This window comes from uncultured Maribacter sp., assembly GCF_963974015.1.
In the GTDB taxonomy this organism is placed as follows: domain Bacteria; phylum Bacteroidota; class Bacteroidia; order Flavobacteriales; family Flavobacteriaceae; genus Maribacter.
The window spans coordinates 1-57,671 of sequence record NZ_CAXBBZ010000010.1 but is presented as its reverse complement, the minus strand read 5'-3'; the positions used below and the strand labels follow the sequence as shown (position 1 = coordinate 57,671).

Below are 57,671 nucleotides of genomic sequence, written 5' to 3'. Positions count from 1 at the left end.
TTCATCAAAGCGATCAAAATGCTCTTTACGCTTACAATAAATAGCCTTCAAACTGTACTGAAAAAGTTTACGATCTAAAACCCAGCCCCGTTCTGCAACTTCAAAAGCATCCCCAGTTTCTTGTGGACCCAAAACGAACTGACGCTCCCGACAATACATAGTAAAGTCAACGAGGCGTTCCTTAAAAGTTTTCTCTACAGCTTCCACGGTTTATAGAAATTTTGATATTTAAAATTGTAATTGAACTTACTTTTTTTTTTACAACTTTGTAGTCCAAGGATTTCGCTTAGAATGGCATTCTAATCAATAGGGTATAAAAATTCCTGCACAGACTTGTTCCTCACAAACTCTACATCATCCTTATGTTTCAAAACACTACCAATTGTTGTTTTCACAATCTCATCAGTAATATTCTTTTGATTCATCAACAACAAGGTTTTTGCCCAATCTAAAGATTCTGCAATACCCGGTGGTTTTTGTAAACTTGATTTTCTTAAATTATGAATAAAAGTAACCACCTGTGTTGCCAATGCTTCATCGATATTCGGAAGTTTTTTTGCAATGATATTAATCTCACCCATCTTTGATGGAAAATCAACCCAATGATATAAACAACGTCGTCGCAAAGCATCACTGAGCTCTCGAGTTCGATTTGAAGTCAAAATCACCAAAGGCTTTGATTTTGCTTCTATCGTTCCCAATTCAGGAATACTAATTTGAAAATCTGAAAGTAATTCTAACAGATATGCTTCAAATTCTTCATCGGCCCTATCAATTTCATCAATCAAGAGTACCACAGGTTTATCTGCACTTATTGATTGTAACAATGGACGTTGAAGTACATAATCCATTCCGAAAATTTGATTTTGAAGCGCCAACTTATCTTCATCCTGCTCAAAAAGCTTAATATGCAAAAGCTGCTTTTGGTAATTCCATTCGTAAATGGTAGTACTTACATCCAAACCTTCATAACATTGCAAACGAATTAAATTTGTGCCCAAATGTTCGGCCAAAGTTTTGGCCAACATGGTCTTTCCAACACCTGGGTTACCTTCTAATAATAAAGGTTTCTCCAAATTTTTCAAAAGAAAAATAGACGTTGCCAGTTCTTCGTTTAGAATATAGTCGTGCTCATAAAAATCTCTTATAAGTTTTTCGATGTCTTTGTTCAATAGCTTTAATTTAGAAAAGCTACGCTGTCTCCAACATAGCTTTATTATTATATGTAATTGTCTAGCTATGCTGCTGCCTCGGCTTCGGCAAGTTTCTTTGAGAAATTTGAAACAAACTGCTTAAAAAGCTGATTGGATACCGTTGTAATTAAGCGAGAACCAAATTGAGCTATTTTCCCGTTTACGGTAACGTCCATAATGGCATCTAACTTGACCCCACCTTCAGCACGTTCACTAAGGTCAATAGTCATCATCATTTCGGCATTTCCGTTACCCTTAGAATCAACACCTTCACCTGTAATAATTATTTTTCGGTTCTCCTTATCAATTTCATTATAATGGATGTCGGCATCGTATTTGACTCCCATAGGACCGAATTTCATACCAACTTTTCCCTTGTAGTGATTTTCACCTACCTTTTCATCTATGGTGACTCCAGGTACACAGTCCATTATTTTTTCTGGATCGATTAGGTGTTCCCAGACTAATTCGGTGCTTTGTGGCACTTCGAATGATTTATCTAATTGTGTTTTCATATTAGTGCAATTTTATCTCATTCTCACAAAAGTGAGAAACTGTTTGTTTTTACTACATAGTTAATTCAAGTAAAGGGCTTTTTAAGCTGGCCCAATGACATGGGCTTTAAAAACCTTAGTTAAACTAAAGTTGGACACCTCCTATTATTTAAATGGAGGAGCCACTTTATTACAACTTTATGCTTTGCGCTTGAAACTTTTAACCAAACACTATATTATGCTTTCGCTTTTGCTAATTGAATAGCATCCCAAACCTTATCAGGAGTAATAGGAATATCCAAATGCTTAATTCCTAAAGGATATAATGCATCGATAATCGCGTTGGCTATTGCTGGTGGTGCACCTACCGTTGGTGATTCTGCAACACCTTTAGCACCTAATGGATGGTGAGGTGATGGCGTAATCGTATGACCTGTTTCCCAATGCGGTGATTCCACTGCTGTAGGCACTAAATAATCCATAAGTGTTCCATTAAGCACATTTCCTTCATCGTCATAAACGATGCCTTCATACATAGCAGGGGCAATTCCTTGCGTTAATCCGCCGTGAATCTGACCTTCTACGATCATTGGATTAATAATATTTCCACAGTCATCGATAGCCACAAAGCGTTTCACATCAATTGCACCAGTTTCTTCCTCTACCTCAACCACACATATGTAAGCGCCATTGGGGAACGTTAAATTCGGTGGGTCATAGTAATGTGTATCTTCAAATCCGGGTTCCATTCCTTCAGGGAAATTCGTGTACGCGGCAAAGGCCACATCTTGAATCGTTTTAGACTTTTCAGGAGCACCTTTTACAAAATATTTGCCAACTTCCCATTCAATATCCTCTTCGCTTACTTCCAACAAGTGAGCGGCAATCTTCTTGCCTTTATCACGTAATTTACGCGCTGCGATTGCTGCTGCCGCACCAGCCGTTGGTGTACTTCTACTAGCATAAGTACCTAACCCATAAGGAGCGGTATCGGTATCTCCTTCGTCAATTTCAATATCAGTGTAAGGTATTCCCAATTCTTCCGCTAGAATCTGAGCATAAGTAGTTTCATGACCTTGACCTTGTGACTTGGTACCAAAACGTGCCAATACCTTTCCTGTAGGATGCACACGTATTTCAGCACTATCGAACATCTTGATACCTAAAATATCAAAATCTTTAGAAGGCCCTGCCCCTACTACTTCGGTAAAAGTGCAAATTCCAATGCCCATCAATTTTCCTTGAGCCCGTTTTTCAGCTTGCTCCTTTTTATAATCTGCATAGCCGATCATATCCATGGCTTTTTCTAACGTTTGTTTGTAATCACCACTATCATAGCTCCATCCTAAGGGAGAAGCATATGGAAAATCCTCTTTCTTTATAAAGTTTTCGAAACGCAATTGAGCAGGATCTTTGCCTATTTCAGCAGCCAGTTTATCAACCATACGCTCAATAGCATGTACAGCTTCCGTTACACGAAAAGAGCAGCGATAGGCTACACCACCTGGTGCTTTGTTTGTATATACCGCGTCTAATTCTGCAAAAGCATGTTCATAATCATACGAACCTGTACAGATAGAGAACATTCCCGTAGGATATTTAGAAGGATTCGCAGAAGAATCGGTATACCCATGATCCGCTAAGGTCGAAACTTTAAAGGCCTGAATTTTTCCATCTTTGGTAGCGGCTAATTCACAATCCATATGATAATCACGTGCAAAGCCATTGACCAAGTTCTCAGAACGATCTTCAATCCATTTCACTGGTTTTCCTATTAAGAAAGAAGCTGCAATGGCTATTACATAGCCAGGATATACAGGCACCTTTCCTCCAAAACCACCTCCAATGTCTGGAGCGATAATTCGAATTTTTTCTTCAGAAAGTCCAACATGCCCTGCAACCAAGGCTAAAATAGTACGAATAGCATGTGGTGCCTGAGATGTCAAATAAATCAACATTTTTTCAGTATCCTTATCATAAGAGGCAACTACGCCACAAGTTTCTATAGAAGCAACATGAATTCTTGGTAGATGAATACGTTCCTTTACAACCACGTCAGCAGCGGCAATAGCTGCGTCAGTTTTTTCCCTTTCACCGCGTTCCCAATGGTAAATGTGATTATCTTTTTGCCCTTCCTTATCAGGGCGTAACAAAGGTGCATCTTCATCCAGTGCTTTAAAGGGATTAACGATGGCCTTCATCGGCTCGTATTGAACATCTACAGCTTCTGCTCCATCAACAGCAATATATCTATCTGTGGCAATAACAGCACACACTTCTTGCGATTGGTGCATTACCGTATCAGTTGGCAATACCATTTGCGAATCTGATAATAATGTAGGCATCCAATGCAAATTGTATTGCGCTAGGTCTTCTCCGGTAATGACAGCTAAAACACCATCAATGGCCAAAGCTTTTTCCTTATTGATACTTAAGATTTTGGCATAGGCGTAAGGACTGCGCACCATTACCATATGTAACATGCCAGGTAATTTCACATCATCGGTATACTTACCTTTGCCGTGCAAAAATCTCGCATCTTCTTTTCGTTTTACAGAGTGGCCCATTCCGCCAACCTCTGGTGATGTTTTACATTTAAACATAGTTAATTAATTTAGAGGTTAGACTGAAGCTTCTTTTTCTTTGGCCATTTCTGCCGCAGCTTGCTGCACAGATTTTACGATATTGTTGTAACCGGTACAACGACAAAGATTTCCTGAAATACCCCAACGTATTTCTTTTTCAGTAGGGTTCGGGTTTGTTTTCAACAGATCTATTGACCTCATTATCATTCCAGGAGTACAGAAGCCACAATGCAGACCATGTTGATCATGAAATGCTTTTTGCAGCGGATGGTTTGTACCATCTGCAGCAATACCCTCTATCGTTGTAATTTCAGCACCATCAGCTCGAACAGTTAAGTAGGTGCACGACTTGACCGATTTACCATCAATTAAAATAGTACACGCACCACAACTTGATGTATCACATCCAATATGCGTACCTGTCATATCTAAATTTTCTCGAATAAAATGAACCAAGAGCAAGCGTGAATCTACCTCGGCGGTAACACTCTCTCCATTAATTGTCATAGTTACTTTATGTTTTGCCATAATTCTTTATTTTCTTGCCCTTTCCAAAGCCTTGTTCAACATTCGTTTTGTTATAGTATTTACTATCGAGCGCTTATAGGCTTCTGAACCTCTCAAATCAGATTCTGGTTCACAATCTTCACTTGCAATTACACCTACCTGATCAATTAACTCGTCTGTTATTTTTTTACCGCGAAGTATTTCCTCGCCTCTTTCCAATCGCATCGGCACTGCGCTGACATTAGTAAGTCCGATACCTATTTCTTGGCATACCCCATCGTCGTCTAGTTCAATATTAACAGCAACACCTGCTGTTGCATAATCGCCAACTTTGCGTTCAACCTTATGATATGCACCACCGCTATTCTTTTTTGTTTTTGGAATTTGAATTTCAGTCAATATATCACCAGGCTCCAAAGCTGTCATATAAAATCCATGAAAAAAATCATCGATTGAAATTGATTTATTTCCATCAACACCTTCAGCAATTATAGTCGCTCGCAATGCTAACATTAATGCAGGTTGATCATTTGCTGCATCGCCATGAGCGATATTACCACCTATAGTTCCACAGTTTCTAACTGAAGGATCGGCAGTTAACCATACCGCATCACCAAATATTGGATATGATTTTTTCAGTAAATCATTATGCTCCAACTCGCTTTGAGTAGTCAAGGCCCCAATTTTCAAAAGGTCACCTTCCTCTTTAATATAAGAGAGCCCGTTAATTTTACTGATATCGATAATGTGTTCTGGAGTGGCAAAACGAAGTTTCATCATCGGCAATAGACTGTGTCCGCCAGACATGTATTTCGCTTCTTCGCCAAGCTCTTGTGACAAGGCAATAGCTTCTTTCAAAGTATTAGCCTTGTGATAATTGAAATTAGCTGGAATCATAATATTTTAGGAATTAAATTACGTAATAAACATTAAATATAGCCTAAATACATTAAAATAACAATGACATAGATCATGTGTTATTAATTTAATAAAAAATTAACTTCAACGAATACTCATCCCAATATTCTGAATCTTGTAAGCATAAAAAATTATTTAATCCTTACCTTTAAAGTAGAAATCTACGAATCTGAAAAAATGTACTCCCCACTCTATTTTGACTACAACGCCACCACTCCTTGCTCTAAAGAAGTGGTAGATGGCATGTTACCTTATTTTTATCAGGATTTTGGAAACCCCTCAAGTAGTCATCACCCCTATGGTTGGTTAGCAAAAAGTGCTGTTGAAGACGCAACATTGAGTATTGCCAAGAATTTAGGCGTTTCTCCAAGTAGTTTAGTATATACTTCTGGCTCTACAGAGAGCATTAATATGATTTTAAAAGGGATTGCTCGAAAAATGCAATCGAAAGGAAATCATATTATTACAACAAAAGCAGAACATAAGGCTGTTTTAGATACGTGTGCTTTTTTGGATGAAGATGGTTTTGAAGTCACTTATTTGGATGTTGATTCCGAAGGATTGATTTCCTCAGAAATGTTAAACAAAGTGTTACGCCCTGATACCATTCTGGTGTCTATTTTATACGCCAACAATGAAACTGGTACAATTCAACCCTTAGATGAAATATCAAGACTAACCCATGAAAATGGAAGTTTGCTATTTTCCGATACTACTCAAGCTTTAGGGAAAGTAGATTTAAGCAACGTATTTAAGTTAGTTGATTACGCGTGTTTTTCAGCTCATAAAGTATATGGTCCTAAAGGAATTGGATTGGTATTTATAAAGGATAATGAGGACGGAAATGGTTTACCTAGTTTGATCCAAGGAGGAGGTCAACAAAAAAATCAAAGAGGTGGCACCCTTAACACGCCTTTAATAGTTGGTTTTTCAAAAGCTATTGCATTGGCCAATGATAATTTAAAGGTAGAAATAGAACGCTTGGAAACTTTGCGAAACAAACTGGAAAAAGGGTTGCTCAAAATTGAATTAGCAATATCGAATAGTACTACTCCCCAGCGATTACCAAATACAGTTCATATTTCTTTTCCTTATGTGGATGGGGCCAATCTACTAATGGCTCTTAGTAGACAAATTGCGGTCTCAAACGGATCAGCATGTAATTCTGCCTCGGTAGAACCTTCCCATGTTTTAACCGCTATGGGTGTTGAACGTAGTTTAGCCTATGCTTCTTTACGCTTGAGTATTGGACGATATACGACGGCAACTGATATTGAGAAAGCAATAGAAATTATAACTAATGAGGTTGCTAAGCAACGGGAAAGTAATATTCTTTGGGAGCGGAGAGCTCTTTAACCACGCTGATGAATTGGCCCAACCTTGTTCCGTAGCATTCCCCCAGTATTTCCAGAAAAAACACTTAAAATTTCGCTAAACAAACTCATAGCTATTTCTTCGGGTGTATTTGCGCCGATTTCTAACCCACAAGGAGCATAAATACGTTCCAATTCTTGCTTCGAAAACTCGATTCCGTTTGTTTTAAATTCAGTTACCATTTTGTCAAAACGCTTCCTCGGACCCAGAGAAGCGATATATGGTGACGCACTTTTTATTAATTTTTGCAAATTTTCATAATCCGTCTTATAGTCATGGGCCATTAAAATGATAGCTGTTCGATTATCGATTACTGGTCGTTCTTCAATATCTTTTGGGTATATGTTTTTTACAGAATGTAGCTTTTCCTTTTTGAGTTTTTGAACATTGCCGACCAAACTCACATCCCAATCCATCAACTTGGCCATTTCCAGTAACGGGTAAACATCATAATTATCTCCATAAATTGCCAAGTGAAATTGTGGCGGAATCATTTCGATAAAAACACTAGCCTTAACCCCTTCCTCCTCAAAATAAAAGGTCATCGATTTTTGGTTTTCTAGAACGTCTTGAATTTTATTTTGAAGAAAATTTCGCAATCCATCATGCTCGCAATCTTCTAAAGATGCAGAATCCTTATTATAATAAAAGCTTCTACCTAAGGGAATAGTCTCAATTTCAGTATTTAGTTCGGTTACAGTAGCTATTATATGAAAACCCCGGTCCGATACACATTTCTGCAGCATTTTTAAAGTAGAGGAGTCTTCCGAAATTGGTGAAATCAAGACATCAATAACTCCATTACAGCCAAGTCCCACCCCTATTTCGTTTTCCTTAGATGTATCATAGGTAACTATTGATGGTTCCTGTTTCAAAATAGCGATTTGAGAGCGTTTCAGGGCATCACCCTCTAAACATCCACCACTAATGCCACCTTCGAATACACCCGATTCAAAAACTAGCATTCTAGCACCTTCTCTTCGATATGATGATTCTTCTACGCGAACTACTTGTGCAATTGCACATTTTTCACCTGAATTCTTAAATGAATTATAAAGCTGCAGAATCGATTTTATTTCTTTCATGTTCGTATCAGTTCTTATTTCTTTCTTAAATAGCCCTCCTAATATATCGAAAAATAGCTATATTGACTATTCTTATTCCCGAGTAATGCTATGAAGGATTCCTTTGACAGAACTATAGACTATGTTCGTATCGCAGTAACAGACAGATGTAATTTGCGATGCTTTTATTGTATGCCAGCAGAAGGGATCCCCTATGAACCTAAGGCACACTTACTTAGTTATGAGGAGATTACTCGATTATTAAAAATATTGGGTGGACTGGGTTTTCAAAAAGTACGGTTTACCGGTGGAGAGCCATTTCTTCGGAAAGATTTCATGAAATTATTAGAGAATACTGCAGCTTTAGATGATTACAAATCTATTCACATTACTTCAAATGGCACTCTTTTACAAAAAAATATTCCGAAATTAAAGGAATTAGGAATCACAAAAATTAACTTAAGTATTGATTCATTGGATAAGGATCGTTTTCATAAAATCACACGTCGTGATGATTTTGAAAAAGTGATGCAGACCTTTCATATGTTGGTTGACAACGGCTTTAAAATCAAACTTAATGCCGTTATCATGAAAGGTATCAATACACAAGATATTGTTCCCTTGGCAGAATTGGCCAAGGACCATCCAGTAGATGTTCGTTTTATTGAAGAAATGCCTTTTAACGGAGGTTACAAAAAAAATATAGAAATGTATTCTGCCCGTGATATTTATGCGGATTTAAAAGCCCATTATTACGAATTGGAAAAACTTCCAGGGAAACATGGTGATACGGCAAGTTTACTTTCCGTTCCTGGATATAAAGGAAATATTGGCGTAATCGCCGCTTTTTCAAGAACCTTTTGCAATACATGTAATCGCCTACGGATTTCATCAAAAGGAGAAATTAAAAGTTGCTTATATGATGATGGCGTTTTTAACATCCGTGATTATATGCGTTCAGGTGTTTCCGATGAAGAACTGGCAAATAAATTCCGAGAAATCGTTCGCTTGAAACCAAAAGACGGATTTGAAGCTGAAAAAATGCGTACTTCTCCTACAGCAGCAAAGCAAAGTATGAGCAGTATCGGAGGATAAACAAAAACTCTTTGGAATTTAGAATTTCAAAGAGAAATAGAGAAACCAACTTTAAAAAAAATTGAATACTCCCAATGCAGGAAATAGAAAACGTTTTTATCCCTTACGAAAAAGCTCTTGCAATTTTAGAAGAACACAAAGGTGATTTCTCTACGGAAAACAGAAATTTAGAAGACTGTATTGGAGCATATCTTGCTGAAGATTTAATCGCCGACCGTGACTTCCCACCTTTTGATCGGGTTACGATGGATGGAATCGCCATCGCCTACGAAACCTTTGCAAAGGGACAACGAACGTTCACCGTTGAAGCAACAGCAGCTGCGGGAACACCAAAACAATCGTTACTAAATAGATTAAATTGTATAGAGGTGATGACTGGTGCCATTATGCCGAATAATGTTGATACCGTAATTCGCTATGAGGATCTTACAATTGAAGACGATCAAGCCACAATTAATCTTGACATCTTAAATCACAAACAGAACGTACATTTCAAGGGAATAGATATTGCACAAGGAACCATAATTGTCAAAAAAGGAAAGAAGCTTTCAAGTGCCGAAATAAATATTGCCGCTGCAGTAGGAAAAGGTTCCTTGTTCGTCAGGAAAATGCCAAAAGTGGTTATTTTCTCGACGGGGGATGAATTGGTACCTGTAAATCATATTCCCAAATTACATCAGATACGTAGGTCAAATATTTACGGTATTCAAGCAACATTAAAAGAATGGGGAATTTCATCTGAACTTCAACATCTTGCCGACGACAAAAAAGAAATGTTGACAACCATTTCACGATTATTGAAGGAATATGACCTTTTTATTTTCACAGGTGGTGTTTCTAAAGGAAAGTTCGACTACCTACCCGATGTTTTGGAAGAGCTACAAGTAAAAAAACATTTTCATAAAATTCAACAACGCCCTGGGAAGCCTTTCTGGTTTGGAAGCAACACTAATGGTAAAAAAATTTTCGCCCTTCCTGGGAATCCAGTTTCTTCTTTTGTTTGTGTGTATATGTATTTACAGTTTTGGCTGTATAAATCTCTAGGAATAGTATCGGAAACACTTTACGTACAACTCAAAAACGATGTGGAGTTTAAACCTGATCTTGTCTATTTCTTAGAAGCTACTTTAGAAAGTAAACCAGATGGGAAATTAGTAGCTGAAGCAATTAAGGGGAATGGTTCAGGAGATTTTGCGAATCTTGTAAAAACGGACGGTTTTTTAATATTACCGCAAAATAAAAGCCATTTTTTTGCGAATGAAGTCTATCCTTTTGTACCTTACCGTAAAAAATGGTAAACTATTGGCATGGAAACCATAAAGACAACTTGCTGTAAAACTAAATTTGTTTCAGCTAAAAAAGCAGAAGCTGCAAGCGGCTCTATGTCTTTTCTTTCCGCCATTTTAATGATTCTCATTCCCAAATGCCCGCTATGCTTGACTGCTTATATGAGCGCTATGGTCTTATTCTTTGATGTTGAATATTCAACCTTGGTTCCCGTATTACTGCACACCAAACCAATAATGGGGCTTTTAATTATCACCATGATTTTGCTAAATAAAAAAGATAAGAGAACCTATATTTCTTTAGGTATTTCAGGACTTGCATTAACCTTTTTGGTTTTAAAAACCTATTTCGCTACCGCTTTATTATTACCCGATTGGATACTGTATGTTGCATTTATATTTGCGATTTGGTATAATGGTAACTTTCAATATTTTTATCGATTCTTGAAATCTAAGAAAAATAGCCAGGTGGTCACTAAACCATAATCAATAACTTTTCATTAATTCGGCCAACTCTAACAAAACCGAACAATTTTTAATAGAAACAAAAAATGACCTCCATTACTAAAAGAGAATTTCTTACCAACACATTTCCTGAACTTTTGAACAACTTAAATCTAAACACAAAAGCAAATTTCGGGCTCATGACACCTCAACATATGGTTGAACATTTAATTATGGCATTAGGGAGCGCTACGACTAAATTTGAAGGGGAAAGAATAAAACCAGCTACCGAGCAGCAATTAGGTATGCAGAAATTCATTCAAAGCGGTTCTGTTTTAGTTCACAGGCCAAGTGAAAAAACAAAAGCAGATTTACCGCCATTGAAATACGCATCACTGGAAGAAGCTATTACAAACATTCCTAAGTCAGTTGAAAAATATTATGCTTTTCAAGATAACAATCCAGATTATATACCTTATGCATCTTTCATGGGTGAAGTTTCATATGAAGATGTAGAGTTGTTCCACTACATGCATGTTAAATACCATCTATGGCAGTTTGGTTTACTTGAACAATATCCTTGAAAAATTTTGGTGATTTCAAAACTGCAACTGCAAACCATTAATTAACAAAACCCGAATCCCAACAATCAACACCAAAATTGCGGTAACAACTTTAATACCGTTTCCTGTTAGTTTGCTTAAGCTTAAACGAATACCAATTTGTCCTCCTATAAACACGGCAACAATTAGTCCACTAGCTTCTATCCAAGGAAGTTCGAACATTCCTTTTGTCAATAAACCACCAATACCTGAAATAGAATTCACCAGAATAAAAAAGCTAGCCAACGCCGCAATTTTGATTGATTTATCCCACTTCATATGATTAAGAATAGGCGCTAAAAATATTCCTCCGCCTATTCCTACCAATCCAGACAGTAGACCAATTCCTGCTCCTAACAAATACGTTACATATGGCGAATAATTCGGATTTACCTCTTCCGATTTCTTCAGTTTCAAAGTCTGGAATATCAACGCCAAGGCAGAAATAATTAACGCACCTCCTAAAATAACAAAGAAGACTTGCTCAGATAATCGAAATCGCGCTCCTAAAAAGGCAAAAGGGATACTTGCTACTATGAAAGGTAAAAACTTTTTAAAATCTAAGTGTCCGTTTTTCCAATAGAGATAAGTACTACCAGAAACAACAATAAGATTGCAAATCAAAGCCGTACTTCTAATAGCAAAAAAACTTGTCAAAACCAATGCCAATAAGGCCAAATAACTAGAACCACCGCCAAAACCTACTGAAGAATACAGCGTTGCAATGACCAAAAAGCCAAGCATTAAAAATACAAATTCGGTAACGGTTAGGAGCATATAGCCAAATACTGGTTTAGACCTCCTAAAATACTAAAAAGCGAACTTTCCGGGTGCTGTTCGCGCAATTGTTTTAAAGCGGTCTCACTTCGTTTTCCAGATTGGCATAATAAATACACTGGGAGTGAAAAGTTAATTTTCCCGGTATTAGCTTTTAATTCATTTAAAGGGATATGTACGGAATCTGGTAGATGATAATTTTCAAATTCCTCAATCGTACGTATATCAATAATTTGTGCCTTATCAACTAGCAGTTGTTGAATTTCTTTTGCTTCAACCGTTGGAACAATTTCGCAAGGGTCATTCCACTCATAAAAATCTTGCAACTTTTCGATTTTGAGATTTTCAGGCTGTAATTTGAATTTTATTTTTTGATAAGATTGTTGCAGTCCATCAAAAATCAACAGTTTTCCCGAAAGCACCTCCCCAATTCCAGTGAGGACTTTAATAGCTTCTAAGGCTTGCAGGTTTCCTATGATACCTGGTATGATTCCCAGTACGCCATGTTCATTACAATTCGGAACCTCATTTTCATTAGGCATATTGGGATAAAGACAACGGTAGGTTGGTCCATCTTTAAAATTAAAAACACTTACTTGTCCTTCGTAACCATGTAATGCACCGTAAACAAAAGGCTTTTTAAGGATTACGCAAGCATCGTTCACTAAATAACGGGTCGGGAAATTGTCTGATGCATCGACCACAATATCATATTCCGCTATAATTCCAAGGGCATTTTTTGTGGTTAAAATTGCATTAAAAACTACAATCTCGGTATTCGGGTTTTGTGCATTTAATTTCTCCTTCGCCGCAGTTACCTTCGATTTACCTATGTCACTTTCCGAATATAATACTTGACGATGTAAGTTGGTAAGCGAAACCACATCATTGTCCACTATTCCAATAAAACCTACACCCATTGCGTTCAAGTACGTAAGTACTGGAACACCCAACCCTCCGGCCCCAACAACCAAAACTTTTGCTTTGGCTAGTTCGTTTTGACCTTCGATGCCGAAGCCCTTAAGGATGGTTTGTCTGGAATAGCGCTCGTTGTTCATGCCTATGATAATTTTTCCAATGCCTCTTTATAATCCTCCTCAGAGTTGGCATTCAACAAAACATTCTCATATTTCGGAAACACCAATTTTGTATCATGATTGATTAGATATTTTCTTGGGCAAGTACCGTTCCCACTTTCTAAATACTCAATAGATTGTTGTAACGCTTGTGGTTCCCATATTGCACATAAAGGTTCTGGTAGAGGATTCTCCTTTAAAGCGAACGCTGTCGCTTGTTTTGTGCTATCCCGTTGTGAAATCAATTCTTTTAAAGCGTCTAAATCCATAAGAGGAAGATCACAGGCTAAAACCAACCAAGCCACTTCTGGATATTTTTTATGCGCTGACAAAAGTCCGTTATAAGGACCTTTAAATTCATTTAAATCAATAATCGTTTTCATAGTTACCGGTAGTTCAGCTTGCTGTTCTTCACGCAGACTAATAAAAGTATCTTCACAAACTTGACTTAGCAAATTGTACAAGTATTCACGTTGAGGAACGCCGTGATATTCAATCAACCCTTTGTCTGTACCCATTCGAGTACTCTTACCTCCAGATAAAACGAGACCGTATAGTTTAGCGATTGAAGTCATTCTTACCACCTGTTTTTTTTTCTAATTGTATTTCAGAAATTTTGATATCATGCGACAAGGCCTTACACATATCGTAAATAGTTAATGCACTGACAGAAACTCCTGTTAGGGCTTCCATTTCAACCCCTGTTTGCTCATTACATTTTACTTTGCAGGTAATTTGCAAAGCATTTTTTACTGGGGCAATATCTATTTGTATTTTGGATAGATTGAGTTGATGACAAAGCGGAATTAACTCAGCAGTTTTTTTAACCGCTTGAATTCCTGCAATAACGGCCGTTTGAATTATACTGCCTTTATGGCCTAAAAAGTCCTGAGAAGCCAAGGTGTCAAAAACATCTGATGGAAAAATAACTCTTCCTGAAGCAACTGCAGTTCGTACCGTTGCTTGCTTATTTGACACATCCACCATTGCTGCATTACCTGCCTCATCTATATGCGAAAGTTGTTTGGTCATATGTAATATTCATTTCTTAAAAGTTGGAGATTATCCAAATCTTAGGTTTATTGAGTTTGTTTAACATTTTACGGAAGCTTTTTCGACTCCAGAATTCAAAAAAGAATTTAAATCTAAGGATGTGCCGATACCCAAACTGATTTGTTCTCAAAACGTTCTTTTTTCCAAATTGGCACAGTTTTTTTAAGGGTGTCTATTAAATACCTACAAGCTTCAAAACAAGCATCTCTATGTGCAGAAGAAGCACCAACCACCACCACAGGCACCTCAACCTCTTTTAAACCAACTGCATGACGAATAATCACTTTGTTTAAATCCCATTTAAGAACAGCATCGGCAGCAATTTTGTCCATTTCCTTTAAAGCCATTTTCTTATATGTCTCAAATTCCAAAGAAACTACTTCTTCACCCTTGGTAAATTCCCTAACAGTGCCAACAAATACACAAATGCCACCACTTTTGGGGTGAGAGAGCTCGTCAAATATTATTGACGTATCTATTTTGTCTACTATTTCTATTATCTTTTCACTCATTATCCTCCACTTACTGGTGGTATGATAGCTATTTCATCACCCACAGTTAAAGATACATCATCTTCTGCATATTCACTATTTACAGCCACTGCGAAAGAAGTTAATTTTGAAAGTTCTGGATAAGAATTTATTAATTCGGCCTTTAAGTCGGCTACAGAATTAAGCTCTTTCAATTCATCGGAAAATGCAATTTGAGAACTGCCCACTATATCTTTGGCAATTCCAAAAAAAAGTACATTCATTTTTCTTTTATATTAGATAAATTCAAGTTACTTATAAATATTAAGTTGCCATAGAAAAGGATATATTTTAAGAAACTATTTAACGTGAATTGTGTAGAACAAATTAATTATACTATTTTTTTTGTCACAACTATTAATCCCAGAATATTTTTAGGGCAATCGAAAAATTAAGTTCCAATTAACAGATTAGATTACTTTTGTAAATCATGTATTCAACAAAACACATAAGCAGCTTACAAAACCCTTTAATAAAAAGGGTTCTATTATTAAAAGAAAAGTCTAGGGAACGAAAAAAAACAGGTCTATTTGTTTTAGAAGGATTGATAGAACTACAAATTGCCAGCCGATCAGATTATGAAATAGATACTGTTTTCTATTGTGCCGACATTATTAATGAAAGCCAAAGCGATAGCTTTTTAAAGTCTTTTAGCCCAGAAAAATTAATTTCGGTCAGCAACGACGTTTACAAAAAAATGGCTTACAGAGATACAACTGAAGGTGTATTGGCAATAGTGAAAAGTAAAGACCACTTACTGTCTTCATTAAAATTCAACCATAAAAACCCGTTGCTTCTTATAGCAGAAGCTCCTGAAAAACCAGGCAATATTGGTGCATTACTACGAACTGCTGATGCTGCCAATCTTGATGCGGTACTAATTGCCAACCCTAAAACAGACTTATATAACCCGAATATTATTCGTTCTAGTGTTGGCTGTGTTTTTTCAAGAAATATTAAAATAGGGAGCACTACAGAAATAATCACCTATTTAAAAAAAGAAGGATTTCAAGTTTACTGTGCAGCTTTATCTTCCTCTAAAGAATATACAACGGTAGATTTTAAAGGACCAACTGCTATTGTAGTTGGAACTGAAAATTCTGGCCTGAGTGATGAATGGCTGCAAAATTCTACTCAGAATATTATTATACCGATGGAGGGTGAAATTGATTCTATGAACGTTTCAGTATCTGCAGCAATACTTATCTTTGAAGCAAAACGCCAGCGAAAATTAAATCTCCAAGAAGCTTAAAGTGACTATTTAAGATTCAGTTTTATAATATATTTTATGGATAAAACATTTGTATTTCACTGTATTCTTTTAATTCTAGTAGGTGAATTTATTCTTGCCACAGTAATGAATTATCTGAATGCCAAACGATTCAAAGACCCTATACCAAATGACCTTAACGACATATATAACGCAGAAGAATATAAAAAGTCCCAAGCTTATAAATTAAGTAATTACAAGTTCGGTATAATAACATCTACATTTTCTTTAGCCCTTATTCTAGGTTTTTTATTTTTTGGAGGTTTTGCCTGGGTAGATCAAGTTGCTTTTAATTACAGCAGCAATACCATTTTACAAGCTTTAATTTTCTTCGGAATAATAATGCTCGGTAGCGATATTTTAAATATTCCCTTTTCTTACTATCAAACATTTATAATCGAAGAAAAATTCGGATTCAACAAAACCACTCACAAAACATTCTTAATCGATAAATTGAAGCAATGGGCCATGACCATTATTATTGGAGGTGGTATCTTATCGTTGGTTATTTGGTTCTTTCAATGGTCAGGTACAAATTTTTGGTTATATACTTGGGGTCTAATTGCAATCTTCACCTTAATCATGAATTTGTTCTATAGTAAACTGATTGTACCCTTATTCAACAAACAAGTGCCATTAGAAGCAGGTAGCTTAAAAGAAAAAATCGAACATTATGCCGCAAATGTTGGTTTTGACTTGCAACATATCTTTGTCATTAATGGTTCTAAGCGTTCAACTAAAGCCAATGCCTATTTTTCTGGTTTTGGAAAAGAAAAAAGGGTAACGCTTTATGATACGCTGATCAATGATTTGGAAGAAGAAGAAATCGTTGCTGTTTTAGCGCATGAGATTGGGCACTATAAACGAAAGCACATTATTTTCAATTTAGCATCATCAATATTACTTACCGGGTTTATGCTGTTTCTATTATCCCTTTTCATTAACAATCCTGAAGTTTCATTAGCGATTGGTGTTGAAAGGCCTAGCTTTCATGCGGCCCTAATTGGTTTTGGCATTTTGTATAGTCCGGTTTCCGAGGTTACCGGATTATTAATGAACTACTTTTCTAGAAAATTCGAGTATCAGGCCGATGATTATGCAAAAGACACTTATGCAGCAGAGCCATTGATAACTTCTTTAAAAAAACTCTCCAAAAATAGTCTAAGTAATTTAACGCCGCATCCAGCATATGTATTCATGCACTATTCACATCCGCCACTAATTGATCGAATACGTAATTTAAAGGCATAATTTTTGTTGCCCATCATATAAGTTTATCTTATTTTTAATATAGTATGACACAGGCAGCGATAGAAGAGGAAAATAAGCTTATAGCTCAAGAGTACAAAGAATTATTACGAATAAGTTACCAAACCCTAACCGATGAGGATAAAAAACTAATACGTAGTGCCTTTGAAGTAGCTGTTGATGCGCATAAAAATCAACGCAGAAAATCTGGCGAAGCTTACATATTTCACCCTATAGCCGTAGCAAAAATCGTAGCATCAGAAATAGGTCTCGATGCAGTTTCGATAGCCTCTGCTTTACTTCATGATGTTGTTGAAGATACCGAGTATACTTTAGATGATATTGATCGTATGTTTGGTGAAACAGTTGCCCGTATAGTAGACGGTCTTACTAAAATATCGCATTTAAAGAAGGACATGAACATTTCTCAGCAAGCTGAGAATTTTAGAAAAATGTTATTGACTTTAAATGATGATGTACGAGTTATCATTATTAAGATCGCAGACCGCTATCACAATATGCTCACCATGGACTCTATGCCAGAGCATAAACAGGTTAAAATAGCATCTGAAACCTTGTACATTTATGCTCCTTTAGCCCATAGAATTGGACTGTACAATATTAAAACAGAGCTAGAGGATTTAAGTTTAAAGTATACCGAACCAGAAGTATATAAATCTATTAAAGATAAAATAGAAGATAGCAAAGAAGAGCAACAAGCGTATATCAATGCATTTTCAGATACCATAGACAATTCTCTTAAAAAAGAAGGTCTTAAATACGTCATAAAAGGGAGAATGAAGTCCATTTTTTCTATGCGTAGAAAAATGCTTAATCAGAACGTAACCTTCGAAGAAATCTACGATAAGTTTGCTATTAGGATAATTTATAAGTCTAATACAGAGAATGAAAAATTTCTCGCGTGGAAGATATATTCAATAGTCACAGACCACTTCACCCCAAACCCAGTTCGTTTAAGAGACTGGATTTCTTCTCCTAAATCAACTGGGTATGAAGCATTACACATCACCGTAATGGGACCCAAAGGCAAATGGGTAGAAGTACAAATTAGAAGTGAGCGCATGCATGAAATAGCCGAAAAAGGGTATGCAGCACATTTTAAATACAAACATGGGGATCAAAAAGAACAAGGTATAGAAGTATGGTTGAACAAACTTCAAGAAGCTTTGGAGAATGCAAATACCAATGCCGTAGATTTTGTCGAAGAGTTTAAACTCAATCTCTATTCAAAAGAGATTTTCGTTTTTACACCAAAGGGAGAATTAAAATCTTTACCAAAAGGAGCGACACCTTTAGATTTTGCTTTTAATATTCATACTGAAGTAGGTATGCGTACAAGAGGATCAAAAGTTAACGGAAAATTAGTGCCTCTAAATACCACATTACAGAGTGGTGATCAAGTAGAAATCATTACCTCAGAGCAAGCCACACCTAATCAAAACTGGCTAGATTATGCTACCACCGCAAGGGCAAGGGCAAAAATAAAATCTGTTTTAAGAGAAGAAAAAAAGTCTGTTGCTGAAGATGGAAAAGAAATTCTACGTAGAAAACTGAAATCACAAAAGGTAAGTTTAAATGAAGATTCCATTAATAAAATGGTCACCTTTTTCAAACTTAAAACTAGTTTAGACCTTTTTTATCGTGTAGGTATCGGCTCAATAGATAACGCCATGTTGAAGGATTTTGCTTCTTCCTATAATAATGCCTTTATTAGTTTCTTTAAAAATCGTATGCGCCGAACTCCGGTACCTGAAGATATCAATAGAGATGAAATTACCTCTAAATATGATATGCTGGTTTTTGGTAAAGAGGAAGAAAAATTAGAGTATAAACTTTCACAATGTTGCAACCCTATACCTGGCGACGAAGTATTCGGGTTCGTAAGTGTATCTGAAGGTATTAAAGTACATAAAAAGAATTGTCCGAATGCGATATCCTTGCAATCTAATTATGCATATCGAATTATTAGTGCTAAATGGATTGATTCTTCACAACAGGAATATCAGGCAGATATAGAGCTAACCGGTATCGACAACCTTGGTTTGGTCAGTGACATAACAGAAGTTATATCAGATATTATGCACGTGAATATGCGTAATCTAAACTTTAGCACAGATGGCGGCACCTTTAAAGGAAAAATTACCGTAGTTGTAAAAAACAAGGCTATTCTTAAAAAATTGACCGATACATTAAGAGATATTAATGGTATTGACAAAGTAACCCGAATTTAGAAAAAGGAAATTAAAATTTAACTGTACATTTGTATATTAATGTAGTAAATATGTCTTCGGATAAAAATCAAGAAATTGTAAAAAACGTCTTCACTACCTTTTTAGAGGACAAAGGACATAGAAAAACCCCTGAACGATACGCTATACTTCAAGAAATTTATGAAAGTGACGAACATTTCGATATAGAGTCACTTTACATTAACATGAAAAACAAGAAATATAGAGTTAGTAGGGCTACCTTATATAACACCATAGAACTTCTTTTAGATTGTAAACTAGTGCGCAAGCATCAGTTTGGCAATAATCAGGCTCAATACGAAAAGTCATATTTTGACCACCAACACGACCATGTCATTCTTACCGATACCGGTGAGGTAATGGAGTTCTGCGATCCTAGAATTCAATCTATCAAAAAAACAATTGAAGAGGTTTTTGATATTAAAATAAATGCACATTCCCTTTATTTTTATGGGATCAGAAATACACCTACAATAGAAATAGGTACGAAAGAAAATAAAAAGAACTAACCAAGTATATAATATTTAGATGGCAGTAGATTTATTGTTAGGCCTACAATGGGGTGACGAAGGAAAAGGAAAAATTGTTGATGTATTAACCGAAAATTATGACATTATTGCTCGTTTTCAAGGAGGGCCAAATGCTGGTCATACATTGGAGTTTGATGGAATAAAGCATGTGCTACATACTATTCCTTCAGGGATTTTTCATAAAAATGCAGTTAACGTTGTTGGTAACGGTGTTGTTATCGACCCAGTTATTTTTCAAAAAGAATTAGATGCCTTGAAGAAATTTAATCTGGATATTAAGTCCAAATTATTTATTTCTAGAAAGGCCCACTTAATTTTACCAACCCACCGTTTGTTAGATGCTGCTTCTGAAGCTTCTAAAGGCAAAGCAAAAATTGGTTCTACCTTAAAGGGAATTGGTCCTACTTACATGGATAAGACTGGTAGAAACGGAATGCGAATTGGTGATTTAGAACTAAGTGACTGGAAAGAAAAATATCGTAGTCTAGCTAATAAACATGAAGCTATGATAAGTTTCTACGATGTAGATATTCAATATGATCTTGCTGAGCTAGAAGCCGATTTCTTTAAAGCTGTAACCGAGTTAAAAGCATTAACTTTTATAGATAGTGAAGAATACTTATACCAAGCCCAAAAAGAAGGTAAAAAAATATTGGCCGAAGGTGCACAGGGGTCACTTCTGGATATTGATTTTGGAACATACCCTTTCGTAACTTCATCTAATACTACCGCAGCTGGTGCATGTACCGGCTTAGGTGTTGCTCCAAATCAAATTGGTGAAGTAAAAGGAATATTCAAGGCATATACCACAAGAGTAGGTAGCGGTCCGTTCCCCACTGAATTATTTGATGAAGATGGCGAAACAATGGGTCGCGTAGGTAATGAATTTGGCGCAACAACAGGCAGGCCAAGACGTTGTGGATGGTTAGATTTAGTAGCTTTAAAATATGCAGTTCGTATAAATGGCGTTACCGAGTTAATGATGATGAAAGGTGATGTATTGAGTGGATTCGATAAACTAAAAGTGTGTACTGCTTACAACTATAAAGGAGAAAAAATCGAGCATTTTCCATACAATATAGAAGCAGAAAATGTAACTCCGATATACACTGAAATGAATGGTTGGAAAGAAAATTTAACAAAAATGACTTCTGCCGACCAATTGCCAAAGTCATTGAACGACTATATCGATTTTCTAGAAAAAGAATTAGAAGTGCCGATTAAAATTGTTTCTGTTGGCCCAGACCGAACCCAAACAATTCACAGATAAACATTTAACAGTTTATTTATGTTGTTCGGCTAACGAGAATGGCGATATAGGGAAATACCTTTATCGCCATTCTTTTTTTTTGTAATTTCAGTACTGCATGGGATTTTTCCTTACGCCATTAAAACACGACTGAAAAAATGAAACGATTCGCCTACCCTATGATGTTATTCTTGTTACTTTCCATATTGTCCTGTAAAACGGATAAAAGCGAAAAAAAAGAATCACAAGTCACTACTGAAGTAGAAACCAATAATGAATGGATTACTTTGTTCGATGGTAAAACGACAAAAGGATGGCGCGCTTACAATGGAAAAGAATTACCCCCAGGTTGGATAGCTAAAGATGGAGAACTACAATTCGACACCGAGTTAGGAAAAGAACAAGATTACACCGGTGGAACCGATATCATTTATGGTGATGAAGAGTTCGATAATTTTGAACTTTATGTTGAATGGAAATTACCCAAAGGAGGAAACAGTGGCATCTTCTATCATCTAAAAGAAGGGTATGACAGCCCACCTGAAGTTTCCCCAGAATATCAACTAATAGATGATGAGAATTATGCCAGCATTCACGATTTAACCGATTACAATTTAAGTTTAGGATATACCGACAAACCAGAAGAACTAAAACCGCTTCAACAAACCGCTTCTGATTATGCCATGCATGCCGCAGACCCAAATGGCAAAATTTTAAATCCTGCAGGAGAATGGAATACCACTAAAATCATCTTTACACCAGAACAAGTAGAACACTGGTTGAACGGGAAAAAAGTAGTATCTTTTGTACCATGGGACGAAGCTTGGTACGAGAAAAAAAATTCCGATAAATGGAAAAACAGTAAGGATTATGGAAAGTTCAAAATAGGTTATATAGGCTTTCAAGATCATTCTAGCCCTATTTGGTTCCGTAATATAAAAATTAAAAAACTTTAACCACCACATCAATGAACAAAAGAGATTTTATAAAAAACGCAGCGGCACTGTCCACATTTGTATTATTACCATCAGGATTATGGTCATGTAAAAAGGAAGTGAAAAAATTAACTAGATTACGAACTGCACATATTGGCGTTGGTAATATGGGAGCAGAAGACCTTAAGGCAATTTCATCACATAGCAAAGTAGATGTTACCGTCTTGTGTGATGTAGATGCTAATAACTTGGCAGCAGCAAAAGAACTACATCCAAACGCAAAAACATACACAGATTATAGAGTGATGCTAAAGGAGATGGGTGATGAAATAGACGCAGTGATAGTATCAACCCCAGACCACACACACGCACCCGCATCAATGATGGCGATGGAAATGGATAAACCAGTCTATTGTCAAAAACCACTTACCCATTATGTTTCCGAAGCTAGGGCAATGAACAAGCTAGCTGCAGAAAAAGGATTGGTAACACAAATGGGAATTCAGGTTCACTCATTCTATGATTATAAACTAGCTACCCTTTTAATTCAATCAGGAATTATTGGCAAAGTACATACCGTACGTGCATGGTCTCCAAAAGATTGGGGCTACGACGGACCTGAGCCAACAGGTTCAGATCCAATTCCTAAATCATTAGATTGGAATCTTTGGTTGGGCACTTCAGCCGAAAGACCGTACAAAGAAGGTTTTTATCACCCGGGAAATTGGAGGAAATTAGTTGATTATGGTTGCGGTACTTTGGGTGATATGGGAGTTCACATTTTTGACACGCCTTATAACGCACTAGATTTACAGGTGCCAATGACTATAAAGAATGAATGTAGAGAACCTAATGGATTCGGGTTTCCACAAAATAATATCGTAACCTACGAATTTCCACAAACCGACTATACTACAGAAACTTTGAAATGGGTTTGGTATGATGGGCCAGGTGCTCCACAAGACCATGAAGATTTAAAACTACCAGGTGCAGACCTAATGGAAACCTCAACGGACGATACTGAAGATTCCATAGAAGATAAAATGTCTTTAGAAACCAAAACTGCAAGTGAAGGAACCTTGCCAGACCAAGGCGCCATGTTTATAGGTGAAAAAGGCAGATTGTTATTACCTCATTTTATGCAGTTACCTAAGAAAATTGTCGATGGAGAATATGTTGATATTTCAGCTGAGATTGAAGCAGTCGAAAAAGCGAATAATATGGGTAAACCTATTCGTGATTATGATTCTGAAGGCCCAAAACATTATCATCAGTTTGTAGATGCATGCTTAGGCGATGATGATACTACAGCTCCTTTTTCATACGCATCAAGACTTACAGAAACCATACTTCTCGGCGTAATAGCAGGAAGATTTCCTAATCAAGTTTTACACTGGGATAGTGAAAATGCCAAATTCGCCGAAGATGAAGCAAATGCTTATTTAGAAGGCGATTATCGAAATTTTTAATTCTCATTTTTAATATCACAAAAACCACTTTCGAGTGGTTTTTTTATATCTATATTTAAAGAAGAAATTAATTAAACCACCAACCTCGACCATGAAAGAAATCTTCAAAACATATTTTAGATTCGCTTTACTTTTATTATCGATACTAGTTATTCATAGTTGCACCAAAAACAAAGAACCTTTAGTAGCGGTAAAGCCACATTCTACCATAGTTTTAATTGGAAATAACTTAGGGTCTAGAATGTTGAATTTTGGCACATTTGAAACTGAAATGCAACTTCGTTATCCTACAGATTCATTGGTAATAAGAAACATGTGTGATGGTGGTGATACTCCCGGGTTTCGACCACATTCAGGCAGAGTATCTCCATGGGCTTTTCCAGGTGCAGAGAAATTTCAAACAGAGTTAGCTCAGAATTCTGGTAGTGAAGGTGTTTTTGAAACACCCGATGAATGGTTATCACGATTAAAAGCTGATATCATATTAGGTTTTTTCGGCTATAACGAATCTTTTGAAGGAACTGAAAGATTAGATACATATAAGGCTGAATTAGATGCATTTGTTAAGCACTCCTTAAAACAAAAATATAATGGCACAACACCACCTCAATTAATAATCGTTTCTCCCATTGCTTTTGAAAATATTTCTGACCAAATAGATGTACCAAATGGCAAAACTACAAATCAGAATCTCAAGTTGTATTCAGAGGCCATGAAAGAAGTTTGTTTGGCGAATAACATTCCCTTTATTAATGCATTTCAAGCATCAAAGAGTTGGTACGATACGGATAATAACGACCTTACCATAGATGGTTCACAATTGAACAAAGATGGATATGAAAAATTTGCTCAATTCTTAGCAGATGCGCTTAGCGGTAATAAATCAATAAAGTCGAAAGATAAAAGACTTGCCGTAAATGAAGCTATCAAAGAAAAAAACTTCTACTGGCATAATGATTATAAAATTCCGAACGGAGTACATGTTTTCGGTAGGCGTCATGCACCATACGGACCAGACAATTATCCTTATGAAATAAAGAAAACGAGAGAACTCACTGCCATTCGCGATTCAATGATTTGGGCAACCGTACAAAACAAATCGTATGATGTAGCATCTGCTGATGCATTGACCAGTAAGTTGCCCCCTGTAGAAACCAACTATAGTCTTGGTAATAAGGAATCTATTTTACAATATAAATATGGAGATGAAGCCCTAAAAACGTTGACAGTACCTAAAGGTTATGAAGTTTCCCTTTTTGCTTCAGAGAAAGAATTTCCAGATTTGGCAAATCCTGCTCAAATTTCTTTTGATAATAAAGGTCGTTTATGGGTAGCCACACTCCCCTCCTATCCTCATTATAAACCCGGAGACCCAAAACCAAATGATAAGATTATCATTTTAGAAGATACCGATAATGACGGAAAGGCCGATAAGGAAATAGTGTTTGCCGATAAATTACATTTACCTATAGGATTTGAATTTGCACCAGAAGGGGTCTATGTTAGTCAAGGCACAAATCTAAAATTATATACAGATACCGATGGTGATGACAAAGCCGACAAGGTTGAAATAGTACTGAGTGGTTTTGATGACCATGATACACACCATGCGATTTCTGCATTTTGTGCAGATCCTTCTGGGGCGTTTTATATGTCTGAAGGTATTTTTCTTCACACTAATGTAGAAACTTCCTATGGTCCTGTTAGGGCCACCAATGGAGGGTTTTACAGGTACAATCCGCAGCGAAAACAATTGGAGCGCACATTACAGGTTGCGATACCAAATCCGTGGGGAATCGCTTTTGACGAATGGGGGCAAGACTTCTTTTTACATACTTCAGGCCCAAAGGTGAATTGGATGATGCCAAGTTCGCTAAAATCTATTTATGGGATTTCTTCTCCTTTAACTGAAGAGCTTATTGAAGAAGCCCATCGAGTTCGACCAACTTCTGGTATGGAATTTATTTCTAGTAGACACTTCCCCGATGAAGTTCAAGGCGATATGCTTTTAGCTAATTCTATAGGATTCCTTGGTCTTAAACAGCATCAAATGATGGAAGCCGGAACAGGATACACCTCTAAACATCGCCAAGATTTAATTACTAGTATCGACCCGAATTTTAGACCTGTAGAAATGGAATTCGCTCCCGATGGCTCTCTATACATAGTTGATTGGCATAATGTGTTAATTGGACATATGCAACATAATGCCCGTGATCCATTACGAGATCATGTGCATGGCAGAATATACAGAATTACGTATCCTTCTAGGCCATTAGTACAACCTGCAAAAATAGATGGTGCTTCTATTGAGCAATTATTTGAAAATCTAAAATTACCGGAATATAGAACTCGTTATAGAACCCGTCGTGAACTACGTGGAAGAAATGTTGCCGAAGTTTTAACTGCGATGAAAACTTGGGTTTCAAATCTTGATACATCAAATCTTAATTACGACCACAACCGTCTTGAAGCTTTATGGGTGTCATGGGGCATGAATAAAGTTGATGCAAATCTATTGGAAGCCTTGTTAAAATCAGATGACCATAAAGTACGTGCCGCTGCAGTGCGTGTAGTTCGCTATATGGGCCATCAATTAAATAATGCTGTGGACTTATTAAAAGTAGCTGCTTCAGATATACATGGTAGGGTTAGACTTGAAGCGATTACCGCTGCATCGTGGCTACCCAGATCGCAAGGAATGGAAATATTGGAAGTTGCAAGAAAACATCCTTTAGATGAATGGATGCAAGATTCTTTCAACTTTGCCGAAACAAGGTTAACAGGTAATTTCTTAGAAAAGGCAGATGAAAAAATATTAGCCTCACATTTAAAAGGAGCCGAACTTGAGATTTTCGCAAAAGGAAAGAAAATATATGAGACAGAGGGTTATTGTATTACCTGTCATCAAGAAGGTGGTACTGGTTTGCAAAAAGCAGGATACCCAACATTGGTGGGCCAAGAATGGGTTTTAGGTGATGAAGAAAGATTGATAAAAGTAGCTCTTCACGGTCTTTACGGACCTATGAATATTATGGGCAACCATTATGAAGGTCAGGTGCCTATGATGGCTTTTAAGGGGCTATTGAAAGATGAAGAAATTGCTGCTGTACTTACTTATGCCAGAAATGCTTTTGGCAACAAGGCATCCGTAATTAATTCGGAGCAAGTGAAACAAGTGCGAGAAGCAACAAAAGACCGAAATAGTTTCTACACTCCAGAAGAATTATTGAAAGAACATCCAATGAAATAATCAACTACTTATGAAAATCCAAAGAATGAATTTTAAATACGTTTTTATATTTTTCACTTCCATCCTTATTTCTTGTGGTGAAAAGACAAAAAAGAAAGTAGCAACTGAAGAAGATACCGACAACCCGCCCCATATAGTTTTCGTAACTGGTGAAGAGGAATACAGGTCTGAAGAATCTTTTCCGATGTTAGCAAAACTGGCAAAACGAGAACTGGGTGCCAAGGTAACTGTGCTTTATTCTTTAGATAGTTTAGGGTTTATAGATCCAAACAGAACTGACCATATTTCAGGATTAGAAGCATTAGAAACAGCTGATTTAATGGTGATTTTCACAAGGTTTAGAAACCTTCCAAAAAATGAACGGGATTATATTACCAGTTATATAGAATCTGGGAAACCTATCGTTGGTTTTAGAACAACAACACATGCTTTTAAATATGATAACGATTCAACTTTAGTAGAATTTAATGAAGAATGGCCTGCCAAAGTATTCGGCCAACAATGGATTACTCACCATGGTCATTTTGATGATGGTAAATTTCCGGTAACCGATATAACAATTGTAGAAAGTGAAGCTGAGAATCCAATATTGAACGGATTTGAAGAATTTGAAGCATACTCTTGGTTGTACCATGTAGATGGTGGAGATTGGAAACTTCAAGGAGATAGTAAACCTTTATTGATGGGACATTCGACAAAGTCACAACATGAAATCGACGGAGACCTTGACAAATTTTCTTTAGACAACCCTGTAGCATGGACCAAAAGTTATACTGGTACCTCAGAAAATAAAGCCCGAGTTTTCTTCACAACTTTAGGACACCCATATGATTTTAAAATGCCCGTGGTACGCAAGATAGCCATGAACGGAATATATTGGGCCCTAGGAAAAGAAAGTGAGATTCCTGAAGATGGTGTAAACGTAACTTTAGACGAACCATTCTTGCCAAACAATTCTGGTTTCGGACAAAAGTTCAAAAAAAACCAAAAACCCACACCTATACAATAGCTCTTTATTAAATGTATGCCAATAGTGTTATTCGCTCTTTTAAAATGTTCTATTTTTGAAAAAAAAGTAGATTGAAAACCTTTTGCGCATCCATTCTTTTAATTTTCGGTTTCTCACTTTTGGGCAAAGCCCAAGAAAAAGGTGATGAAGAAGAATCAAAACAAATTAATATAGTTTATGGAGCCAATTTCACTAAAAATGAAGTTGAATATCCAGGTGCATCCATTTTCAGTAAAGATGACCGTCAGGTTCAATTCGAACATCAAGGTGCCGACCTTTGGTGCGATGTAGCTATTTACTACCAAAAAGACAATAGGTTAGAAGCAATAGGTAATGTCATTTTGAAACAGGGAGATTCCGTTGAAATGACCAGTAAAAAAATTAATTATTTAGGAGATGTAAAACTTGCAAAGGCCTGGGGCAATGTGGTTTTGACCAATTCTGACATGACCTTACGAACAGACACCTTGCGTTTAGATCGTGAAAAACAAGAAGCTTATTATAAGGATAATGGTACTGTTATAGATTCCTCAAATACCTTGACAAGTAAAATTGGTAAATATTTCATGGAGTTAAAAAAATACCAATTCTTAGATAGTGTTCATATCCAAAATCCAAAATATACCGTAGATTCCGAACAGTTAGATTATTATCAGACATCTAAAAATGCATATATGTACGGGCCTTCAACAATTATTGGTGAGACCTATAAAATCTATTGTGAAAGAGGATTTTATGACACCAAAGTAGAAAGTGGTTATGGTATAAAAAATACACGTATAGATTACAATAATAGAATCATAGAAGGTGATAGCGTATATTTTAATAAGGTGAATGAGTTTGCTTCAGCAACTAATAACATAACCGTCACCGATACTATAAACAATGGAATCATTAGAGCACATTATGCTGAAGTATATAAAGCCAAAGATTCTGTTTTCGCAACTAGAAGAGCAGTTTCAATTTCTGTACAAGAAAGAGATTCTCTATACGTTCACGGTGACATCTTAATGGTTACAGGAAAACCAGAAGAACGCCTACTTCGTGCTTTTAGAAATGCAAAATTTTATAAAACGGACTTAAGTGGCAAATGCGACAGTATTCACTCAGAACAAAAAACCGGTATTACCCAACTAATAAAAAATCCGATTATTTGGAACGGTGCTAACCAAATGACTGGTGATAGCATACATTTAAAATCTAATTTAGAAACTGAAAAGTTAGATTCCTTAAAAGTACTTGAAAATGCCTTTATTATTTCTTTAGATAGTGTTAGTATGACTGGGTATAACCAAGCTAAGGGAATAAATCTATTCGGACAGTTTATAGAAAATGAGCTAAAAATTATTGATCTTATTCAAAATACCGAGGTTGTCTATTATATGTATAACGATGACGATGAACTAATCGGCATTGATAAAACTGTTTGTAGTAAGATTCGAATTACAATGGCAGAAAATGATATTGAAGACCTAACTTTTTATACGGATCCCGACGGGGATATATTCCCGGAAAAAGACTTGCCAGAAAACAGCAGAATCTTAAAGGGATTCGTCTGGCGTGGCGATGAACGTATTTTAACCAAAGATGATATTTTCGATGAGGATGATAATAATTTGGAACTTGTAGTTATAAAAGGGATTGACAATCCTATTGATATCGATGCAGAAGAACAGCAACGTAGCCAAAATGAAACAGATCCAATAAACAATATTTCTTCGAAAAATAAAGCCGAAAATCCAAAAAAGTCTACTATCCCTAAAAAAGTGAAATAGAAATTTCACATGAAAAAAGATTTTTTAAAATATCAAGCTCAAACTTCACCGTACCCGTTGGGAATGGAAATTTCGCATGCCCGTGGCAGTTATATCTATGATACTAAAGGCAATGCTCATTTAGATTTTGTGGCCGGTGTTTCAGCCTGTACACTTGGTCATTGTCACCCAGAAGTAGTTCATGCTATTAAAGAACAAGCAGAAAAATATATGCACGTTATGGTATATGGTGAATATGCACAATCACCAGCTACCAATTACACTAAATTATTGGCAGAGAATCTACCTGAACCTCTAAAAGTCACCTATTTGGTAAACTCGGGAACAGAAGCTATCGAAGGCGCTTTAAAATTAGCCAGAAGATTTACAGGTCGCTCTCAAATTATTTCAGCTAAATCAGCTTACCATGGTAATACTATGGGCAGTTTAAGCTTGATGGATTTTGAAGAGCGCAAAAGTGTTTTTAGACCCTTGTTACCAGATATTTATCACATAAGATTTAATAATAAGGAAGATTTACGTAAAATCACCAATAAAACTGCCTGTGTAATTTTAGAGACCATACAAGGTGGTGCAGGTTTTATTGTTCCAAAAAATGATTACTTACGCAAAGTTAAGGAGCGTTGCACAGAAATGGGAGCACTTCTTATTCTTGATGAAATACAACCAGGCTTTGGAAGAACGGGCAAATTATTTTCGTTTCAACATTTTAATTGCGTTCCAGATATATTGGTAATTGGTAAAGGAATGGCTTCAGGCCTACCTGTTGGTGCTTTTACCTCTAGTAATGAAATTATGAAAACCTTGAGTGAAAATCCTAAAATGGGTCATATCACAACCTTTGGTGGAAATCCGGTAATTGCAGCTTCTAGTTTGGCTACCTTACAAGTTCTATTGAAATCTTCTTTAATAAAAGATACCTTAAAAAAAGAAGCACTATTCAAAGAATTATTGAAACACCCAAGGATAAAAGAAATTCGAGGCAAAGGTTTAATGTTAGCTTTAATTATGGATTCTGCTGAAACAGCAAATGAATTGATATTGCGAGCAAAAGAAGAAAAACTAATTTTATTTTGGTTGTTATTCGAAAATAAAGCTGTTAGAATATCACCTCCCTTAACTATTTCAAATGCCGAAATTCGTGAAGGTTGCACTACTATTTTAAAGGTTTTAAATACCATGTAAACCACCGTTGTTAACTAATTTGTTAATAATAAAGAACCTAACAAAGGCTCAACCCCCTTACAAACACCTACTTTTAATTATCTAGTAAAACTAAAAGTTTCTATGGCGTTAGAATCTAACGAGAGACCGGACAAGCCTATTACCAAATTCGAATCAATGCTAAAGACAGACGATGTCTACTTCTTTGATGCAGAAGATTTTGAGGACATAGTGCACCACTATTTAAATCACGGTAAAATCTCTTTAGCTAAAAAAGGGATTAAAATTGGCCTGCAACAACATCCAGGTTCAATAGAGTTAAAGTTGCTTCAAGTGGAGGTTTTGGTTTTTGAAAACCAAACAGAAAAAGCGGAGGCACTTTTAGACGAATTACAACTTTTAGATAATCAGAACGAAGAAATTTATATTCAACGGGCGAATATATATTCTAAACAGGATAATCATGAAGGTGCTGTTCAACTTTTACAGCAAGCCTTAAGTATAACTACCAATAGTTTTGATATTTACAGCCTTCTCGGCATGGAGTATTTATTCATGGATAACTTCAAACAGGCCAAAGAAAGTTTTATGAAATGTGTTGAGTTTGATGAAGAAGATTACTCTTCGCTATATAACGTAATCTACTGTTTTGAGTTTTTAGAAGATTATGATGGCGCTATAATTTACCTGAACAAATACTTAGAAAAAAATCCGTATTGTGAAGTCGCATGGCATCAGCTAGGAAAGCAATATTACTATAAAAAATTATATACCGATGCATTAACAGCTTTTGATTTTGCCATTATTTCAGATGACTCATTTATCGGTGCTTATTTTGAAAAAGGAAAAGTACTTGAAAAATTAGGGAGACATAAAGAAGCAATAGAAAATTACGAGACCACCATTTCAATTGAAGACCCAACATCTCATGCATTTCTTAGAATTGGAAAATGTTATGAAAAATTGAAAGATACCGAAATGGCTAAATACTATTTCTATCAAACAGTTCATGAAGACCCATTATTGGATAAAGGCTGGTTGGCCATTACTAATTTGTATTTTAATACAAAAGATTATGAAAAGGCTGTTTACTATATAAACAAAGCACTGAATATTGATGGCGAGAACCCTTCATACTGGAAAAAATGCGCCCAGATACATACTGAGTTAAAAAATTACGACCAGGCAGATTTTGCTTTTAAACAAGCTGTAGATTTAGGTAATTATGAATTGGATACTTGGTTGAAATGGGCTGATGTTGTTCACACAAACGGAGAAACTATTGCTGCCGTACAAATCTTATCTCAAGGAAGGGAATTTTATCCTGAGAGTTTGAAGTTATTATATAAATCCGTAGGATTCCAATTACTAGCTGAAGACCTAATAAATGCTAGAATAACTTTAATGGATGCATTAAAAATTGATAAGAATCAGAAAAAACTACATCTTTTCAAGGATAGGTTTCCAGAATTTGGTAATTCAGAATGGACCCAAAAAATTGTAAACAAATACAATAAAGCCTCTTAGAACTGGTTCTACATTCCATGGAAGATAGAAAATTAAAACATTACATATTCATTACTTTAAAGGGTATGGCCATGGGCATAGCAGAATTAGTACCAGGTGTATCTGGTGGCACAATTGCTTTCGTTACTGGCATTTACGAAGAGTTCATCACATCTATCAATAATGTTAATCTAAAAACTTTAAAGGTTTTAAAGGAAGAAGGATTTAAACAGTTTTGGCAGAAATTGAATGGTAACTTTCTAGTGGCCTTATTGGTCGGTATGATGATTAGCATCTTTTCTTTATCCAAAGTTATTGCATGGCTTTTAGAGGAACATCCAATACCTACCTGGGCATTCTTCTTTGGATTGGTATTTGCAAGTGTAATTTTCGTTGCTAAGTCAATTAATAAATGGAATTTTTTAGCAATTTTTCTATTTATTGTTGGTACGGCAAGTGCATTTTTCATAACTACTTTACCACCATCTACAAGTTCAGGTAGCTTACCCTTTATTTTCATTTCTGGGGCAATTGCGATATGTGCTATGGTATTGCCAGGAATTTCGGGTTCATTTATTTTAGTTCTTTTAGGATCATACAAAACAGTCTTAGAAGCCGTAAATGATAAAGAACTTAGCATAATAGCCACTTTCACATTTGGTGCCGTATTCGGCCTTTTAAGCTTCGCAAGGATTTTAAAATGGATGTTCACTAACTATAAGGATGCTACACTTGCTATTTTAACCGGATTTATATTAGGATCATTAAATAAAATTTGGCCTTGGAAAAATGTAATCGAGATAATTCAAATTGGCAAAAAAGAAATTATAATAGACGAAAATATCTCTCCATATGCTTTTACAGGAGATAATCAATTAACCTTTGCCATTGTTGCCGCTATCATCGGTTTTTCTCTTATTTTTATATTAGAAAAATCAGCTTCAAAGAAGTAAGCGCACACCTACATGAATCAACCACGAACCTTAACCGATAAATTTTTCTTGGTCATTAAGGGGCTATGTATGGGTACGGCCAATAAAGTACCTGGGGTTTCTGGTGGTATTGTTGCTTTTGTCGGCGGTTTCTATGAAGAGTTTATTTATTCACTACAAAAAATTAACGCTAAGGCTTTTAAATTATTAATTAGCGGAAGGTTTAAAAGTTTTTACCGTTATATAAATGGTTCCTTTTTAACCCTTCTTATTTTAGGAATGCTTGTTAGTTATTTCAGCATCTCTAAAATTCTAGATTATTTTTTAGTAAAAAGGGAGCTTTTTGTTTGGGCATCTTTTTTCGGAATGATTTTAGGATCTATCTACTATATCGGAAAAGATTTTGATTATTGGAAAAAGAAAACCTTTACAGCCGCCATTATAGGTCTGAGTATCGGCGTGGCTATAAGTTTTCTTAGTCCTGCTAAAGAAAACGACGATCTCTTATTCATTTTCCTTTGTGGAATGATAAGTGTTTCCGGTATGACCTTACCTGGGCTTTCTGGGTCATTTATCCTAATATTATTAGGTAATTACGTACTATTATTAGTTGATTCGGTCAACGCGTTGTATGATACATTTTCAGAACTAATTATTGGCGATTTCAGCGTTACTTCAAATTCAGAACGACTTCATACACTTAAGATTTTAGCTGTATTCACTTTAGGTTCTGCAACTGGTCTTGTTACTTTATCTCATGTATTAACATACGTTCTTAAGCATTTTAAGCACGTAACCACAGCAACAATTTTAGGTTTTATAACTGGTTCGCTAGGTGTTGTTTGGCCATGGAAAAAAACTATTTATAAAACCGGACTAAATGGAGAAACCATATTTGACTCAAACGGAAAGCAAATAATAATGAACTATGAGCGATTTCTACCAGATATGACCACATTAGAAAATTGGATAGCCATTTTCTTTATTATTTTTGGTATTAGTATTTTGCTACTTTTAGATTGGTATGGAAAAAACAGAAAAACATAAATTTAATTTTGGTTTAGTAGGCAAGGATATTTCCTATTCATTTTCGAGAGGTTATTTCAAAAAAAAATTCGATGCGCTTGGCTTGACTAATCACTCTTATAATAATTTTGATCTACAATCAATTTCAGAATTCCCCACCATTTTTGAAAATACTCCGAACATACAAGGTATTAATGTCACTATACCCTACAAAGAAGAGGTAATTCAGTTTCTAGATGATATCGATGTGGCCGCAAAAAAAATAGGAGCCGTCAATACCATAAAATTTACTGAAAATGGTATGATCGGATACAATACCGATGCTTACGGATTTCAAAAATCAATAGAGCCATTTTTAAAAAATCATCACAAAAGAGCATTGATTCTTGGTACTGGCGGAGCTTCAAAGGCAATCGCTTTTGTATTAGAAGAACTTGGTATAGCTTTTTCATTTGTTTCTAGAAGTGGAAAAAACAAGGGTTTCAAATATCAGGAAATAACGGAAGACATTATTAGTCAGCATACTTTAATAATCAATTGTTCACCTGTAGGTACTTTTCCTAATATTAAAGAAAAACCAGCAATACCCTATAATTCTATCAATAAAGAACATCTACTTTTCGACCTCATTTACAATCCTGAAGAGACTGCTTTTTTAGCTACGGGAAAAGCAAACGATGCTACGATATGCAACGGACATAGAATGTTAGAATTTCAAGCCGAAAAATCATGGTCTATTTGGAACCAATAATTCAAATTAATTACCAAGTATGCTTTTCTCATTGCTTTGAATACCACAATTCACTCAAATTACTCATTGAAAACAAAACTAAAAAGAACCTGCAATACTTTGCAATTCTTGGGGTTGTTACTATCTTGTAAACATATAATTTAGGAATATGTCTGAGGATAAAGAACAAAAAACACCAGAAAGTTCAATAGAGCAAAAAGCTCAAACTAAAACCACTGAAAACATAGTGGAGAATAATGTAGAGCCAAATGAAATTCCAATTGAAACAATACCAGAAGCATCAACCGAAAAGGAAGTTGCAGCTACAGTAGAGACTGATGTTTTAGAAGAAATTGATGACTCTAATGCAGAGGATGCGGAAGATACCGATACGGTAAAAAGACATGATATACCCATGCCCGATTATCATGAGATGAGTATGGAGAACCTTGTAGGTGAATTGCAACGTTTAGTGAAAAATGAAAAGGTTCAAGCTATTAGAAAACATGTTGACACCATAAAAGATGAGTTCAATCAAAAGTTCGATGAGTTTTTAGAAGAGAAAAAAGAGGATTTTATATCCAATGGTGGAAATGAAATTGATTTCAGATATAATTCGGTAGATAAGAGGCAATTCAACGAAGTATATAATGAATATCGTGATAAGCGAAATCAACATTACAAAAGCTTAGAAAAAAGCCACCAAGAAAACTTAACATATCGCTTAAACTTAATTGAGCAATTAAAAGCTTTAGTTAATGTTGAAGAAGATATAAATACAACCTATAATAACTTTAAGGATATACAGGCTAAATGGCGACATGCAGGACCAATACCAAAAGCCGACTATAATAATGTTTGGAAAACATATCACCACCATATCGAAATTTTCTACGATTTTTTAAATATCAATAGAGAATTACGAGACCTAGATTTTAAGCATAACCTAGAGGAAAAAGGTAAGATAGTTGCCAGAGCTGAAGAACTTTCCCAAGAACCGGACTTAAACCGCGCTTTTAGGGAATTACAGGTATTACATAAAATATGGAAAGAAGACTTAGGTCCTGTAGGCAAAGACCATAGGGAAGATATTTGGGATAGATTTAGCGCTGCTACAAAAATTATTCATGAAAGAAGACAGGATTATTTTAAAAATCTTGATAAAATTAAGGAGGAAAATTTAGAGCGTAAAAATGCCATAATTGAAGAAATAAGCAATATTTCCGAAACCGTTTCTAACAACCACGGTACCTTACAGCAACAAATTAAAAAGATTGAAGAACTACGAGAGGCATTTTTTAAAGCTGGCCAAGTACCTCAAAAAGTAAATTCAAAAACCTGGAATTCATTTAAAGGTGCGGTACGTAAGTTTAATCACAATAAAAATGCATTTTACAAGAATCTTAAGAAAGAGCAACAAGAGAATTTAGATAAAAAAAGAGCTTTATTAGAGGTTGCCATTTCACTTAAAGAAAGTGAAGATTGGGATGCTACCACATCTGAAATGAAGCGTATACAGGGCGAGTGGAAAAAAGTTGGACATGTTCCTCGCAAGTTTTCAGATAAATTGTGGAAAGACTTTAAGAGCGCTTGTAATCATTATTTCGATAGGTTAAATGCGCTTAAAAATGATGCATTTAAAGAGGAAGAAGAGAACTTTAAACGAAAAGTCGCTTGTATTGAACGTCTTAAGAGTTTTGAATTAAGTGGTAAGCAAGAGAAGGACTTGGCTTCAATCAAAAAATTTACTGAGGAATGGAAAACCTATGGTAGAGTCCCATTTAAAAAGAAAAACATTAATCAAAAATTTGATAAAATTATTGATGCCTTATTCCTTAAAATGGGTGTTAGCAAGCAAGAATCTGAACTGTTAAAATATGGTAATAAACTTCAGCAACTTTCAAATGATGAAAATCAAGAACGTGCGATTCAAAACGAGCGTGCTTTTATTAGAAAAAAGATTGATGAGAGTAAAACTGAAATAAGACAATTGGAAAACAACTTAGAATTTTTCTCTAATGCATCTGAAACTAATCCGTTGGTTCTAGACGTAATCAAGAGGGTAAATCAGCATAAAGAATCATTAAATGCCTGGAAAAGTAAATTGAAAAAACTGAACATCTTAAAGAATAATTTAAATAAAGAGGTTGAGAAAAGTGAAGATACTGAAGAGGCAAACACAGAAGAATAACTAAACTATAGGCAATAAAATAAGAAGGCGGCCAACAATATCACATCATCAGTAGGATGAAAAATTACATATGAGTCATTTATCAATTCTAATAATTCTACTTACAAATTGGAATACTGAAATTAATTCATCAACCTATATAGATTCAATCAATCAAAAAGTAGAACTTAAAAAGGAAGTGTATTTTATCCTTAACACTAAATGCAATTTTTGTCATGCACAGAAGAAAAATAGAGTAATTTTTACTCTAGATAATATGAATAGTTTTTCGACTTCTATTGAGCAACAAGTGTTTATAAATAAGAAGATGCCAAAGGGCAGAATAAACAAGCTTAACAAGGCAGAAGAAGAAAAATTAAATACCTGGATAAATTCTTTAAATAATCCATAAAAAAAGCCTCTATTTAATAGAGGCTTTTTCTATAATATAAAATTTTACTTAGCTACATTGACAGCCCTTGTCTCACGTATCACCGTAACTTTTACCTGACCAGGATAAGTCATATCGGTTTGTATCTTTTGTGAGATTTCGAATGATAATTGCGAAGCTCTATCATCAGTGACTTTTTCACTCTCAACAATTACACGAAGTTCTCTACCTGCCTGTATCGCATAAGCTTTTTGTACTCCACTAAACCCAAAAGCGATTTCCTCCAAGTCTTTTAAACGTTGTATATATGAATCTAACACTTGTCTTCGTGCACCTGGTCTTGCACCACTAATAGCATCACAAACTTGTACTATAGGAGCTATTAAGGTCTTCATTTCAATTTCATCATGGTGGGCTCCTATTGCATTACAGACCTCCTCTTTTTCACCAAATTTTTCTGCCCATTGCATACCTAAAATTGCATGGGGCGTTTCTACTTCGTTTTCAGTATTAGGGACTTTACCTATATCATGTAATAAACCAGCACGTTTGGCAATTTTTGGATTAAGGCCTAACTCAGAAGCCATAACGCCACAAAGTTTCGCAACCTCCCTTGAGTGTTGTAATAAATTCTGGCCATAGGATGAACGATATTTCATTCTACCTACCGCACGTATCAATTCTGGGTGTAGACCATGAATACCTAAATCGATTACTGTACGCTTACCAATCTCAACTATTTCAGCTTCTATCTGCTTCTCTGTCTTTTTAACAATTTCCTCAATTCTCGCTGGGTGAATTCTTCCGTCAGTAACTAATTTATGAAGAGATAATCTAGCAACCTCCCTTCTAACCGAATCAAAACAAGAAAGTATAATTGCTTCTGGAGTATCATCTACAATTATCTCAACCCCTGTAGCAGCTTCTAAAGCTCTAATGTTTCTACCTTCTCTACCAATAATTCGTCCTTTAACATCGTCAGACTCAATATTAAAAACAGAAACACAATTTTCAACAGCTTCCTCAGTACCTATTCGTTGGATCGTATTGATTATAATTTTACGAGCCTCTTGATGTGCGGTTAACTTAGATTCTTCTACAGTTGCCTGAATATATGCCATGGCATCGGACTTTGCCGTTTCTTTTAAGCTCTCTACCAATTGATTCTTGGCATCGTCGGCAGATAATCCAGAAATCACTTCTAATTGCTGAATTTGACTCTTATGCATCTTATCTAAATCTTCATGGCGCTTTTCTAACAACTCTCTTTTTTGCTCTACTTCTTTTAATTTGCCATCTAACTGAGAATTTAATTGCTTGTTTCTAGCAAGCTCGCTACTCACCTGAGATTCCTTATCCCTAGTGCGTTTCTCTGCTTCATTTATTTTTCTATCCTTGCCATTGATAACCTTTTCATGCTCAGCTTTTAGTTCTAAAAACTTCTCTTTCGCTTGTAATATTTTTTCTTTCTTGACACTTTCCCCTTCAACATTGGCATCCTTTAATATGCGTTCAGCATCTTTTTTTGCATTTATTATGGTTTTAGAGGCTTTCCCTTTTTCCAAAAATTTTGCTATTGCAAAACCGATTGCCAGCCCAACTATTGCGGCAATAATTATCATTGTACTATCCATAGTGTAATTTATTAATAAAAAAAAGCCCACATTGGAGAAGTTTTGATCAAACTCCGGTAAACAGGTTTAGGGCTAACAGACTGATCAAGGATCCCTATACGAGTAGGGCCTGCTTTTACAATCTAAACTCACCCTTTTTAAAAAAATAAATGTTGAGTTTGTCAAAAGGTATTACCAATGTGGGCAGTAACTTAATGTATTTAAAAGAACGTTTTTATTTCATAGCCAATTTAGAGCTCACCAACTCTTCAAGCGCTTTTAAACGCTCTTCAGCTTCTTTGGTTCCCTCTGTTTGCTCTATGCCATTTTGCTCAATTTTAGAGGCAAACTGCAAGGCACACATGGCCAAAACATCTTGTTTGTCTCTAACTGCATAATTTTGCTCAAACTTCTTAGCCAACTGTTCTATATTTTTAGCGGCCTTTCGCAAACCTTCTTCTTGCGCAGGATCAATCGTTAAAGGGTAGACCCTATCAGCAATCGAAAGTTTTATTTTGAGCTTATCTGACATATTATATTAACATTATTCCGACAATTGAGCTATACAATGGTCCAACTCTCGTATCAATGTATTTATTTTAAGCTTGGCTTCTGTTTTATTGGTATTACTGCCTAGCATTGAATTTGCAAGTTTGAGAGAATTATATTTCTCTTCCCATTCAGAAACCGTTTTACTTGCGCTTTCTTGAGAAGATTTAATATGGTGCAATTCTTTTTCCAACTCCAAATTAGCATTGTTCACAACCTCAAGTTTATGCAACAATTTACTTATTTTATTTTCTAAAGAATCAACGATTTTAATCAACTCGCTCATACATCAAAGTCAATGCGATTTACACAAAGTTAACATAGATTCGATGACTTAGCAATAGTTTTGTGAAATATTCCTAAATCAGTACAACTTAAATTGATAAACGAATATGATACAGCTCTTTATTATAATTTTAGCGTAGGCAACTCAGGAGAATTGTTATTGATTAATTATTTTAGCACTATTGCTATCTACTTATGAGAAAAATATCACTTGCCCTTCTGTTATTCTTTTGCTTTACCCTTGTTGCACAGGAAGAGTATCCTAAAGATGCATTTAGACCACCTATGGATATTCCTATTATTTTAGCAGGAACCTTTGGTGAGCTTCGCTCAAATCACTTTCATTCTGGCATTGATATTAAAACACAACAACGCGAAGGCATACCGGTCATGTCAATTGGCGATGGTACCATTACACGAATTAAAGTTTCATTGTGGGGTTATGGAAAAGTATTGTACATAGCGCACCCAAATGGCTATACTTCGGTATATGGCCATCTTCAAAAATTTTCCCCTTCTATAGAAGCATATATTAAGAAGTTACAGTATGATAAAAAATCTTTTGAGGTTGAAGTTTTCCCTGATTATGGAGAATTAAAGGTCAATAAAGGCGAGCTTATTGCATATAGTGGAAATACTGGTGGTTCAGCAGGGCCTCATTTACATTTTGAAATTAGAAGCAGCATATCGGAAAAGCCAACCAATCCTTTATTATATGGCATAGATGTGGCCGACGCTACCAACCCTATTTTAGAGAAACTCTTTATTTATCCTTTAACAGATAAATCGCATGTGAATGGCAATGAAGAAAGAACACAAGTTAATTTCAGTAGAGAAAGTAATGGAACCTATTTAGCAGATAAGGTTACTGCTCTTGGCAACATAGGAATAGGGTTTATAGGCTTTGACCGTCTAGATATGGCTGCGAATAAAAATGGAGTTTACTCAGTAGAGCTTAGTGTTAACGGCAAAATATATTCTATTTATGATTTCGAATCTTTCACTTTCGGTGAAACTAGATATATAAACACTCTTGTCGATTATGATTATTTGGGCAGAAATGGGCAACGTATACAGAAAAGCTTTAAATCGGCCGGTAATAATTTAGGTATCTATAAAGAATTATACAATAACGGAAAGATTGACATTAGCGAAGGGTTGAGTTATACTGTAAAATTATTAATTAAAGATTATGCAGGTAACAAAACAGTACTTAACATACCAATTGAAGGGGTGAAAAACAATGAAGATAAAAACCAAGAAATAGAAATCACCGAAAATTATGTAATTGCCAATAAGCCGAATAATTTTGATTTAGGCAGCGCCAAAGTTTATTTTCCCACCAATACTTTTTACGAAGATTTCTACATCGATTTAAAAAAAGGAAATGATACTGTTACTATTCACAATAACAGAGTACCAGCCCATAGAAATTTCACTATTACTTTTGATGCTTCGAAATATCCAAAAGAAATTCAAAAACAATTATTCATTGCAAGACTAGATTCTAAACTCCAACCTAATTATACCAACACCTATAAAAGAGGTGACGTATTTACAACTCGTACTAGAAATTTAGGAACATATACCATAGCAAGAGATTCGGTAGCCCCAACCATTCGAACTAAAAACTTCAAGGAAAAACAATGGTTGAATAATTACAAATATTTAAGTGTACAAATAGCTGATGATCTTAGTGGTGTTGATACGTATTCAGCAACTTTAAACGGGGAATGGATATTAATGGAATACGAGCCAAAACGAAGAACATTAACTTACAATTTCGATGATAAGATTGCTGATCAGACGCAATGTGTCCTTAAAGTTACCGTTACTGATAATGTAGGTAATGAAAATACCCTTACCACATCTTTTTATAGAAAATAGTATACTTGAAACATTATAGCATTCTAGGCCTTTTCTTATTACTGTGCAATGCTATTAGTTTTGCTCAAAACGCTACTATTTCGGGTATTGTTCTTGATGAGAATAATCAACCCTTGGCAGATGTAAATATTTTAACCGAAGGAGTTGGCACAATAACCTCACCTGACGGATTTTATGTTCTAGAAATAACCGCGGATATAGAAAACACGATTACCTTCTCTCATATTGCCCATAAGGATGTAATACTGAAAAATTTATTACTGACAACAAACGAAACTTTTGAATTTAACCCTGTTCTAAGAATAGATGTCATTCAGATAGACGAAGTATCGGTATCTGCTACAGGGCAACGAACGTTAGAAAATATTATAAATATTACGCCAGAAACCATTAGGAAAATTCCCGGTACAAATTCTGGGGTAGAAACAATCTTAAAACTGTTACCAGGTGTATCATCAAACAATGAACTTAGTACACAATATGCGGTTAGGGGCGGTAACTATGATGAAAATCTTGTATATGTGAATGAGATAGAAGTTTATAGGCCTTTTTTAATACGATCAGCACAGCAAGAAGGACTCAGTTTTGTAAATAGCGATTTAGTTAAAGATGTAAAATTTTCAGCAGGTGGTTTCCAAGCAAAATACGGAGATAAATTAGCTTCCGTTTTAGATATTACATATAAGACCCCTACTTTATTTTCACTACGTGCTGACTTAAGTTTTCTGGGTGCCAGCGCGAGTCTTGAGACAGTTTCTAAAAACAATAAATTTAGTTCCGTTTCTGGGATTCGATATCGTAACAATTCGTTGTTGGTAAATAGTCAGCAAACACAAAGTAATTTCACTCCGTCTTTTACTGATGTGCAAAGTTACTTGACTTATACTGTCTCATCTAAATTACAACTGAACTTTTTAGGCAACTTGGCTGTTAATGATTATACCAACGAACCTTTAAATAGGCAGACCAATTTCGGCACCTTAGAAAATCCGCAAGCATTGGTAGTCTATTACCAAGGGCAGGAGAAAATCAGATATACCACAGCATTAGGCGCCTTAAAAGGAAGTTATTTTTTAAATGAAAATACTACGTTAAAACTAATATCATCTATATACCATACAATCGAAGAAGAATATTCAGATTTAATTGCATCGTATGAACTAGGGGAAGTCGACAATAATTTAGGTAGTGATTCGGCTGGTGAAGTTCTTACTTCACGCGGTATCGGATCTCAATTTAATCACACGAGAAATGACCTAGATGCACTTATCTTTAATGTGGAACATAAAGGTTCTCATTCTATGAATAATTCTGTTTTAGAATGGGGCGCTAAATACACACATGAAGATATAAGAGATCAATTAAGAGAATCTGAATTTATAGATTCCGCAGGATTCTCTATAAGACCTCCAAGAGCTGAATTCATTAATAATCAGCCAGCAGAACCATTTAAAGCTCCTTTAGTAGCCTATAATGGCATTAATGCTTTGAACTTTGTAAAGACAAATCGATTTTCTGGTTTTGTTCAATTAGGTACACAAAAAACTTGGAAAGACACAGATATCTACTATAATATAGGGATACGTTCTCATCATTGGACGGTTAGTGGTACCGATGTTGAAAAAGTATCACAAACTGTCATTAGCCCTCGGGCACAAATCGCCATAAAACCTAATTGGGATAAGGATATGTTATTTCGTTTATCTACAGGTCTATATCATCAACCTCCTTTTTATAGAGAATTAAGAGATAGTTCAGGAACCATACAACCCAACGTAAAAGCGCAAAAAGCCTATCATTTAGTGGCAGGCAATGAATACAGTTTTTTATTATGGGAACGCCCATTCACTTTAATCAGTGAGGCATACTATAAAAAATTAGAGAATGTAAATCCGTATACTTTAGAAGACGTGCGAATTCGCTATACTGCAAATAATGATTCAGAAGCCTATGTATATGGGGCTGAAGTGCGAATGAACGGAGCATTTGTACCAGGTACAGAATCTTGGGTAAGTATTGGATACTTAAAAACTGAAGAAAATAGAAATAACAGAGGGTACATACCTAGACCTACAGACCAGCGCTTAAAATTGGGGATTCTTTTTCAAGATTATATTCCTACAATTCCTGATTTAAAAATGTATTTGAACCTAGTTTATCAAACAGGAGTTACTGGTGGGTCACCAAGTTATGCAGACCCATACATTTTTCAGAATAGATTAAGAGATTATAAACGTGCAGATTTAGGAATTTCCTATATTTTTGTAAGTAAGGATAAACAATATCCAGTAACACACTGGCTCAATTCTTTTAAAGAAGTAAGCCTTGGTTTCGAAATATTTAATTTATTCAATAATCAAAATTCAATAACAAATACTTGGGTGAGAGACGCAGACAGTAAGAACGAATATGCGGTTCCTAATTATCTAACATCAAGAGTATTAAATTTAAGATTAGGAATACGCCTTTAAAAAAATAAAATGAAAAGAATACTTTTTTTTATAACATTACTTTCTTGCTTTGCTGTAATGGCTCAAAAGAACATTTACGAAAGCCCTAATTTTGATGATTTAAGCGTTGACCATAACCTTTTGGCTATTATTCCTTTTCTTACCAATTTAGACCTTAATGAAAAAGTGACTAAATCAGAACAGAAAAGACTGGAACAAAACGAAGGCTATGCGGTACAGAATGCCTTAGAAACCTATTTTTCTAAACGTAGTAAAAAGAAAAAGCTACCTGTTCAATTTCAAAATATTAAGAACACAACGGCTATACTAGCACAGAACAATATTACGTATGAGAATATAGATGTGTACACAACAAAACAGTTGAGTGAAATTTTAGGGGTTGATGGTATTATTAGTGGCACCTTAGATTTAAACATCTTATTATCTAGTGGTGTACCTACAGAGTTTAGCTTTACAGATTATATCTCGGGTGGTGCTAATTACGGCCGTATTGGTATAAAAATCAGTGATGGCAAATCGGGTAAATTATTATGGAAATACGAAAAGGAAATCACAAAAAAAACCGGCAAAAACACGACAGACCTTATTGATCGTATGATGAAATTAGCTATTCGTAAATTTCCCTATGAAAGAGAACGTAAACGTGACCGATTTAAAGATTAATTACGCCTCAATAATATCTTTCAACACACCAATAGTATAGTCAATTTCCTCTTTTGTATTATATGTTGAGAATGAAAACCGAACTGACGGCTTTTTCAGATCTTCTTCGGATAAAATTTGGGTTAAAACATGTGACCCAGCATCACTACCAGATTGACACGCACTGCCCTTTGAGCAGGCAATACCTTTAATATCTAAATTGAATAATAGCATCATTGCTTTCTCTTCAGAAATAGGCAAGCATACATTAACCAAGGTATATGTACTTTTTTCCATATCGCCAGAATAACCATTGAATTTGGCATTCGGAATATCCTTATTCATTTTATCAATAAAGTATTGCTTAAGTCCCTCTACATACTTTTTTTCATCCTCTAAGTGCTCATATACATGCACAAAAGCTTCTTCTAAGCCAACGATATTATGAAAAGATTCGGTACCTGCTCTAAGACCACGCTCTTGAGAACCACCTGAAATCATACAGCTCATTCCTGAATTTTTACGAATAAAAGCAAAACCAATTCCTTTAGGTCCATGAAATTTATGCGCAGCAGCAGCTAAGAAATCAATAGGAAATGCCTTCACATCCCAATTATAATGACCTAAAGACTGTACTGTATCAGAATGCACTAATGCGCCGTATTTTTTCGATAAAAGAGTAATAGCCTCTAAATCTATTTTATTGCCAATTTCGTTATTTACATGCATTAAGCTCACAAGTTTTTTAGAATCATCACTTTGTAATAAGGTTTCTAAGTGAGCCATATCAGGATTCCCAAAAGTATCTAAATGCACAAATAGCAATTTAATTAAACCTTTTTGTTCCAATTCTTCAACCGTATGCAAAACAGCATGATGTTCAATTTTGGTAGTAATAATCGTTTTAACCTCTAAATCACGTACTGCACACCTCAGTATCATATTATCAGCTTCAGTACCACCAGAGGTAAAGATAATTTCAGAAGGCTGAGCGTTTATATACTTAGCAATAGTTTTTCTAGCACTTTCAATAGCAGTTTTCGCTGTTCTACCAAAACTATGCGTAGAAGAGGGATTTCCATATGAATTAGCTAGAGCATCTTGCATTTTGGCGATAACCGTTGTATGCACTTGTGTAGTTGCTGCGTTGTCTAAATATACATGTTTCATATAAGCGTACTCTTTAATACATAAAGCACAAAAATAGCTCAATTAAAGTTAATTAACCCATAAATGACAGCCATGCTACAAACGGATTTCCAAATTTTAAATTAAATTTGAATTATGAAAAAATATCTCCTGATTGTTTGTTCAATTTTATTTTTTGATTGTAATGACGGTGATTTACAAATAGAAACTGTTGATTTTGACAGTATTGATACTGTTCAAAACTGTGATGTCGTGTCCGTTTCAACTTCGAATGTTTTGTTCAAAATAAATGGTGATGAAGCTTTAATTATTACATTACCCAGCGGACTTTTGAAAAATACAGTAACTACAACCGACATAGAAAGCGCCGTTCCTGGAAACTCGCAGGTCAGCTACCGAATATTTTCAGATAATGTAAGTAGTGCATATTTCTGTGATTCACCACCACCACTAACACCAACTGTTATGGAAGAAATTGAAGCTCAAGGCGGAAGCGTATTAGTTACTACAAGTTCTACCGATAATACAACTTTCACACATACTATTAAATTAAGCGGAATTTCTTTTTTAAATGAAAATGGCAGCAGAATTACTGATTTACAAATAAATGAATTTGGAACAGTAACTACAGGAGGCTAATTTAAAAATTCTGAAAGATATAAACCTCGGTTGCACCTAGCCCATATTTTTGATAATCAGCATCGTAAAATTTAACATTGTCATATTTTTTGAACAAATAACCCAACTCTTCTTTGAGCACCCCTTCCCCTACTCCGTGTATAAAAACAATCTTTTGAATTCGCTTACTAATAGCAAAATCTAATTGTCTTTTTGCTGTATCTAATTGTAGATTCAGCATTTCAAACTTACCTATCTGTTTAGAATTTTTCACTAACTGATTTATATGAAGGTCTACCTCCATTTTAGGGGCAGTTCTTTCTTTCACCCTAAGCACAGTATCCTTTTTACGCTTTGGCAGTTCTTTTTCTTTTTTAATTTCAGCAATTTCAGAACTCGATACACGAATCTCATTTGAGATATAAACCAATTCTTTGGCCATGAAATCTAGCGAAAATCCATCATCACTAACTATGGTTATTTGTTCTCCATTAATTGATTCTACAACGCCCTTTATAACGTCGTCAATAGTTTCTACGATATCACCTACCTGAAATTGAGACATATTTTTATTTTGTATGCTCAAAAATAATGGTAATTTTCCAACTTATAATTCAAATTAAAAATGCGATTTAAAGCGTTAGTTATTATTTTGGGATTGGAAAACTTTATGTTGCCTTGTCTCACTAAACAAATAATAGGAATAGACTGCCCTGGTTGTGGCCTGCAACGTTCAGCATTATTTTTGCTAAAAGGAGAATTTTGGAACGCTTTTCATATGTATCCGGCCATTTATCCTATGTTATTGTTATTTGCCTTTTTAGGTCTCAATAAGTTATCCCCCATAAAATATTCTAATTCCATTACGATCACACTTATGATTAGCACCGTAGGTTTTATATTGACCAATTACATTTTAAAATTTATCTAACTAAACCTTTAAATTATGGAACAACAAAAATTACCTAATGTTACATTTGCATTAGTACTCTCTATTTTAGGATTTTTATGTTGCTGTTTTGCAGGATTACCCGGAATTATTCTAGGAGGAATCGCTTTGTTTTTAGTAACTAAAGATGAAAAAACGTATCAACTAAACCCTGAAAATTATTCAAATTATAGCACCCTAAAAACGACTAAAATAATTGCTATTGTTGTTCTTGCAATAGGCGCTATTTATTTCTTAATGACAGCATGGTCAATTTACCAAACTGGTTGGGATGTGCAAATGGAACAATCCAAGCAGCTTTTGGAGCAGTGGGGAATTGAACAATAAAATATTAATTTAATACTATTCATAACAAATTAATGGACAATTCTGTAGAATACAAATCAATACCAGGCGCTAGTAATGCCCTTACTTTTGGCATATTATCTATCGTTTTAACCTTATTCTGTTGTGGACCCTTTGGAGCTATTTTCAGTATTATTGGTTTAAGCAATGCAAAAAAAGCTAAGAACTTTTATGAAGCAAATCCTGGAAATTATAGGGGTTATGAAAATGTAAACACCGGTAAGATATTATCTTACATAGGGCTTGCATTAGCCGTGATTCTATTAATATTTACAATTATTTATTTTGGATTGATTATCGCATTTTTTGCGACTACAGATTTTCAATAATTAAATAATAATCCAAAAAAATCCCCGATTTTCATCGGGGATTTTTATATTTCTATTTTTTAAACTCTTTAAGTGTTTTAATAATTATGGAAACACAATCTAGAAGTTCTTCTTTCGTCATTACCAACGGCGGCGCAAAACGAATAATATTACCATGAGTAGGCTTAGCAAGGAGTCCATTCTCCTTTAATGCCATACAAATATCCCAGGCCGTACTACTTTCTTCGGTATCATTAATTAAAATTGCATTTAATAGACCTTTGCCACGAACACTATTTACCAAATCAGTAGTAGCTATGAATTTGTTTAGCTCATCTCTAAAAAGCTCACCCAATACAAAAGCATTCTCAGCTAGCTTTTCATCCTTTACTACTTCTAAGGCTGCAATACCTACTGCAGCAGCAATTGGGTTACCGCCAAAAGTACTACCATGATTACCAGGCCGAATTACATTCATAATCGCATCGTTAGCTAATACCGCAGAAACAGGATAAGCACCACCAGATAGGGCTTTTCCTAATATTAATATATCTGGTTTTGTTTCAGGAGTGCCACTACAATGCTTGTCTTCACATGAACAATTACCGCAAGTAGCCAATAAACGTCCTGTTCTAGCAATACCCGTTTGAACTTCATCGGCTATAAAAAGTACATTGTACTTTTCGCAAAGTGCTTTCGCTTCACTTAAATACCCTGCAGAAGGCACATAAACTCCGGCTTCACCTTGTATAGGCTCAACTAAAAACCCTGCAACATTTTTATTTGCTTTTAACACCTCTTCTAAGGCGTTCAGATTATCGTATTCTATTTTTATGAATCCCTCTGTATAAGGGCCAAAATTTTTGCGGGCTACAGGATCGTTAGAAAACGATATAATGGTTGTTGTACGCCCATGAAAATTATTTTCACAAACTACTATTTCTGCAGAATTCTCAGCGATACCTTTTTTCTCATAAGCCCATTTTCTACAAATTTTCAAAGCAGTCTCAACAGCTTCTGCACCTGTATTCATTGGTAAAAGCTTATCGAAATGAAAAGTTTCGGTTGCATACTTTTCATATTTACCCAACATATCATTATAAAACGCTCTTGACGTCAACGATAATGTTTTAGCCTGTTCTGTCATCGCATTTACGATTTTCGGATGGCAGTGACCTTGATTTACAGCTGAATAGGCAGAAAGGAAATCATAATATTTTTTTCCTTCCACATCCCAAACAAATACCCCTTCACCCCTACTTAGTACTACAGGTAATGGATGGTAGTTGTGGGCTCCATGTTTTTCTTCTAATGCAATAGCATCCTTAGAAGAAATGTTTTCTAAAATTGACATGATAAAAATTACTTTAAATAAAACTTTAGCAATTCCTTCTATACCTTTTTCCTTTCGAAGAGTCGAAAATTCAGCGTGGGAGAGAAATCATCCTTGTAGAAACTCAAAAATACAAATAATTGCCATCAAAAATAAAAATTACGGCGAATGGTTTCAATATCTTGTTAATACTATCAACAACAGTATTCTCAATCCAAAGAAACCTTTTATTTTTGCGGCATGCGAAAAAAGACAAAGCGAGAGATTTTTGAAAATGTAACGGTAGTAGATGCAGCGGCCAAAGGTAAAACTATTGGAAAAGCACCAGATGGTAGGGTTATTTTTTTAACTAACACCGTACCAGGTGATGTGGTTGATGTTCAGACAACAAAAAAGCGCAAAGCTTATTTCGAAGGAAAAGCAATTAAATTTCATTCTTTTTCAGATAAAAGAGTAGACCCGGTATGCCAACATTTTGGTGTTTGTGGTGGTTGTAAGTGGCAAGACATGGGTTATGAGCACCAACTTTTCTATAAGCAGAAAGAGGTAGAAAATAACTTAAAAAGAATTGGCCATCTAGAATTACCAGAACTAACACCCATTCTTGGCTCTAAAGAACACTATTTCTATCGAAATAAAATGGAGTTTTCTTTTTCAGATAGCCGTTGGTTAACATTAGATGAAATACAATCTGATAACCAAATTGAAGATAAAAATGCCCTAGGTTTTCACATACCTGGCATGTGGGATAAAATATTGGATATTAAAAAATGTCATCTACAAAAAGACCCTTCAAATGCAATTCGGTTAGAGACAAAAAAATTCGCTATTGAAAATGGATTAACTTTTTTTAATCCAAGAAACCAATATGGAATGTTGCGTACCTTAATGATTCGCAGCTCTTCTAATGGTGAAATTATGGTTCTAATTCAATTCTTTGAAAATGATGAGGAAAAAAGAGAAATACTTTTAAATCATCTCTCAATCACCTTTCCTGAAATAACTTCTTTATTATATGTTATCAATCCAAAACAGAATGATACTATATATGATCAAGAAATAATTTGTTTTGCGGGTAGGGACCATATTTTCGAGGAGATGGAAGGACTGAAGTTTAAGATTAATGCTAAATCTTTTTACCAAACAAATTCAGAACAAGCATACGAATTATATAAAATAACAAGAAATTTTGCTGATTTAAAAGGTGATGAACTTGTTTATGATCTCTATACAGGTACTGGCACCATCGCCCAATTCGTATCTAAAAAAGCTAAGAAAGTAGTGGGTATTGAATCAGTTCCTGAAGCAATTTTAGATGCTAAAGCAAATGCCATACGAAATGAAATCAACAATGTAGACTTCTTTGTTGGGGATATGAAAAATGTCTTCAATGAACAGTTTATTACTCAAAATGGTGTGCCCGATGTAATTATTACTGATCCACCTCGCGATGGTATGCATAAAGATGTGGTACAACAAATACTAAATATTGCGCCTAATAAAGTAGTATATGTTAGTTGTAATAGTGCAACCCAAGCAAGAGATTTAGAAATGATGAAAGATATGTACGAGATAACAAAAGTACAACCTGTAGACATGTTTCCACAAACCCACCACGTCGAAAATGTTGTACTTTTAGAAAAGAAAGTTTAATATGAGAAGTTTTCGAATTGGCATATTACTATTTATGGGTATACTAGCTGTAGCTTCTTGTGAGAAAGATGATATTTGTGTAGAAGGCGGTACTCCATTATTGGTTATTGAATTTTATGATATTAATGACACATCGTCTTTAAAAACTGTACCTACATTAAGGGTCGTTGGTGTTGGTAAAAATGTAACCGTAAATACCATTGCTGATAGAACGGCGTTGAAAACAATATCTATTCCATTAAAAACAGATGTCGATGTTACAAGTTTCATAATGATATCAGGGTCAACTTCAGCAGAAGATGGTTCAGAAACAGGCAATGTAGATACCTTAAATTTCTCTTACAAAAGATTAGAAGATTTTTTATCTCGCGGATGTGGTTTTGTAGTTAACTATGATAGCTTGCAAGCAAATATAACTACTGATACCAATAATTGGATTAAAGATATAGAAGTAATAAGATCACAAGTCATCAATTCAGATTCTACACATGTCAAGATTTTTCATTAATCTTTCTCTCATACTTTTTACCTATTTGGCCTATGGCCAAAGCAAACCGATAGACCTAAATCCAAAAGATACTGTTGAATATAAACAGTCTTATGGCATAAGCCTAGGGTTAGATCTAAGCCGTATTATAACATCTTCGTTAGCCGATAATTATAGTGGTTTTGAAATAGTTGCAGATTATAGATTGACTCAAAATTTATATATCGCAGCCGAATTAGGTAACGAAGAAAAAACAAGGCAAGAAGATTTATTTAATTTTACCACATCGGGTAGTTATTTAAAAGTAGGTGTAAACAAAAACAATTACGCAAATTGGTATGGGGAGCGCAATCTAATTTATTTAGGAGGAAGATTGGCATTTAGCACTTTTGAAAACACATTGAACAATTACCAATACTTTGACACGAACCGTTATTGGAGCCCAGATGATTTTGCTACTGGCTCTGATGTTCCCGAAAAATTATCAGGGCTTTCTGCTACATGGCTAGAAGCAGTTTTTGGAACTAAAGTTGAGCTATTATCCAATATTTATATGGGAGCTAGCATTCGTTTAGGAATAATTTTAGCACAAAAGGAGGATGACCGTTTTCCAAATTTATGGATACCGGGGTTTAATAAAGTTACCGATGACAGCCGTTTCGGTGTAGGATATAATTATAGTATTTCTTATTTCTTACCATTATACAAGAAAAAGAATAAAGTTAAAAAGAAAATTGATCAAGCCGAGAATGAAGTCGAAGAACTATAGTTCTTTAAAACCTTTAAAGAAAATCCATTTCATTACAATTTTATCTAGACCTTCTTTTTTAACTATTGCATACTTAGGAGCTAGAAAAGATGCCGATATAGCTGCAATTAAAGACATATAGAACGAATCTAGCTTTAGAAATAAGCTTAATCCAAATCTAAACAAGACAAAAAGAATAGCAAATCCTAAAAAATTAAAGACAAGTACTTTGTGTTTAGGTTTCATTCTTCGTTATTCTTTTGATGTTTAGCTTTTTTGCTACCCTCATACATTTCATATTTAACCAAACGTGATTCTAAATGGCTATTAAATACTTTTATTTTACGAGAAGGTCGAAGGCCCACGAACTTTAAAGCAGGAAGATTACTAGTAATAAACCATGCATTAGTACCAGGATATCCTTGTTTTAAGGTGTCTCCAATGGCGCTATAGAAATTTTCCATTTCTATATCCAATCGTTCTCCATATGGAGGATTGAAGCACATATGCAAAGTACCTTCAGATTCCTTTTCAGTTTTGAAAAAATCCTTTCTTTCTACAGTGATATAATCTGTCAAGTTTGCATTTTCAATGTTATCTAAAGCTTTTCTTACTGCAGAAGGTGCCTTATCGTATCCAATTATCTTATGATGAAATTCTCTAGTTTTCTTTAAACTCGAATCAACAATTTTCTCATATAATTCAGCATCGAAGTCCGACCACTTTTCAAAAGCGAATCCTTTTCTATTAATATTTGCTGGAATATTACATGCAATCATAGCCGCCTCTGTCAACATAGTACCGCTACCACACATGGGATCAAGAAAATCGCATTGTCCATCCCAACCACTCAAAAGCAATAATCCAGAAGCTAAAACCTCATTGATTGGTGCAATATTGGTGGCTGTACGATAACCCCTGCGGTGTAAAGAGCTACCAGAACTATCTAAAGAAACATTACACTCATTATTGTGGATATGTATATTGATACGTAAGTCTGGGTCCTTTATATCTACATCTGGTCGTGTCCCTTCAGTATCGCGAAACTTATCAACTATTGCATCCTTTGTTTTTTGAGAAACGTATAAAGAATGGGTAAACTCTTCAGAATTGACCGTAGTGTCTATGGCAAAGGTTTCACTGACAGAAAGATATTCTGTCCAGTCCATTGCATAAATCTTTTTATATAAATCATTTTCATCTCTAACCCGAAAAGAATGTATAGGCTTAATAATCTTTATAGCTGTTCTTAGACATAAATTTGCCTTGTACATAAAACCCAAATCTCCTTCGAATGACACATTCCGTACACCCTCAACAACATTACTAGCGCCAAGATTTCTAAGTTCCTTAGATAGTAGTTCCTCAAAACCAAATAGGGTCTTAGCGACCATTTTAAAATTATTACCCATATCCACTTTTTCTCGTACCGCAAAAATACGCTAATTTTGACGCTAGATTAATTTAAGACCTATTTCCTTTTTTTTAAGCCTAAGCAGCATTTACATGATTTATATTTTACCAGTACTGGGAGTGCTTCTGAGTTTTCTTTTTGTGGTTATAACCAAACCCCAAAAAAATGAATATTTCAAACTTCTATTAGCGTTTAGTGGTGCATTTTTATTAGCCCTAACCATATTTGAATTACTACCTGAGGTTTATATTCACAGTAATCCAAAAACGATTGGAATATTTATTATGATGGGAATATTGTTTCAAATATTTCTTGAGTTCTTTTCTAAGGGTGCAGAACATGGACATGTACATATTTCAAAGGAAAGTACAAATTTTCCATGGTTACTTTTTATTAGTCTCTGTATACATTCTTTATTAGAAGGCTTACCTATTGGCTCGAACGATACTATAATTTATGGCATTTTAATTCATAAAATTCCGATAGCTATTATTCTGAGTATCTTTTTGCTTGGTTCTAATATTAAACCATTACATGCAGGATTATTTATGATTCTTTTCTCAATAATGACCCCTATTGGAACTTTTTTAGCGCACACTGTTGAAATATTGTCGACCTATGCGGTCTATCTAAATGCTTTGGTAATCGGTGTCTTCTTGCATATTTCTACTGTAATCTTATTTGAAAGCTCTGAAGGCCATAAGTTTAACTTAAGAAAACTATTAGTCATTATTTTTGGTATAACTATAGCCTATTTTTTATAAATGTTCAGTAAAGAAGATTCTAGAAAATTAAGGGAGGAATTTTGGATTGCCTTCGGAAAGTCATTTCCGAACAAATGGATATTATATAAAACAAAAACAAAAGGGATGTCCTTTAAATTTCATTTCGATATAAGAATGGCAATGGTATCCATAGATGTAGATACTGATTTTGAGCAACGTATAAAAATTTGGGATAATTTAGTAGCACTAAAGTCTATATTATTAGATGAATATCTTCCAGAAGCAGTTTATGAAGATTTCTTTTTATTAGAAAATAAAAAAGAAATTTCAAGAATCTATGTAGAATTAAAAAATGTATCCATACACAACAAAAACACCTGGAGAGAAACAATGGAGTTTTTAAATCAATCTATGATCCAGATTGAGATTTTTTTTGAAGAGTATAAGGACATCATTGATTCTTAGATTTTAACATCCTAACACTTAGTAAATATTTTTAGTTTTTATACTACATCTAAGTATATAAAAAACCAATGACTCACTGCGCCACCTAGCACGAACAAGTGCCATATAAAGTGATTATAAGGAATCTTTTTTATAGCGTAAAATATTATGCCAACAGTGTAAAATGCCCCGCCAAGCATAAGAAGTTGAATACCATTTTCTGAGGTATTGTTAATTAGATTATCCAAATCAAAAACTATAAGCCAGCCCATTATAAGATATAATGATAAAGACAGAATTTCATATTTACCAGTGAAAAACAGTTTTAAAAATGTTCCAAATAAGGCAACACCCCAAACCGTAAAAAAAATAAACCAACCATTACCATTAATTAAGGTAATTAGTGCCACCGGAGTATAAGTACCTGCTATTAGGTAATAAATATTAATATGATCAAGGATTCGCAGTCTATGCTTCCAAACTCTGTTAGTAACACCGTGATAAACGGTAGAAACCATAAGCATACTAATTAATGTAATACTATAAATGACTACACCGGATACCGCATAGAAAGATTTGAAACTATTCTCTTTTAGTAAAATTACCATAGCAAAAATTGCTAAAATTGAACCTACCGCATGAGAAAAAACATTAAGTCTCTCATGTTCTTCAATCGTGTCTAAATATGACATTAATATCTTCTATTTATTTATATCGTTTACCATGTTTAATTACCATATCTACATCTTGCAAAAGACTTATATATCTTAATACATCACCTTTTACAGCAATAATATCAGCATATTTACCAGGAGTTATGGTACCTACTTTATCCGATACTCCCATCCATAATGATGGCCAATATGTAGCTCCACGGATAGCATACATTGGGTCAATCCCAAATTCATTTACCCAGACATCGAGCTCATTCCAAGTTGATTGACTATGAAATTTCATTGGTATTCCACTATCGGTACCAACCATTAAAACAACGCCAGCATTTAATAATTGATTTACCTTAGTCTCAAGGGTAGGTCTTCGACTAGAGGTTAATTGAAAATAAGGAAGTCGATCAGAATGCTCTATACTTTTTTTAATATCCGTTACCACACTGTCAGGTAGACCTCTATGCCAAGAATCCTCATCAATAAATTCAGGATTATCCCGCATATATTCATAATTATACAATACTTCTACTGTAGGTGTCCAAAATAATGGGCCCTGGCTCATATCTGCAGTACGCTCCTTTATCATTTCCATAATATCATTAGGGTATTCAGGTGCAGATGATAAACCAGTGTGTTCAAAACAATCGGCACCGGCCATTAATCCTCTTCTAATCTCCTCAGGTCTATGACTATGAGCTACAACTTTTAAATTGTTCTTATGGGCTTCATCTACAATAGCCTGAACTTCTTCAATCGACATTTGATCTTGGTCAATTAGCTTAATCATATCCACACCTGCAGCAGCTAGTTTCCTTATTTTCTTGCGCGCATCTTCAACACCATCAATTCCCCATCTAAAATCTTCTGTCCCAGGATAAGGTTTATGCTGAATAAACGGTCCTGACACATATAAAGTGGCTCCAGGAATCTCACCTTTGTTAATGGCGTCCCTTACCGAAATACTTTCTTTTAAAGGTGCACCTAGATCACGTGCACTAGTAACACCAGCCATTAATAATTGATAAGCAGAAGATGGCATTATAGTTTTTTCTAAAAGAGGTGGATAAGTTTTATCCCAATATGCGTAATCTGCATGGCCATTTAACATGGTATGAACATGCATATCCCATAAACCAGGTAAAACACTCATTCCTTCAGTAGAAATAATCTCAGCATTATCAGGGATTTCCGTGTTGTCTTGATTACCCACAGAAATTATTTTTTGTCCCTCTATAATTATAACACTATTCTTAATAGGCTCTGAACCAAAGCCATCTATAAGAGTGCCACCTACCAGAACTTTAATATTATTTTCTTGGGCTATGCCCAAGATTCCCATTGAACCCAGAAGAAGAATGCAGAATATCCTTTTCATATTGTTATTTTAGATATTTAAATATACTAAAAGGAATTACTCGGTAAGAGATTATCTGGTTATCGGGCATAAAAAAACCCCTT

Annotated in this window: 57 protein-coding genes and 1 other RNA gene (1 of these 58 running past the window's edge); 34 read left to right on the top strand and 24 right to left on the bottom strand. The window is 35.1% G+C overall.

The window, feature by feature from the left end:
• The 6 genes from AACZ41_RS13090 to AACZ41_RS13065 form a co-directional block, all read right to left on the bottom strand.
• On the bottom strand, window positions 1-207 hold the start of the coding sequence (locus tag AACZ41_RS13090) for a VWA domain-containing protein (RefSeq protein WP_339628957.1). 930 nt of this gene lie to the left of the window's left edge; the window shows 207 of its 1,137 coding nt (coding positions 1-207); the start codon lies at window positions 205-207; the stop codon falls past the left edge of the window.
• Between the two features lie 92 nt (window positions 208-299).
• Window positions 300-1,172: a MoxR family ATPase gene (locus AACZ41_RS13085; RefSeq protein WP_339628956.1), complete on the bottom strand. Its 873-nt coding sequence runs from the start codon at window positions 1,170-1,172 to the stop codon at window positions 300-302.
• A 65-nt stretch (window positions 1,173-1,237) separates the two neighbouring features.
• Window positions 1,238-1,708 carry an SRPBCC family protein gene (locus AACZ41_RS13080; protein ID WP_339628955.1) on the bottom strand — a complete coding sequence of 157 codons (471 nt, stop codon included), beginning with the start codon at window positions 1,706-1,708 and terminating at the stop codon, window positions 1,238-1,240.
• 215 nt (window positions 1,709-1,923) lie between these two features.
• The gene (locus AACZ41_RS13075; protein ID WP_339628954.1) at window positions 1,924-4,290 is read right to left on the bottom strand and encodes an aerobic carbon-monoxide dehydrogenase large subunit; all 2,367 of its coding nucleotides are present in this window, start codon (window positions 4,288-4,290) and stop codon (window positions 1,924-1,926) included.
• Between the two features lie 18 nt (window positions 4,291-4,308).
• The gene (locus tag AACZ41_RS13070) at window positions 4,309-4,800 is read right to left on the bottom strand and encodes a (2Fe-2S)-binding protein (RefSeq protein ID WP_339628953.1); all 492 of its coding nucleotides are present in this window, start codon (window positions 4,798-4,800) and stop codon (window positions 4,309-4,311) included.
• Between the two features lie 6 nt (window positions 4,801-4,806).
• Entirely contained in the window at window positions 4,807-5,676 is an 870-nt protein-coding gene (locus AACZ41_RS13065; protein WP_339628951.1) for a xanthine dehydrogenase family protein subunit M, read from the bottom strand.
• Between the two features lie 198 nt (window positions 5,677-5,874).
• Between AACZ41_RS13065 and AACZ41_RS13060 the strand changes: the two genes are divergently transcribed.
• Entirely contained in the window at window positions 5,875-7,053 is a 1,179-nt protein-coding gene (locus tag AACZ41_RS13060) for a cysteine desulfurase family protein (protein ID WP_339628950.1), read from the top strand.
• Here the strand turns inward: AACZ41_RS13060 and AACZ41_RS13055 are convergent.
• Window positions 7,050-8,156 carry an XdhC family protein gene (locus AACZ41_RS13055; RefSeq protein WP_339628949.1) on the bottom strand — a complete coding sequence of 369 codons (1,107 nt, stop codon included), beginning with the start codon at window positions 8,154-8,156 and terminating at the stop codon, window positions 7,050-7,052. The two genes, AACZ41_RS13060 and AACZ41_RS13055, sit on opposite strands and share 4 nt — an antisense overlap.
• A gap of 90 nt (window positions 8,157-8,246) precedes the next feature.
• On the opposite strand from AACZ41_RS13055, the gene moaA reads away from it, so the two are divergent.
• The 4 genes from moaA (at window position 8,247) to AACZ41_RS13035 (ending at window position 11,544) form a co-directional block, all read left to right on the top strand.
• Window positions 8,247-9,230 carry a GTP 3',8-cyclase MoaA gene (gene moaA / locus AACZ41_RS13050; protein WP_339628948.1) on the top strand — a complete coding sequence of 328 codons (984 nt, stop codon included), beginning with the start codon at window positions 8,247-8,249 and terminating at the stop codon, window positions 9,228-9,230.
• 74 nt (window positions 9,231-9,304) lie between these two features.
• Window positions 9,305-10,528 carry a molybdopterin molybdotransferase MoeA gene (locus tag AACZ41_RS13045; RefSeq protein WP_339628947.1) on the top strand — a complete coding sequence of 408 codons (1,224 nt, stop codon included), beginning with the start codon at window positions 9,305-9,307 and terminating at the stop codon, window positions 10,526-10,528.
• 9 nt (window positions 10,529-10,537) lie between these two features.
• Window positions 10,538-11,002: a hypothetical protein gene (locus tag AACZ41_RS13040; RefSeq protein ID WP_339628945.1), complete on the top strand. Its 465-nt coding sequence runs from the start codon at window positions 10,538-10,540 to the stop codon at window positions 11,000-11,002.
• Window positions 11,003-11,067: 65 nt separating this feature from the next.
• Entirely contained in the window at window positions 11,068-11,544 is a 477-nt protein-coding gene (locus tag AACZ41_RS13035) for a hypothetical protein (RefSeq protein WP_339628944.1), read from the top strand.
• A gap of 15 nt (window positions 11,545-11,559) precedes the next feature.
• Here AACZ41_RS13035 and AACZ41_RS13030 read toward each other — a convergent pair whose 3' ends face one another.
• The 6 genes from AACZ41_RS13030 to AACZ41_RS13005 form a co-directional block, all read right to left on the bottom strand.
• Entirely contained in the window at window positions 11,560-12,339 is a 780-nt protein-coding gene (locus tag AACZ41_RS13030) for a sulfite exporter TauE/SafE family protein (RefSeq protein WP_339628943.1), read from the bottom strand.
• Window positions 12,330-13,397: a HesA/MoeB/ThiF family protein gene (locus AACZ41_RS13025; protein ID WP_339628942.1), complete on the bottom strand. Its 1,068-nt coding sequence runs from the start codon at window positions 13,395-13,397 to the stop codon at window positions 12,330-12,332. The genes AACZ41_RS13030 and AACZ41_RS13025 overlap by 10 nt, the downstream gene beginning before the upstream one ends.
• A gap of 2 nt (window positions 13,398-13,399) precedes the next feature.
• Window positions 13,400-13,990: a molybdenum cofactor guanylyltransferase gene (locus tag AACZ41_RS13020; protein ID WP_339628940.1), complete on the bottom strand. Its 591-nt coding sequence runs from the start codon at window positions 13,988-13,990 to the stop codon at window positions 13,400-13,402.
• Window positions 13,974-14,447 carry a cyclic pyranopterin monophosphate synthase MoaC gene (gene moaC, locus AACZ41_RS13015; RefSeq protein WP_339628939.1) on the bottom strand — a complete coding sequence of 158 codons (474 nt, stop codon included), beginning with the start codon at window positions 14,445-14,447 and terminating at the stop codon, window positions 13,974-13,976. Before moaC ends, AACZ41_RS13020 begins: the two co-directional genes overlap by 17 nt.
• Window positions 14,448-14,560: 113 nt before the next feature.
• Window positions 14,561-14,980: a molybdenum cofactor biosynthesis protein MoaE gene (locus AACZ41_RS13010; RefSeq protein WP_339628938.1), complete on the bottom strand. Its 420-nt coding sequence runs from the start codon at window positions 14,978-14,980 to the stop codon at window positions 14,561-14,563.
• The gene (locus AACZ41_RS13005) at window positions 14,980-15,222 is read right to left on the bottom strand and encodes a MoaD/ThiS family protein (RefSeq protein WP_339628937.1); all 243 of its coding nucleotides are present in this window, start codon (window positions 15,220-15,222) and stop codon (window positions 14,980-14,982) included. Before AACZ41_RS13005 ends, AACZ41_RS13010 begins: the two co-directional genes overlap by 1 nt.
• A 206-nt stretch (window positions 15,223-15,428) precedes the next feature.
• On the opposite strand from AACZ41_RS13005, the gene AACZ41_RS13000 reads away from it, so the two are divergent.
• The 17 genes from AACZ41_RS13000 to AACZ41_RS12920 all read left to right on the top strand — a co-directional run bounded on the left by AACZ41_RS13000 (window position 15,429) and on the right by AACZ41_RS12920 (window position 37,946).
• Window positions 15,429-16,250, top strand: coding sequence for an RNA methyltransferase (locus AACZ41_RS13000; protein WP_339628936.1), 822 nt, complete (start codon window positions 15,429-15,431; stop codon window positions 16,248-16,250).
• A gap of 36 nt (window positions 16,251-16,286) precedes the next feature.
• A complete protein-coding gene (locus tag AACZ41_RS12995) occupies window positions 16,287-17,519 on the top strand; it encodes a M48 family metallopeptidase (protein ID WP_339628935.1) in 1,233 nt (410 codons plus the stop codon).
• A 44-nt stretch (window positions 17,520-17,563) separates the two neighbouring features.
• On the top strand, window positions 17,564-19,768 hold the full coding sequence (locus AACZ41_RS12990; RefSeq protein WP_339628934.1) for a RelA/SpoT family protein: 2,205 nt from the start codon (window positions 17,564-17,566) through the stop codon (window positions 19,766-19,768).
• Between the two features lie 50 nt (window positions 19,769-19,818).
• A complete protein-coding gene (locus AACZ41_RS12985; RefSeq protein ID WP_339628933.1) occupies window positions 19,819-20,295 on the top strand; it encodes a transcriptional repressor in 477 nt (158 codons plus the stop codon).
• Window positions 20,296-20,314: 19 nt separating this feature from the next.
• Window positions 20,315-21,586, top strand: coding sequence for an adenylosuccinate synthase (locus AACZ41_RS12980; protein ID WP_339628932.1), 1,272 nt, complete (start codon window positions 20,315-20,317; stop codon window positions 21,584-21,586).
• Window positions 21,587-21,723: 137 nt separating this feature from the next.
• Window positions 21,724-22,521, top strand: a complete 798-nt coding sequence (locus AACZ41_RS12975) for a DUF1080 domain-containing protein (protein WP_339628931.1) — start codon at window positions 21,724-21,726, stop codon at window positions 22,519-22,521.
• A gap of 11 nt (window positions 22,522-22,532) precedes the next feature.
• Complete coding sequence (locus AACZ41_RS12970; RefSeq protein WP_339628930.1) at window positions 22,533-23,969, top strand: Gfo/Idh/MocA family oxidoreductase; 1,437 nt, start codon at window positions 22,533-22,535, stop codon at window positions 23,967-23,969.
• A gap of 91 nt (window positions 23,970-24,060) precedes the next feature.
• Complete coding sequence (locus AACZ41_RS12965; RefSeq protein WP_339628929.1) at window positions 24,061-27,222, top strand: PVC-type heme-binding CxxCH protein; 3,162 nt, start codon at window positions 24,061-24,063, stop codon at window positions 27,220-27,222.
• Between the two features lie 25 nt (window positions 27,223-27,247).
• On the top strand, window positions 27,248-28,231 hold the full coding sequence (locus AACZ41_RS12960) for a ThuA domain-containing protein (RefSeq protein WP_339628928.1): 984 nt from the start codon (window positions 27,248-27,250) through the stop codon (window positions 28,229-28,231).
• 71 nt (window positions 28,232-28,302) lie between these two features.
• Window positions 28,303-30,006, top strand: a complete 1,704-nt coding sequence (locus tag AACZ41_RS12955) for an OstA-like protein (protein ID WP_339628927.1) — start codon at window positions 28,303-28,305, stop codon at window positions 30,004-30,006.
• Window positions 30,007-30,015: 9 nt separating this feature from the next.
• A complete protein-coding gene (locus AACZ41_RS12950; protein WP_339628926.1) occupies window positions 30,016-31,191 on the top strand; it encodes an aspartate aminotransferase family protein in 1,176 nt (391 codons plus the stop codon).
• A gap of 102 nt (window positions 31,192-31,293) precedes the next feature.
• Window positions 31,294-32,697, top strand: coding sequence for a tetratricopeptide repeat protein (locus tag AACZ41_RS12945; RefSeq protein WP_339628925.1), 1,404 nt, complete (start codon window positions 31,294-31,296; stop codon window positions 32,695-32,697).
• A 17-nt stretch (window positions 32,698-32,714) separates the two neighbouring features.
• Window positions 32,715-33,629, top strand: coding sequence for a DUF368 domain-containing protein (locus AACZ41_RS12940; RefSeq protein ID WP_339628924.1), 915 nt, complete (start codon window positions 32,715-32,717; stop codon window positions 33,627-33,629).
• A 12-nt stretch (window positions 33,630-33,641) separates the two neighbouring features.
• Window positions 33,642-34,655 carry a DUF368 domain-containing protein gene (locus tag AACZ41_RS12935; protein WP_339628923.1) on the top strand — a complete coding sequence of 338 codons (1,014 nt, stop codon included), beginning with the start codon at window positions 33,642-33,644 and terminating at the stop codon, window positions 34,653-34,655.
• The gene (locus AACZ41_RS12930) at window positions 34,633-35,385 is read left to right on the top strand and encodes a shikimate dehydrogenase (protein ID WP_339628922.1); all 753 of its coding nucleotides are present in this window, start codon (window positions 34,633-34,635) and stop codon (window positions 35,383-35,385) included. Before AACZ41_RS12935 ends, AACZ41_RS12930 begins: the two co-directional genes overlap by 23 nt.
• A 148-nt stretch (window positions 35,386-35,533) precedes the next feature.
• Complete coding sequence (locus tag AACZ41_RS12925; protein ID WP_339628921.1) at window positions 35,534-37,555, top strand: DUF349 domain-containing protein; 2,022 nt, start codon at window positions 35,534-35,536, stop codon at window positions 37,553-37,555.
• Window positions 37,556-37,625: 70 nt separating this feature from the next.
• A complete protein-coding gene (locus AACZ41_RS12920; protein WP_339628920.1) occupies window positions 37,626-37,946 on the top strand; it encodes a hypothetical protein in 321 nt (106 codons plus the stop codon).
• A 44-nt stretch (window positions 37,947-37,990) separates the two neighbouring features.
• Here the strand turns inward: AACZ41_RS12920 and rny are convergent, their stop codons facing one another.
• The 4 genes from rny to AACZ41_RS12900 all read right to left on the bottom strand — a co-directional run bounded on the left by rny (window position 37,991) and on the right by AACZ41_RS12900 (window position 40,373).
• Window positions 37,991-39,559 carry a ribonuclease Y gene (gene rny / locus AACZ41_RS12915; RefSeq protein WP_339628919.1) on the bottom strand — a complete coding sequence of 523 codons (1,569 nt, stop codon included), beginning with the start codon at window positions 39,557-39,559 and terminating at the stop codon, window positions 37,991-37,993.
• A 48-nt stretch (window positions 39,560-39,607) separates the two neighbouring features.
• Window positions 39,608-39,717, bottom strand: a non-coding RNA gene (gene ssrS / locus AACZ41_RS12910) — 6S RNA.
• 56 nt (window positions 39,718-39,773) lie between these two features.
• On the bottom strand, window positions 39,774-40,070 hold the full coding sequence (locus tag AACZ41_RS12905; RefSeq protein ID WP_079512228.1) for a cell division protein ZapA: 297 nt from the start codon (window positions 40,068-40,070) through the stop codon (window positions 39,774-39,776).
• A 12-nt stretch (window positions 40,071-40,082) separates the two neighbouring features.
• Complete coding sequence (locus tag AACZ41_RS12900; protein WP_339628918.1) at window positions 40,083-40,373, bottom strand: hypothetical protein; 291 nt, start codon at window positions 40,371-40,373, stop codon at window positions 40,083-40,085.
• Between the two features lie 194 nt (window positions 40,374-40,567).
• Here AACZ41_RS12900 and AACZ41_RS12895 point away from each other — a divergent pair, with 194 nt between their 5' ends.
• Genes AACZ41_RS12895 through AACZ41_RS12885 form a run of 3 tightly spaced genes read left to right on the top strand, consistent with a single transcriptional unit; the run spans window position 40,568 to window position 45,393 of the window.
• Complete coding sequence (locus AACZ41_RS12895) at window positions 40,568-42,259, top strand: M23 family metallopeptidase (protein ID WP_339628917.1); 1,692 nt, start codon at window positions 40,568-40,570, stop codon at window positions 42,257-42,259.
• 5 nt (window positions 42,260-42,264) lie between these two features.
• Complete coding sequence (locus AACZ41_RS12890) at window positions 42,265-44,730, top strand: TonB-dependent receptor (RefSeq protein ID WP_339628916.1); 2,466 nt, start codon at window positions 42,265-42,267, stop codon at window positions 44,728-44,730.
• A gap of 9 nt (window positions 44,731-44,739) precedes the next feature.
• On the top strand, window positions 44,740-45,393 hold the full coding sequence (locus AACZ41_RS12885) for a hypothetical protein (RefSeq protein WP_339628915.1): 654 nt from the start codon (window positions 44,740-44,742) through the stop codon (window positions 45,391-45,393).
• Here AACZ41_RS12885 and AACZ41_RS12880 read toward each other — a convergent pair whose 3' ends face one another.
• Window positions 45,394-46,542, bottom strand: a complete 1,149-nt coding sequence (locus AACZ41_RS12880; RefSeq protein WP_339628914.1) for a cysteine desulfurase family protein — start codon at window positions 46,540-46,542, stop codon at window positions 45,394-45,396.
• Between the two features lie 114 nt (window positions 46,543-46,656).
• Between AACZ41_RS12880 and AACZ41_RS12875 the strand changes: the two genes are divergently transcribed.
• Entirely contained in the window at window positions 46,657-47,160 is a 504-nt protein-coding gene (locus tag AACZ41_RS12875) for a hypothetical protein (protein ID WP_339628913.1), read from the top strand.
• Window position 47,161: 1 nt separating this feature from the next.
• On the opposite strand, the gene AACZ41_RS12870 is transcribed toward AACZ41_RS12875, so the two are convergent.
• Complete coding sequence (locus AACZ41_RS12870; RefSeq protein ID WP_339628912.1) at window positions 47,162-47,704, bottom strand: Smr/MutS family protein; 543 nt, start codon at window positions 47,702-47,704, stop codon at window positions 47,162-47,164.
• 60 nt (window positions 47,705-47,764) lie between these two features.
• Here AACZ41_RS12870 and AACZ41_RS12865 point away from each other — a divergent pair, with 60 nt between their 5' ends.
• The 3 genes from AACZ41_RS12865 to AACZ41_RS12855 are packed head-to-tail and all read left to right on the top strand — an operon-like array spanning window position 47,765 to window position 48,762.
• Complete coding sequence (locus AACZ41_RS12865) at window positions 47,765-48,070, top strand: DUF2752 domain-containing protein (RefSeq protein WP_339628911.1); 306 nt, start codon at window positions 47,765-47,767, stop codon at window positions 48,068-48,070.
• A 15-nt stretch (window positions 48,071-48,085) separates the two neighbouring features.
• Window positions 48,086-48,415 (top strand): CCC motif membrane protein, encoded by a 330-nt coding sequence (locus AACZ41_RS12860; RefSeq protein WP_339628910.1) that lies wholly within the window; start codon window positions 48,086-48,088, stop codon window positions 48,413-48,415.
• A 32-nt stretch (window positions 48,416-48,447) separates the two neighbouring features.
• Window positions 48,448-48,762 carry a CCC motif membrane protein gene (locus AACZ41_RS12855; RefSeq protein WP_339628907.1) on the top strand — a complete coding sequence of 105 codons (315 nt, stop codon included), beginning with the start codon at window positions 48,448-48,450 and terminating at the stop codon, window positions 48,760-48,762.
• 52 nt (window positions 48,763-48,814) lie between these two features.
• Here AACZ41_RS12855 and rocD read toward each other — a convergent pair whose 3' ends face one another.
• Window positions 48,815-50,095, bottom strand: a complete 1,281-nt coding sequence (rocD, locus tag AACZ41_RS12850) for an ornithine--oxo-acid transaminase (RefSeq protein ID WP_339628906.1) — start codon at window positions 50,093-50,095, stop codon at window positions 48,815-48,817.
• 219 nt (window positions 50,096-50,314) lie between these two features.
• Here rocD and rlmD point away from each other — a divergent pair, with 219 nt between their 5' ends.
• Genes rlmD through AACZ41_RS12835 form a run of 3 tightly spaced genes read left to right on the top strand, consistent with a single transcriptional unit; the run spans window position 50,315 to window position 52,983 of the window.
• Window positions 50,315-51,727 (top strand): 23S rRNA (uracil(1939)-C(5))-methyltransferase RlmD, encoded by a 1,413-nt coding sequence (rlmD, locus tag AACZ41_RS12845; RefSeq protein WP_339628905.1) that lies wholly within the window; start codon window positions 50,315-50,317, stop codon window positions 51,725-51,727.
• A 1-nt stretch (window position 51,728) separates the two neighbouring features.
• Window positions 51,729-52,235 carry a DUF6452 family protein gene (locus AACZ41_RS12840; RefSeq protein WP_339628903.1) on the top strand — a complete coding sequence of 169 codons (507 nt, stop codon included), beginning with the start codon at window positions 51,729-51,731 and terminating at the stop codon, window positions 52,233-52,235.
• A complete protein-coding gene (locus AACZ41_RS12835) occupies window positions 52,216-52,983 on the top strand; it encodes a DUF6048 family protein (protein WP_339628902.1) in 768 nt (255 codons plus the stop codon). The genes AACZ41_RS12840 and AACZ41_RS12835 overlap by 20 nt, the downstream gene beginning before the upstream one ends.
• On the opposite strand, the gene AACZ41_RS12830 is transcribed toward AACZ41_RS12835, so the two are convergent.
• Both AACZ41_RS12830 and AACZ41_RS12825 read right to left on the bottom strand, forming a co-directional pair.
• The gene (locus tag AACZ41_RS12830) at window positions 52,978-53,208 is read right to left on the bottom strand and encodes a hypothetical protein (protein ID WP_339628900.1); all 231 of its coding nucleotides are present in this window, start codon (window positions 53,206-53,208) and stop codon (window positions 52,978-52,980) included. The genes AACZ41_RS12835 and AACZ41_RS12830 overlap by 6 nt on opposite strands.
• Window positions 53,205-54,374: a THUMP domain-containing protein gene (locus tag AACZ41_RS12825; RefSeq protein WP_339628899.1), complete on the bottom strand. Its 1,170-nt coding sequence runs from the start codon at window positions 54,372-54,374 to the stop codon at window positions 53,205-53,207. The genes AACZ41_RS12830 and AACZ41_RS12825 overlap by 4 nt, the downstream gene beginning before the upstream one ends.
• Before the next feature lie 94 nt (window positions 54,375-54,468).
• On the opposite strand from AACZ41_RS12825, the gene AACZ41_RS12820 reads away from it, so the two are divergent.
• Together AACZ41_RS12820 and AACZ41_RS12815 are read left to right on the top strand one after the other, a co-directional pair.
• Window positions 54,469-55,140, top strand: coding sequence for a ZIP family metal transporter (locus AACZ41_RS12820; protein ID WP_339628898.1), 672 nt, complete (start codon window positions 54,469-54,471; stop codon window positions 55,138-55,140).
• Window positions 55,141-55,566, top strand: coding sequence for a DUF4268 domain-containing protein (locus tag AACZ41_RS12815; RefSeq protein WP_339628897.1), 426 nt, complete (start codon window positions 55,141-55,143; stop codon window positions 55,564-55,566). It begins immediately after the preceding gene.
• Between the two features lie 38 nt (window positions 55,567-55,604).
• On the opposite strand, the gene AACZ41_RS12810 is transcribed toward AACZ41_RS12815, so the two are convergent.
• Entirely contained in the window at window positions 55,605-56,237 is a 633-nt protein-coding gene (locus AACZ41_RS12810; protein ID WP_339628896.1) for a hemolysin III family protein, read from the bottom strand.
• A gap of 13 nt (window positions 56,238-56,250) precedes the next feature.
• Window positions 56,251-57,588 (bottom strand): amidohydrolase family protein, encoded by a 1,338-nt coding sequence (locus AACZ41_RS12805; protein ID WP_339628894.1) that lies wholly within the window; start codon window positions 57,586-57,588, stop codon window positions 56,251-56,253.
• Window positions 57,589-57,671 lie beyond the last annotated feature (83 nt).

Coding starts and splice junctions, on each gene's coding strand:
- AACZ41_RS13080 (WP_339628955.1), bottom strand. CDS start 1,708: ATGAAAACACAATTAGATAAATCATTCGAAGTGCCACAAAGCACCGAA.
- AACZ41_RS13075 (WP_339628954.1), bottom strand. CDS start 4,290: ATGTTTAAATGTAAAACATCACCAGAGGTTGGCGGAATGGGCCACTCT.
- AACZ41_RS13070 (WP_339628953.1), bottom strand. CDS start 4,800: ATGGCAAAACATAAAGTAACTATGACAATTAATGGAGAGAGTGTTACC.
- AACZ41_RS13065 (WP_339628951.1), bottom strand. CDS start 5,676: ATGATTCCAGCTAATTTCAATTATCACAAGGCTAATACTTTGAAAGAA.
- AACZ41_RS13060 (WP_339628950.1), top strand. CDS start 5,875: ATGTACTCCCCACTCTATTTTGACTACAACGCCACCACTCCTTGCTCT.
- AACZ41_RS13055 (WP_339628949.1), bottom strand. CDS start 8,156: ATGAAAGAAATAAAATCGATTCTGCAGCTTTATAATTCATTTAAGAAT.
- moaA (WP_339628948.1), top strand. CDS start 8,247: ATGAAGGATTCCTTTGACAGAACTATAGACTATGTTCGTATCGCAGTA.
- AACZ41_RS13045 (WP_339628947.1), top strand. CDS start 9,305: ATGCAGGAAATAGAAAACGTTTTTATCCCTTACGAAAAAGCTCTTGCA.
- AACZ41_RS13040 (WP_339628945.1), top strand. CDS start 10,538: ATGGAAACCATAAAGACAACTTGCTGTAAAACTAAATTTGTTTCAGCT.
- AACZ41_RS13035 (WP_339628944.1), top strand. CDS start 11,068: ATGACCTCCATTACTAAAAGAGAATTTCTTACCAACACATTTCCTGAA.
- AACZ41_RS13030 (WP_339628943.1), bottom strand. CDS start 12,339: ATGCTCCTAACCGTTACCGAATTTGTATTTTTAATGCTTGGCTTTTTG.
- AACZ41_RS13025 (WP_339628942.1), bottom strand. CDS start 13,397: ATGAACAACGAGCGCTATTCCAGACAAACCATCCTTAAGGGCTTCGGC.
- AACZ41_RS13020 (WP_339628940.1), bottom strand. CDS start 13,990: ATGACTTCAATCGCTAAACTATACGGTCTCGTTTTATCTGGAGGTAAG.
- moaC (WP_339628939.1), bottom strand. CDS start 14,447: ATGACCAAACAACTTTCGCATATAGATGAGGCAGGTAATGCAGCAATG.
- AACZ41_RS13010 (WP_339628938.1), bottom strand. CDS start 14,980: ATGAGTGAAAAGATAATAGAAATAGTAGACAAAATAGATACGTCAATA.
- AACZ41_RS13005 (WP_339628937.1), bottom strand. CDS start 15,222: ATGAATGTACTTTTTTTTGGAATTGCCAAAGATATAGTGGGCAGTTCT.
- AACZ41_RS13000 (WP_339628936.1), top strand. CDS start 15,429: ATGTATTCAACAAAACACATAAGCAGCTTACAAAACCCTTTAATAAAA.
- AACZ41_RS12995 (WP_339628935.1), top strand. CDS start 16,287: ATGGATAAAACATTTGTATTTCACTGTATTCTTTTAATTCTAGTAGGT.
- AACZ41_RS12990 (WP_339628934.1), top strand. CDS start 17,564: ATGACACAGGCAGCGATAGAAGAGGAAAATAAGCTTATAGCTCAAGAG.
- AACZ41_RS12985 (WP_339628933.1), top strand. CDS start 19,819: ATGTCTTCGGATAAAAATCAAGAAATTGTAAAAAACGTCTTCACTACC.
- AACZ41_RS12980 (WP_339628932.1), top strand. CDS start 20,315: ATGGCAGTAGATTTATTGTTAGGCCTACAATGGGGTGACGAAGGAAAA.
- AACZ41_RS12975 (WP_339628931.1), top strand. CDS start 21,724: ATGAAACGATTCGCCTACCCTATGATGTTATTCTTGTTACTTTCCATA.
- AACZ41_RS12970 (WP_339628930.1), top strand. CDS start 22,533: ATGAACAAAAGAGATTTTATAAAAAACGCAGCGGCACTGTCCACATTT.
- AACZ41_RS12965 (WP_339628929.1), top strand. CDS start 24,061: ATGAAAGAAATCTTCAAAACATATTTTAGATTCGCTTTACTTTTATTA.
- AACZ41_RS12960 (WP_339628928.1), top strand. CDS start 27,248: ATGAATTTTAAATACGTTTTTATATTTTTCACTTCCATCCTTATTTCT.
- AACZ41_RS12950 (WP_339628926.1), top strand. CDS start 30,016: ATGAAAAAAGATTTTTTAAAATATCAAGCTCAAACTTCACCGTACCCG.
- AACZ41_RS12945 (WP_339628925.1), top strand. CDS start 31,294: ATGGCGTTAGAATCTAACGAGAGACCGGACAAGCCTATTACCAAATTC.
- AACZ41_RS12940 (WP_339628924.1), top strand. CDS start 32,715: ATGGAAGATAGAAAATTAAAACATTACATATTCATTACTTTAAAGGGT.
- AACZ41_RS12935 (WP_339628923.1), top strand. CDS start 33,642: ATGAATCAACCACGAACCTTAACCGATAAATTTTTCTTGGTCATTAAG.
- AACZ41_RS12930 (WP_339628922.1), top strand. CDS start 34,633: ATGGAAAAAACAGAAAAACATAAATTTAATTTTGGTTTAGTAGGCAAG.
- AACZ41_RS12925 (WP_339628921.1), top strand. CDS start 35,534: ATGTCTGAGGATAAAGAACAAAAAACACCAGAAAGTTCAATAGAGCAA.
- AACZ41_RS12920 (WP_339628920.1), top strand. CDS start 37,626: ATGAGTCATTTATCAATTCTAATAATTCTACTTACAAATTGGAATACT.
- rny (WP_339628919.1), bottom strand. CDS start 39,559: ATGGATAGTACAATGATAATTATTGCCGCAATAGTTGGGCTGGCAATC.
- AACZ41_RS12905 (WP_079512228.1), bottom strand. CDS start 40,070: ATGTCAGATAAGCTCAAAATAAAACTTTCGATTGCTGATAGGGTCTAC.
- AACZ41_RS12900 (WP_339628918.1), bottom strand. CDS start 40,373: ATGAGCGAGTTGATTAAAATCGTTGATTCTTTAGAAAATAAAATAAGT.
- AACZ41_RS12895 (WP_339628917.1), top strand. CDS start 40,568: ATGAGAAAAATATCACTTGCCCTTCTGTTATTCTTTTGCTTTACCCTT.
- AACZ41_RS12885 (WP_339628915.1), top strand. CDS start 44,740: ATGAAAAGAATACTTTTTTTTATAACATTACTTTCTTGCTTTGCTGTA.
- AACZ41_RS12880 (WP_339628914.1), bottom strand. CDS start 46,542: ATGAAACATGTATATTTAGACAACGCAGCAACTACACAAGTGCATACA.
- AACZ41_RS12875 (WP_339628913.1), top strand. CDS start 46,657: ATGAAAAAATATCTCCTGATTGTTTGTTCAATTTTATTTTTTGATTGT.
- AACZ41_RS12870 (WP_339628912.1), bottom strand. CDS start 47,704: ATGTCTCAATTTCAGGTAGGTGATATCGTAGAAACTATTGACGACGTT.
- AACZ41_RS12865 (WP_339628911.1), top strand. CDS start 47,765: ATGCGATTTAAAGCGTTAGTTATTATTTTGGGATTGGAAAACTTTATG.
- AACZ41_RS12860 (WP_339628910.1), top strand. CDS start 48,086: ATGGAACAACAAAAATTACCTAATGTTACATTTGCATTAGTACTCTCT.
- AACZ41_RS12855 (WP_339628907.1), top strand. CDS start 48,448: ATGGACAATTCTGTAGAATACAAATCAATACCAGGCGCTAGTAATGCC.
- rocD (WP_339628906.1), bottom strand. CDS start 50,095: ATGTCAATTTTAGAAAACATTTCTTCTAAGGATGCTATTGCATTAGAA.
- rlmD (WP_339628905.1), top strand. CDS start 50,315: ATGCGAAAAAAGACAAAGCGAGAGATTTTTGAAAATGTAACGGTAGTA.
- AACZ41_RS12840 (WP_339628903.1), top strand. CDS start 51,729: ATGAGAAGTTTTCGAATTGGCATATTACTATTTATGGGTATACTAGCT.
- AACZ41_RS12835 (WP_339628902.1), top strand. CDS start 52,216: ATGTCAAGATTTTTCATTAATCTTTCTCTCATACTTTTTACCTATTTG.
- AACZ41_RS12830 (WP_339628900.1), bottom strand. CDS start 53,208: ATGAAACCTAAACACAAAGTACTTGTCTTTAATTTTTTAGGATTTGCT.
- AACZ41_RS12825 (WP_339628899.1), bottom strand. CDS start 54,374: ATGGGTAATAATTTTAAAATGGTCGCTAAGACCCTATTTGGTTTTGAG.
- AACZ41_RS12820 (WP_339628898.1), top strand. CDS start 54,469: ATGATTTATATTTTACCAGTACTGGGAGTGCTTCTGAGTTTTCTTTTT.
- AACZ41_RS12815 (WP_339628897.1), top strand. CDS start 55,141: ATGTTCAGTAAAGAAGATTCTAGAAAATTAAGGGAGGAATTTTGGATT.
- AACZ41_RS12810 (WP_339628896.1), bottom strand. CDS start 56,237: ATGTCATATTTAGACACGATTGAAGAACATGAGAGACTTAATGTTTTT.
- AACZ41_RS12805 (WP_339628894.1), bottom strand. CDS start 57,588: ATGAAAAGGATATTCTGCATTCTTCTTCTGGGTTCAATGGGAATCTTG.